Here is a 57671-nt window from a genome sequence, read left to right as displayed (position 1 = left end):
CTGCCCACGGCCGACCGCTGACTCATCGCCGTCCGCATGGACCCGGGGTGGATCGAGTTGACGCGAATTCCGTGCGGCCCGTAGGTGACGGCGTCCGCCTTGCTGAGCAGTCGCACAGCACCTTTCGACGCGTGGTACAGCGGGACGTTGGAGCCTCCCGTCAACCCGTGGATCGACGAGAAGTTCACGATGCTGCCCTTCTTCCGACCGATCATGTGGGGCACGACGTACTTGGTGGTCAACCAGACACCCTTGACGTTGACGTCGAAGATCTGGTCGAACTCGGCGACCGACGCCTCGTGCGACGGCGCGGGCCTGCCGATGATGCCGGCGCAGTTGACCAGGACGTCGGGAACACCCACGGTATCCACCACTGCAGCAACGGCCTCGGCGACGCTGGCCTCGTCGGTGACGTCGACCGCGAACGACGTGATCGTCGCCGAATCCCACGGCGCATCCGGCACTTTGAGGTCGAGGGCCGCAACAAACGCCCCCTCTCGTGCGAGCATCCGCGCGGTCGCGCCACCCAGATCACCGTTCGCCCCCGTGACGACGGCGACCTTCCCTGCCACTCGACCCGTCATGACCGACCTCCCGCTGCTGCGACGGCCCACGGGCCGATCATCGGAATCCACTCGGTGATGTCGTACGACGCGACGAATCCGTGCGTGCGGAACGGGTCGCCCTCGACGACGTCGACGACGACCTGCTTGCCCGCGGCCTCGTAGATCATCGCCGCGCCGGAGTCTTCTCCTGCCGCGAACGGTCCGGACCCGAGGATCAGCCCGCGATCGGCGGCAGCCTGCAGGTGGCTCTTGTGTTCGGGACGGTGCTCGTCCCGGCCGGCCGTGTCGCCGGTGTATACGTAGCGGACGAGGAAGAACGGCACGTCAGACCTCTTCCAGGACGGTCGGCTCGACGGATTCGGTGCGCAGCGACGCGAGGATCTCGGCGTCCCTGCCGATCGTGTATCCGAAGACGAGGGCGGGCCCGATGTTGGCGCCGTAACCGGGGTAGCCGCCACCGAAGATGCTGACGGCCGCGGAGCCGGCGGCGAACAGGCCGGGGATCGGCTGGTTGTCGTCGTCGAGGACCTGGCTGTGCCGGTCGACGGCCAGGCCGGAATAGGCTCCGAGGTCACCCATCTCGATCTTCGCGGCGTAGTACGGTCCCTTGTCGAGCGGCTCGAGGTTCGGGTTGGGCTGGTGTTCCATGTCGCCCTTGAAGTGGTGGAACCAGTTGGATCCGCGATTGAACTTCGGGTCCTCTCCCTTCGCGGCTCCCGTGTTGAACTCGGTCAGGGTCTTCTTCAGCCCGGCGATGTCGACACCGATCTCGCGGGCGAGTTCCTCGACCGTGTCGGCCTTGTGGAGGAAACCGGTCTTCTTGAAATAGCCCTGCGGGATCGGCCAGGGCTTCGCGTAGCCGATGCCGTACTTCTTCATGGCTTTCGCGTCGGCGATGATGTAGCCGAACGTCTCGTCCTGGCCGGCGTTCTCCTGAATCATCGCCATGCCGAAGTCGTGGTAGGAGCTCGACTCGTTGGCAAAACGTTCGCCCTTGCGGTTCACGGCGATCAGCCCGGGGAGCCCGAATGCCCGCAGGTGCGGGAAGATCCGCTGTTGCCCGCGCAAGCCTGTGAACACCGTCACGGGAGCCCACGCGGCGGGCTCGTGGACGTCGGTGTCGACGTGCCCGCCGAGCGGCGCGGCCAGGCGCACGTTGTCGCCGTCGTGTCCGACCGTGGGAGTGAAGTGGTTGTCGCCGTGCGGGTCATGACCCCAGTACTCGGCTCGCAGCGCCGGATCCGAGGAGTAACCGCCGGCCGCGATGACGACGCCGAGTCGCGCCTCCACGGTTCCCGCGTGCACTCCCCCGAGTACCGCCCCGGTGACGACGCCGTTCTCCGACTGCAGAATCTTCGTCACGGGCGTCTCGGTCCACATCCGGATGCCGAGCTTCGCGGCGGACGATACCATCCGCACCATCAGCGAATTGCCGTTGGTCCGGTCGAACGATCGGCGGCAGAGCACCGTCTCGACCCACGTCTCGAGGAGCTTCTTCGACACGTAGGCAAACGATTTCCACGACTGATTGGCGTGGAGGAACTGGGCGATGTCGGGTCCGACCTCGGGCATGTAACCGAAGACGGTGTAGGTGTCGAGGTAGGGGCGCAACCGCAACCGATTCTCACCGAGGGTGCGCGCGTCGACCACCTTGCCCGAGATCGCGCGTCCCGATGGCTTCGCGCCCGGCGCGTCCATCTGGTAGTCGGGAGCCATTTCCGGATAGACGAATTCGACGTCGGTGTCACGCTCGAGCCAGTCGATGGCCTCGGGCACCTCGTCGAGGAACGTGTCGACCATCTCGGCCTTGTAGCAGTCCTTGGCGAGTGCGCGGATGTAGGTTTCGATCTCCCGACGGGTGTCACCCTGCGCGACGCCCTGCTTGTTGCCCGGCACCCATGCCCAGCCGCCCGAGATCGCGGTGGTGCCGCCGAGCCACTGCGACTTCTCTGCGACGATGACGCTGTGCCCTTCGCTCGCCGCCTTGAGTGCTGCGGCCATGCCTGCGGCCCCGGATCCGATGACCAACAGGTCGCATTTAACAGTTTTCGAGCTCATGCTTGGACCTTCCCTGGAGAGTCGGCACTCGATCAGGAATCGGCGAAAGCGCTGGTGTGCAGTGACTTTCGGATCGCGATGCGTGATCGGTGGCAGTGTGTTCGTGACAACCACTCTGACCGACCCGAGACCCGAGTCACAGTGCGACTCCAATGGATGGAAAGGGTTTCTGTCAGTGCCGCGATCCGCGCGTCATCGCCCGGGTGATGCCGCGCGACGCCGTCGTCAGCGCCGCGACCACCGACTGCGGGTTGGCCTGATCGTGCGGTATGACGACGGACAGGGCGGCGATCACCCTCCCGCCGTCGGTGTCCCGCACGGGCACAGCGACTCCCGTCGCTCCGGGTGTGATGAGACCTGCAGCCACCGCGAAGTGCTGGTGCCGGACCTCGGCGAGAAGACGTCGCATCTGCTCGGGATCGGTGACCGTGGCGTCGGTGTAGCGTTCGAGCGGCTGCGACAGCAGTTCGTCCTGCACGTCGCGGGAGGCGTTCGCCATCAGAACCAGACCGGACGAGCAGGCATGCACCGGCAGACGCCCGGCGATCTTGGTGACGTTGACGACGGACCCGCGCGTGGAGAGCCGTTCGACGAACAGCACCTCGTTGCCGTCGAGGATGCCCAGCTGGGTGTGTTGCTTGATCGCCGCGTTCACGTCTTCCATGAACGGCATCGCGGCTTCGCGCAGGCTCAGGGTATGCGAGCCGCGGGACCCCAGTTCCCACATCCGCACGCCGATGCTGATGCGGGTGTCATTGCGTTCGAGGAGTCGGTACTTCACGAGTTCCCCCACGATGCGGTGCGCCGTCGCTACGGGGAGGTCGGACCGACGCGCGATGTCGGACACCGACAGGGACGGTGTGTCCGCGTCGAAGGAGGACAAGACCCTCACGACGCGGGCAGTGACCGATTCGCCTGTCGGTGTCCGTGACATCGCCCTATTGTCCTCCGGCTACTCCTGCGGGGTCGACGGACGCCCGAGTTCGGCCAGCGGCACCCGGTACGTCTCGCGGGCGGTGAAGGCGGCGACGGACGAGACCAGCATGCAGAGGGCAGTGAACACCGCGACGGGGACCCACGCGTTCACCCCGGTGCCCAGTAGTGCCCAGCCGATCGCCGGGGCGAAGCCGGCGATGAGGAAGCCGATCTGCGTACCGACCGCGAAACCGGAGTAGCGCACGGGCGCCGCGAACATCTCGGTGAAGAAGCTGGGCCACAGGCCGTTCACCATCGAGTAGAACAGCGTCATCGTGAGCAGTGCGGCGACGAAGATCAGCGGAATGGAGCCGACCGAGATGGCCCAGAAGTACCCGAAGATCGTCACGGCGCACCCGAGGGCACCGGTGATCCAGACGGGGCGGCGTCCGACGCGGTCCGACAGCTTGGCGAGCAGCGGGATCGCGACGATGGAGCCCGCGATCGACACCGACGACGCCCACAGCATCGTGGTGCGGTCGATGCCGACGTCGGGTCCGGTGGCGTAGGCGAGCCCGAAGACCGTGAACACCGTCTGCCCGACCGCGAACAGCGAGCACAGCGCGATCCGCAGCACGTCCCGCCACTGGGTGGTCACGACGGTGACGACGGGCAGCTTCTGCACTTCCGCATGCTCACGCGACTTCTCGAACACCGGGGTCTCGTCGAGCTTGGTGCGCACGAAGTAGGCGACCACGAGCATCACGGCGCTGCACCAGAACGGGATTCGCCAACCCCAGCTGTCGAGTTGGTCTTTCGGCAGCGCGGCGACGGGGATGAACACGAGGGTCGCGAGGACCATCCCCGCGGCATATCCCGTCATGGTGAAGCTGGTGAAGAACGCCCGCCGCCCCTCCGGTGAGTGCTCGAGCGTGAGAGTGCTGGCTCCGGCGGCCTCACCGCCCGCGGAGAATCCCTGCGCGAGGCGGCACAGCACGAGGAGAATCGGGGCGGCGATGCCGATCTGCTCGTACGTGGGCAGGAACCCGATCGCCAAACTGGACAGACCCATGATGAGCAGCGTCAGCAGCAGAATCTTCTTGCGGCCCAGCTTGTCTCCGAAGTGACCCAGCACGATTCCGCCGACGGGCCGGGCCACGTAGCCGACTCCGAACGTTGCGAGCGCGGCGACCGTGCCGATCGCGTCGTTGCCGGCCGGGAAGAACGTGTGCCCGAAGACGAGGGCGGCGGCGGATCCGTAGATGAAGAAGTCGTAGTACTCGAGCGCACTTCCGAGGAACGACGCGAGCGCCGCCTTCTTCGGCGTCTTCGCGACCTCGGTGGGTGTCGCGGTCGTCGGGCTGTCGTGCGTGACGGCGGATACGTTCATCGACTCTCCTGCGATCGGGCCTGGCGTGGTGTGACACAACGTGCCAATCACGCCTGCGCGTGCACAACGTCACATCCATCCATTGGAAACCCTGCCTCGTGCCCCGGACACGGCTACCGCTACGGATGCGCCGGGGACAACTCCCAGCCGGTGCTCAAGTCGCGGGCGAGGTCGGGCACCCGCCGCAGCACCCGCTGGCTCTCGACGAAGTCGCGGAACGGGATGGCGAGCAGAGCCCGCAACTCTCCCGGACGGCCCTCGGCGAGCCGCTGGTAGGACGAGGCGATGTCACTGACGATGTACTGCCAGCGCGGTTCGCGATCGGCCCAGTTGAAGCCGGGCAGGGGCGTGCGGAAACGGTAGGCCGAGCCGTTGACGTCGCCGTTGACCGACATCGGCGCGACCTTTCCCGGTGCGCGTGAGCCGGGGACCGAGGGTTGCGCCGCGAGGGTGGTGGCGTAGGTGAGCGCGCGGCCGACGCCGTCGCGGGCTGCCGCGGTGACGTCCCACTGATCGGCGATGATCTGATTCTGTTCACGCGACGCCATCCGGAACAGGGCGTCCGCGTATCCGGACGGGGTGCCGGCGAAGATGCCGTTCCAGGCGATCTCGGCATTCTCGTCGAGCAGTCCGGCGGCGGCCATCTCCTCGACAGCCGCCCTGCCTTCGGTCACATACGCCTCGTGCATGGGCACCATGTCGAAGTAGATGTGCTTCTGCATCATCAGCAGGCGCTTCTGGTACCAGTCCAGGTCGTCGGCGGTCATCGCCGGGCCGACGGCGGCGAGCGTTCTCGGGTCCGCGGGCAGGAGCGTCATCGCCTCGCCGGGCAACCCACGGACCGTGGACGCGACAGCGTTGCCGAGCGTGTGGACGGCGTCGACTCCGAGCACGGTCCGGCCGAGGTCGAGGTCCCAGAAGCCGGCGGCGAACGAACCTCCCGCCAGCCCGGCCATCCCGGACCAGTAGAGCTCGGTGCGTTGGAGTTGGTAGCGGCCGTAGTTCTCGTAGACCCGGTCGACCACCGCAGCGTTGGCGATCAGCCCCGCGTTCGGATCCCACGCGGCCAGGTCGATGCCGGACGCCTCCGATCCACGAGCGAGCCAATACTGTTGCAGAAGAGCGGAATACCGCGTCGGAGCGACACCGTCGGAGCGGGCGGCCGCCAGCGCGGCGCCGAGGGCTACGGAATCAGTGGGCAGCCGGGGGTCGAGTCCGCCGATCGACTCCGCTGCCGCGTTCGCCGGCGTGATATCGATCAGGCCCTCGTAGCCGGCGGCGTGCGCGACGATCGGCGTCGGTACCGCGAGCGCGACCATCCCGAGCAGCGCGACGAGCACCGCGCGGATCGTCGTGTTGTGGACCGATGGCGATTGGCAGTGCACAGCACCGGGCATGTCAGGTATTTAACAACATATATGTGATGGCGTCAGAGGTTTGCCCGGATTGCCTCCGGCGCATGCAATCCCAGGTCAGCGCATGTGAGTGGCAAAGCGTGCGCCCGGACGCCGCGCCACTCACGTGGTCTGGGGGCCGAGCTGCCCCAGGACGGCCGAGAGAATGGTGTGCGCGCTGCCGATGACGGACTCGATCGGCTGCGGGTTCTCCGACAGCACCCATTGCTGGGCGATCATCAGCACGGCTCCCACCAGGCCGGTTGCGAGGGTGCGCAGGTGGAAGTCGGGAAATGCCGTTCGGTCGACGGCAGGGTCGATAACGACGAGAACGGCGTCCACGAACGACACGGTGACGCGGCGGTAGGCATTGTCGACCTCCGGCCCGACGCCGAGGACCTCCTGGAATGCGATCCGCGGGATCCGCGGGTCGTCGGCGACGGATCGGAAGAACGCGGTCAGCGCGCCGCGAACCCGCGCGTCGAGATCGGTGCCGCCCTCCCCCGCACCGCGCAGGACGCTGCCCCGCAGGCGGTCGGTCACGCTCGCGTACGCGGCCAGGAGCAGGGCCTCGCTGTCGTCGAAGGACTCGTAGAAGTAGCGCTTGGTGAGCCCGGCGGTCTCGCAGATCTTGCCGACCGTCGCGGACCGGTATCCGCTGGTCCCGAACACTTCGACGGCCGCATCCACGAGGCGCACGCGGCGCTCTTCCTGACGCTGACGCGGACCCGCACCGCGGTAGGTGCGGCCCGTTTCGTCGAGCTTGGGCGAACTCACGCCCCCATATTGACACCGCACAGTTCCAGATACAAACTGACACCGAACGGTGCCAGATCACACGCCAGGAGATCCCATGCCCACGCTCAGGAACAAAGTCGCACTCGTCACCGGAGCCGCGCGTGGCATCGGCGCGGAAACGTCCCGCGCCCTCGCCCGCAAGGGCGTCAAACTGGTTCTGATCGATCTGGACGCCGAGCCACTGAAGGCCCTCGCCGCCGAACTCGGCGACGACGTCGCGCTCGCCGCGGCCGCCGACGTCTGCGATCTGGCCGCCGTGCAGAAGGCGGTCGACGCCGGTGTCGCGAAGTTCGGCGGCATCGACCTCGTGCTCGCGAATGCCGGTATCGCCAGCTACGGGTCGGTCATGCACGTCGACCCGGCCACGTTCAAGCGGGTCATCGACATCAACATCCTCGGCGTCTTCCACACCGTCCGAGCTGCGCTTCCGTCCGTGATCGACCGCAAGGGCTACATCCTGGTGGTGTCGTCGCTCGCCGCGTTCGCGCCCGCACCCGGGCTGGCCGCGTACAACACGAGCAAGGCCGGCATCGAGCATTTCGCCAACACCCTTCGTCTCGAAGTCGCGCACCACGGCGTCACCGTGGGCTCGGCCCACATGTCGTGGATCGACACACCGCTCGTTCAGGATGCGAAAGCCGACCTCACCGCGTTCAACCAACTTCTCGCCGTGCTGCCGGGACCTCTGGGCAAGACGACGTCGGTGGACTCGTGCGTCGACGCGTTCGTGGACGGCCTGGCCGGGCGGAAGCGCCGGGTCTACGTGCCGCGGTGGGTCGAGCTCGTCGGCTGGCTGAAGGCGGTGGTGACGTCGCCGATCGGGGATCGCAGCCTGCTGCCCCACGTCCCCCGCATCCTTCCGCTGATGGACGAGGAGGTCGCGAAGCTCGGCCGGTCCACCAGCGCACGTAATGTCGCTCTCGGCGACGTCGCCGTAGACCCGAAGTAACCGCCAGTCACCGCCAGTCACCGCCAGCGAGAGAGTGTTCATGCCACCCACCGATTCCGCCGCCGAGACCACCGGCGCGAAGGCGCCCGTCGAACACGTCGACGTGCTGATCATCGGGGCCGGACTGTCCGGGATCGGTGCCGCGTACCACCTGCAGGACAACTTTCCCCGACGGACCTACGCGATCCTGGAGAGCCGCGAATCGATCGGCGGCACCTGGGACCTGTTCCGCTACCCCGGTATTCGCTCCGACTCCGACATGTACACCCTCGGCTACCGGTTCAAGCCGTGGTCGGGTGAGAAGTCCATCGCCGACGGGCCGTCGATCCTCGAGTACGTCCGCACGACCGCCGCCGAGCACGGGATCGACCGGAACATCCGGTTCCAGCACAAGGTCGTTCGTGCCGAGTGGTCGACCCCGGACGCCCAGTGGACGGTCGACGCCGAGCGCACCGATACCGGCGAGACGGTCCGGTTCACCGCCAACTTCCTGATGTCCTGCAGCGGCTACTACCGCTACGACGAGGGCTACACCCCCGAGTTCCCGGGCCTCGACCGGTTCGCCGGGCAGGTCGTGCACCCGCAGAAGTGGCCCGAGGACCTCGACTACGCGGGTAAGCGGGTGGTCATCATCGGCAGTGGGGCCACCGCCGTGACGCTGGCGCCGTCGATGGCCGCCGAGGCCGCGCACGTGACTATGTTGCAGCGCTCGCCCACCTACATCATCTCGATGCCGGCCAAGGACAAGCTGGCGAACCGGCTCCGCCGGCACCTTCCCGCCAAACTCGCCTACGGCCTCACCCGCCTGAAGAACGCTTCGGTCGCAACGGCGATCTACCAACTGTGCCAGCGCTATCCGGACTTCATGAAGGGGCGCATCCGGCAGATGCAGGAGAAGTGGCTGCCGAAGGGCTACGACATCGACACCCACTTCACGCCCCGGTACAACCCGTGGGATCAGCGACTGTGCCTCGTGCCCAACGGGGATCTGTTCCGGTCCATCCGGAACGACGAGGTGTCGATCGTGACCGACCACATCGACACCTTCACCGAAACCGGTATCACGCTGAAGTCCGGTGAGGAATTGCACGCCGATGTCGTCGTCACCGCGACCGGCCTGAACCTGCTCGCGTTCGGCGGAACGACGCTCGCCGTCGACGGCCGCGACATCGACCTCGCCGACACCATGGCGTACAAGGGAATGATGCTCAGCGGGGTGCCCAACTTCGCGTTCGTCATCGGGTACACCAACGCGTCCTGGACGCTCAAGGCCGACCTGGTGTGCGAGTACGTCTGCCGTCTGCTCGCGCACATGGACGCGAACGGGTTCGCCCAGTGTGCCCCGGCGCGTGACAGTTCGGTCGAGGAGGAGCCGTTCCTCGACTTCGCCGCCGGCTACGTCCTGCGGTCGGTGGAGTCGTTCCCGAAGCAGGGGTCCGAAGCGCCGTGGCGGCTGCGGATGAACTACTTCCGCGACCTTCTGACATTGAGGCACGGCAAGGTCGTGGACGACGCGATGGCGTTCCGCCCGTGAGTACTTATTAACCGCGGGAGGTTAACAAGTACTCACGGGCCCGTCGCCCTCGGTCTCACGTAGGGCCCTGCCCTCCTGCACGTACTGCTCGTACTTCTCGGCGTTCTTGTCGGAGACCCGCGTGTCGCGAGGCGGCAATTGCAGTTCGTCCTCGGCCGGAATGCCGGCCTGCAATTCGCGTCCGCGTTCGAGTTCGGCATCCAGTTCGGCGCCGAAGAGCAATGCCAGATTGGTGATCCAGAGCCACAGCAGGAACACGATCACGCCGGCCAGGGAGCCGTACGTCTTGTTGTAGCTGCCGAAGTTGGCGACGTACAGACCGAACAGGACCGACGCCAGGATCCACGTCACGATGGCGAGGAACGCGCCGGCGCTGACCCAGCGGAACTTCGGTTGCTTCACGTTGGGCGTGACGTAATAGAGGATGGCCACGGCGACCACGACGACGCCGAGGACGAACGGCCAGCGGGCGATGTTCCAGACGGTCAGGGCGGTGTCGCCGAATCCGATCGCGTCACCCACCGAGCGTGCGACGGGGCCGCTCAGCGCGAGCATTGCCGCAGCGGCGGCCACCAGGACCAGACCGACGATGGTAACGGCCAGCATCAGTGGCCGGAGCTTCCACACGGGACGCCCCTCCTCGACTTCGTACATGCGGTTCATGGCGCGTCCGAACGCCCCGATGTAGCCGGACGCCGACCACACCGCACCCAACAGGCCGAGGACCAGTGCCATGCCCGCGGTCGGAGTCTCGACCAACTGCGCGATGGGGTCACGCAACGTGTCCACGGCGGAGGACGGCCCGAGGTCGTCGACCATCTGCAGGACCGCATCGGTGGTGCGCTGCCCCTGACCGAACACTCCCAGCAACGAGACCAGCGCCAGCAGCGCAGGGAAGAGCGAGAGGACCGCGTAATACGTCAGTGCGGCGGCCAGGTCGGTGCACTGATCGCGCGTGAATTCGTGCGCCGTCTTCCTGATGACGTACCACCAGGAAGGTTTCGTCAGGTCCACGGGCGAATCCGGCTTCCGCGGATCGTCGGGGTCCGGTTCGGCGTGCTGATCGTCGTACATCGGTGACGCCTACCCGGAACCCGGCTCGCGGAAACTGTGGCCTTTCCTTCGGCTCTACTCGCGATCGGTGCCTGCGGTGAAGTTCGCGACGACCTCCGCCGCGATGTCCCGAAGTTTGACGTTGCGATTCTGCGAATAGGACGCGAGCCTGTCGAAGGCGGTGTCGGCGTCGCACTGGAACGCGGCCATGGTCAGCCCGACAGCTTGGCTGAGGGTGGTGCGGGTATCCAGTGCCGTGCGCAGATGTGTCGACTCGAGCTCACTGTCCGTGATCAGAGTTTCACGAAGCCAGGACATTTCGAGATGAACACGTACCCGCGCGACGAGCTCGCTCGGCTGGAAGGGCTTGACGATGTAGTCGTCGGCTCCCTGGTTCAGCCCGTCGACGGTCGACTCCGTTCCCGCGCGGGCGGTGAGCAGAATGACCGGCAGCCGCGCCGTCGATTGCTCCGACCGCAGCTCGCGAAGGAAGTCAATGCCGTCGCGACCGGGAAGCATGACGTCGCTGAGCACGAGATTCGGTGTGCGGGCGGCGACATGCTTCAGCGCGGACTCCACGTCGGCGACGGCGTCAACGTCCCATCCCTGCTCCTGCAGCAATCGGGTGAGGTACGCCCGCAGGTCCGGGCGATCTTCGACGAGCAGGATGCGGTGGCCGTCCGCTCCGCGTTCGTTCGAACCGTCGACCTCGACGGACGGTTCCCGCCGTTCGACATCGCCGAAGGACGTTACCGCGCCGATGGGCCAGTCGTCTGCCCGCGGGGTCGCGCCGTCCGGTGCCGGGATCCGCGGTACGCGGACGGTGAAGGTGCTGCCCCGGCCCGGGGCGCTGTCGAGGTCGACGGAACCGCCGAGCGCCGCGGCGAGATCGGACACCAGGGAAAGCCCGATGCCGACGCCCCCACCGCTGCCCGACCCGCCGGCCTCGACGCGATGGAACCTGTCGAATACGCGTTCCCGTTCTTCGGCGGGAATCCCCACACCCGTGTCGGTCACGCTCAGCACCAACTGGCCGGCGTCCTGGCGGAGCGCTACGGACACGGAGCCGGACCGGGTGTACTTGACCGCGTTCGACACGAGATTCAGCACGATCTTCACCCACATCTCGCGGTCCAATTCGACCAGGCCGGAGGCTTCGTCGAGATCGGTTCGGAGCGCGAGTCCCGCCTGCGCGGCGGCGGAATCGAACATGCTCACGCAGTCGGCCGTCAATTGGCCGATATCGGTCGGCTCCGTGTGTGGCAGAAGCTGGCCGGCTTCCGCCTTGGACAGATCGAGAAGGCCGTCGACGAGCTGCTGCAGCCGGACCGCCGCACGATAAGCGGCCGCGATCGCTTCGCGCCGATCTGCGGGAGACTCGTCCTCGGACTGCTCGCGCACAGTCTCGAGGGGTCCGAGCAACAGGGTCAGCGGGGTACGGAACTCGTGACTGACGTTCTGGAAGAACCGCGTCTTCGCAGCGTCGAGTTCCGCCAGTGCAGCGGCGCGGTCCCGCTCGAACTCGTAGGCCAGGGCGTCCGTGACCAGGGTCGACACCTTCGCCGTGACCAGCTCGACGAAGCCCCGATACGCGTCGTCGAAGGCGCGATACGGACTGATCCCGAGCACCAGCACACCTACCGGCTCCGCGTGACCCGTCACGATCAACGGGCACAGCCTCACCTCTGTCACCGCCTTCGACCCGGCAGGCTCGAACGCCACGCCCGACGCCCGGACACGGTGGCGGGTGACGTCGGTCGCCGGGATCCGGGCGGGCCTGAACTCGCCGTCGTCGTCCACCCCGGCAGCACCGACGAGCACGAGGTCCTCGGGCTCGTCGTCACCCGTGCCGCCGACGACCTCGCGGCGAAGATGGATCGCGGCCAGCGGAACGTCCTGTCCGTTGTCGCCGAGTACCCGCACGACCGCACGACAGGCATCGACGAGCGGATCGTCGCCGCCTGCGGTGGAGACCGTGCCCAGTTGCCGCAGAGTCTCGAGTCGGCGCTCGCCGAGCACGGTCGCGGTCACATCGGTCGTCGCCACGAAGATCCCGGCGACGTTCCCGTCCTCGTCCTGCACCGGACTGTAGGAGAACGTCCAGTAAGTCTCCTCGAGGTACCCGTGCCGCAGCAGGTACAGCGGCTGATTCTCCGTGTAGGTCGCTGCGCCGCCCGACATCACCTGCTCGGCGAGCGGTCCGACCTCGTCCCAGATCTCCGCCCAGCACTGCGCCCCGGGTTCACCGATCGCCGCGGGGTACTTGGCACCGAGGACCCGGGTGTACGCGTCGTTGAAGATCTGCACGAGCTCAGGCCCCCACCAGAGCAGCATCGGGACCTCGGAGGGCAGCACGGTCCGTACTGCCGCCCGCAGTTCGACAGACCAGGTCTCGACCGGGCCCAGCGGCGTGGCCGCCCAATCGGTGCGGCGTAGCCGCTCCCGTGTCTCGCCCGGCCCGGCGAACAATCGATCCGCCGACCAGGAGTTACCGAAACCCGAGCCAGTCACATCCATGGACCTTTCGCCCACTGCCGGTCGCCCGGTCCCCATCCAGTTGTCATCACTGGAATGATCACCCAGCACCGCATCCCACCGCCACTTCTGTATTCCGACATTCGGAAGTGAAGTTGGAAACGAGTGACCTCTCCGCCACGGTAGGTGAGTCGTGAGCCATATCACAGCCCACCTCCGAGGAAGAGCAGGTTCCGAGCATGCAATTCGACCTACGCGAACGCATCGACAGCAGCCCGATGACGCGCTACCAATGGGGCGCCATCGCCATCTGCGGTCTACTCAACGTGCTCGACGGCTTCGACGTCCTCGTCATGGCGTTCACCGCACAGTCGGTGTCGCAGGAGTGGGATCTGTCCGGCTCCGTCGTCGGCTTGTTGCTCAGCGCCGGACTGTTCGGCATGGCCGCGGGATCGCTGTTCCTGGCACCGTGGGCTGACACCATCGGCCGCCGCGCCATGATCCTGCTGTGCCTGGCACTCGCGTCGACGGGCATGCTGCTGTCGGCGGTCAGCCAGAACGCGATGCAACTCGGCCTGCTCCGCGCCCTCACCGGCGTCGGCATCGGCGGAATCCTCGCCAGCAGCAACGTCATCGCCAGTGAGTACGCGTCGAACCGCTGGCGCGGGCTCGCGGTGAGTCTCAATTCCACCGGTTACGCCGTCGGCGCCACCCTCGGCGGAATCATCGCCGTCGTCCTGCAGAACTCACTCGGCTGGCGTTCGGTGTTCCTGTTCGGTGGACTGTGCACGGCGGCGATCATCCCCGTCGTCTACGCCCGGCTCCCCGAATCGATCGACTTCCTGCTCGTCCGGCGACCGGCCAACGCCCTCGACCGGATCAACGCCTTCGCCCAGCGGGTCGGTCAGCCGCGACTCGACGAGCTGCCCGCACCGCGTGCCGCCGCCACCGCCGACGCCGGATTCGCGATGCGCGTCCTGCTGTCCCCGCAGCGCCGCCGCAGCACACTCCTGGTGTGGTTCGCGTTCTTCATGGCGATGTTCGGCTTCTACTTCGTCACCAGCTGGACCCCGAAACTGCTGGTCGAGGCGGGTATGTCCGCGAACCAGGGCGTCACCGGCGGAGTGCTCCTCAACCTCGGCGGCATCTTCGGCGCCACCCTGCTCGGGGCGCTGTCCGCACGTTTCGCGCTGAAGCGTGTGCTCATCGCCTACATGGCGATCGCGGGCGTACTGCTCGTCGTTTTCGTGCCCGCCACCGCGTCCATCGTCATCGCGTTCGGGCTCGGCGCCCTGATCGGCGTCTTCGCCAACGGCTGCATCGCCGGGCTGTACGCGATCACGCCGTCGGTCTACTCACCGGCCGTTCGGGCCACCGGCGTCGGCTGGGGCATCGGCATCGGCCGCGTCGGCGCCATCGCGTCCCCGATCGTCGCGGGCGCCCTCCTCGACCGCGACTGGTCGCCCACCCAGCTGTACATCCTCGTCGCCGCGTCCTTCGTCCTCGCCGGACTCGCCGTGTCGAGACTGCGATTCGAGAAGACCGGCGTGGACACCGGGGACGCCACCGCGGACGCACCGCTGCCTACCCACTGAGGCGGCTCCGCCACCCGTGTGCCTTTCTGGTTGCCGGAACAACCAGAAAGGCGCACGGGCCCGGAGGGCCTAGAGCCCGACCTTCGACAGGATCGCCGTCATCGCCGTCTGGACGCCGGTGGACAGGGTGGGCTCCGCGACGGGGGCGAAGAACGGTGAGTGGTTCACCGGCACAGGCTTTCCGCTCTCGAGGGTCTCCGCGGTGTGGCCACCGAACATCCAGAACACCGACGACACGCCGATCACCTCGGCGAGCAGACCGAAGTCCTCCGAACCCATCATCGGGGACGACGGCGTGACGTTGTTCTCGCCCAGCACCTTCTGGAGTTCGGCGACGAGTTCTGCGGTGGCATCGGGATCGTTGTAGTTGCGCGGGAACGTGTACAGCTCCTCGATCAGCGGCTTCGGCGCCCCGGATGCGGCGGCCTCGGCGTAGATGATGCGGCGCAGCGCGGCGTTGACCTGCTCGCGCACCTCGGGGTCGAGGGTGCGCACGTTGATCGTGAACTCGGCCCGGTCCGCGATGATGTTTTCCTTCAACCCCGCGTGGAACGTGGCGACCGTGACCACCGCCGGCTTCAGGGGGTGCACTTCGCGGGACACGATGGCCTGGATGCGGTTGATCATGTTGACACCCTGGATGATCGGGTCGATCGAATCCTGGGGCTGGGAGCCGTGCGACCCCTGGCCGTAGACGGTGACCTTCAGCGAATCGGCCATGGCCATCGCGTCGCCACTCGTGACGTGCACGGTGCCGGCCAGCATCGGCCCGACGTGCTGCCCGAAGATGATCTCCGGCTTGGGTGCCCGGTCCCACAGACCGTCCTCGACCATCGCCTTCGCCCCGGCCGCCGTTTCCTCGCCCGGCTGGAAGAGGAACACGATCGTTCCCGCCCACGCCTCCCGCGCACCGGCGAGCAGTTCGGCGACGGTGAGGAGGGTGGCGACGTGCGTGTCGTGGCCGCAGCGGCAGCGCGACCACCGTGGCCCGGGGCTGCTTCATCGACACGAGGCGGAAATCGCCAGTGCGCGTTCGCATACCGAACACCCCATGTGAGTGGCAAAGCGTGCGCCAGCACACTTTGCCACTCACATGGGGGTCAGCCGTGGACGTGGAGTGGTTTGCCGGCCACTGCCATCAGCGCCTCACCGAGCGCCTCGCCCTGGGTGGGGTGGGCGTGCACGAACTTCGCCGCCTGCGCGGCGTCGACCTCGAAGTTGTAGAGCAGCTGCGCCTCACCGATCAGCTCACCGACTCGGTCGCCGACCATGTGCACGCCGACCACGACCCCGGTCGGCGCCACCACGAGTTTGACCGCCCCCGACGTCTTCAGGATCTGGCTCTTGCCGTTGCCGGCGAGGTCGTAGGTGACGGTCTCGACGTTCTCGCCGAACTTCTCCCGGGCCGCGGTCTCGGTCAACCCGACGGACGCGACCTCGGGGTGGGAGTAGGTGACACGAGGGATGCCGGTCTCGTCGATGACGTCCGGACGGAGCCCGGCGATTTCCTCGGCCACGAAGATGCCCTGTTGGAACCCGCGGTGGGCCAGCTGGAGCCCGGGGACGATGTCGCCGACCGCGAAGACGTTCGGCACCGTGGTGCGCAGTCGATCACTGGTCACCACGAAGCCCTTGTCGAGCATCACTCCGGTCTCCTCGTACCCCATGGACGCGGTGTTGGGTCCGCGCCCCACCGCGACCAGCAGGACGTCGGCGTCGAGTATGTCGCCGGAGCCGAGGGTGACCGACACTGCGTCCGCGTCCTGCGTCACCTCCGTCACCCGCACACCTGTCTTCGCGGTGATCTTGCGGCGACGGAATGCCCGCTCGAGGTACTTGGAGATCGTCTCGTCCTCGTTCGGCACCAGCCGTGGAGTCGCCTCGACGATCGTCACCGACGCACCGAACGACGCCCAGACACTGGCGAATTCGACGCCGATGACGCCACCGCCGAGAATGATCGCCTTCTTCGGGACCGACGGCAACACGAGCGCCTGGTCGCTGGTGACGACCCGGCCACCGATGCCGATGCCGGGCAGCGTTTTCGGCGACGACCCCGTTGCCAGGACGACGGCGCCGCCCGTGATCAACTCGTCGTCGACCTCCACTCCGTTGGGTCCGACCAACCGTCCGCGGCCGTTGACGACGGTGATGCCGTACGAGTCGACGAGGCCCTGCAGTCCCTTGTGCAGGCGGGTGACGATCGTGTTCTGGTAGCTCAGCACCTTCTCGAGGTCGACACCGTCGAACGTGACGTCGATACCGAACTGCGAGGCCGTGCGGGCACTGTCGGCGACTTCGGCGGAGTGCAGCAGCGCCTTGGTCGGTATGCAGCCCTGATGCAGGCACGTGCCGCCGAGTTCGTTCTCTTCGACGAGAATGACCGAACGGCCCAGTTCGGCCGAGCGGATGGCGGCCGCGTAGCCGCCGGAACCGCCGCCGAGGACGACGACATCTGCAGATCGGTGGGACATGGGAACTCCTTGCTGGAACGGAAGAGAATGGGGTTCAGTGAATTGCGGTCGCGGCTACGGCCTCTGCGTGGAGGCGGCCGGCCCGGTAGGAGGAGCGCACGAGCGGACCGGACAGGACGCCGAGGAATCCGATCTCGCGGGCGATCCCGTCGAGCATGACGAACTCGTCCGGCGTCGCCCACCGCGCCACCGGGTGATGCCGGGCCGACGGCCGGAGATACTGCGTGATGGTGATCAACTGGCAGCCGGCGGTGTGCAGGTCCCGGAGGGCATGGATCACCTCGTCGGTGGTCTCCCCCATCCCGAGGATCAGGTTCGACTTGGTGATCAGGCCGTCCTCCCGAGCCCGCGTGATCACCTCGAGGGACCGCTCGTACGTGAAGGCAGGGCGGATACGACGGAAGATCCGGGGAACGGTCTCCACATTGTGTGCGAGTACTTCCGGGCGGGTGTCGAACACCTCGCGTAGTTGCGCGGCGTCGGCATTGAAATCGGGGATCAGCAGTTCGACGCCGGTGCCCGGGCACAGTTCGTGAATCTGCCGGACCGTCTCGGCGTACAGCCAGGCGCCGCCGTCCGGCAGATCGTCACGGGCCACGCCGGTGACGGTGGCGTACCGCAGGCCCATGGTCTGCACCGACTCCGCGACCCTCCTGGGTTCGCCCCGATCGAGTGCGGCGGGGCGGCCTGTGTCGATCTGGCAGAAGTCGCACCGCCGGGTGCACTGGCTTCCGCCGATGAGGAACGTCGCCTCACGGTCCTCCCAGCATTCGAAGATGTTGGGACATCCCGCTTCTTGACACACGGTGTGCAGGTTCTCACGGTCGACGAGGGCGGCGAGGTCCCGGTATTCGGGGCCCGTCCGCATCTGCACCTTCATCCACGACGGTTTGCGTTCGACCGGGGTCTGAGCGTTGCGGACTTCGAGGCGGAGCAGCCGGCGGCCATCCGCAGCGACGTGGGGTGACTCAGGCGCAGTCATGTGAGGAACTCCTAGTACCGGTCGAAACCGGTCGGTATGCGACGTCCGTGCCGGGCGGTGGACAGCGCGGCACCGGGGAAGGGTGAGCGGGGAGAGCGAGCACACATCGACAACCGTTGCGGCTGCGGGCATCTAGGCTCTCATCTCTCGGCGTGTGCGGTCACGTCCGAGCGAAGATGCATCGAGGATGCCAAATGACGAGGACTTTTGGCAAGACCGTCGGTCCGAGGAGACAAACCCGCGGCGTCTGTGTACTGTTTGGCCAATCACAACTGAAGACGCCGTTGACGCGCAGCGGGAGAACCTCCGTTTCGGAGGCGCCGTAGGAGCAACTTCCTCCCCGGGAATCTCTCAGGCCCCAGTACCGCAGCGCAGAGGCAACTCTGGAGAAAGAATCGGCCGTATGGCCGGAACTTACCGAAGGTGAAGAGCACGCCGCAGTTGCGGTGCGCCCAAACTCTCAGGTTTCAGGACAGAGCGGGGAGGTGCCCCCTTGTCGATGTCCGGTGCGGTCCGGACTCAACGAAACCGGAGTCACCTCGTGCCAGCAGAACCCCGCACCGCCGCCCCCGGCGTGCCCCTCACCAGCGACTTTCCGTCCCGCCACATCGGTCCTGACGCCTCCTCGTCGCGGCGGATGCTCGACGCCCTCGGTTACGACGCCCTCGCGAACCTGATCGACAGCGCGGTGCCGGACCAGATCCGCAGCTCACAGCCCTTGAATCTGCCCGCGGCAAGGTCCGAGCAGCAGGTGCTCGCCGACCTGCGGGCACTGTCGGAGCGCAACGAGACCCGCGTCCAGATGATCGGTCTCGGATACTCCGACACCATCACGCCCGCGGTGTTGCGACGGAACATGCTCGAGTCCCCCGCCTGGTACACCGCCTACACCCCGTACCAGCCGGAGATCTCCCAGGGCCGGCTGGAGGCGCTGCTGACGTTCCAGACCGTCATCGAGGATCTCACCGCCCTGCCCCTGGCCGGCGCGTCGCTGCTCGACGAGGCCACCGCCGTGATGGAGGCGGTGCTGCTGATGCGGCGCGCGAACAAGTCGAAGTCCGCCACCAACCGCGTCGTCCTCGACGCGGACTGCCTGCCGCAGACACTGGCCGTCGTCCGGGGACGAGCGAAGGCGGTGGGAATCGAGGTGGTGGTCGCGGAACTGTCCGGGGAACTGCCGGACGGTGACATGTTCGGGGTGGTCTTCCAGGCGCCCGGTGCGAGCGGCGCGGTGCGCGACCTCGCTCCGATGATCGCCGCGGCGAAGGCGCGCGGCGCGCTGACCACGGTCGCGGCGGACCTGCTGTCGCTGACGATCCTGACGCCGCCCGGCGAGCAGGGTGCCGACATCGCGGTCGGGTCGGCGCAGCGATTTGGTGTGCCGCTGTTCTTCGGCGGACCGCACGCCGGCTACATGGCCGTGCGCGGCGGACTCGAGCGCATGCTGCCCGGCCGCCTCGTCGGAGTGTCCGTCGACGTCGACGGGAAGACGGCCTACCGGCTGGCACTGCAGACCCGCGAACAGCACATCCGGCGTGACAAGGCGACCAGCAACATCTGCACGGCGCAGGCGCTGCTCGCCAACGTCGCCGCGATGTACGCCGCCTACCACGGGCCGGAAGGGTTGCGCGCCATCGCGAACCGGGTGCGCGCCCACGCGACGACCATCGCCGGAAGCCTGCGCGCGGCCGGTCACACGATCGTGCACGACAGCTTCTTCGACACGGTTCTCGTGCGGGTGCCCGCGGGCGCCGGGGCGATCGTGGAGTCGGCCGATCGGGACGGCATCAACCTCCGTCTCGTCGACGCCGATCACGTCGCGATCGCCTGTGACGAGTGCACCACCGACGACATCGTCCGGCGGGTGGTCGCCGTGTTCGGTGCGCAGCCGACGACCGTCGCGGTGCGCGAACTGCCGTCGGCACTCGCCAGGACGTCGAACTACCTGCAGCACACCGCGTTCCACGATCACCGCTCGGAAACCGCGATGCTCCGCTTCCTGCGCGCGCTGTCCGACAAGGACCTCGCTCTCGACCGCACCATGATCCCGCTCGGATCGTGCACGATGAAACTCAACTCCGCTGTCGAGATGGAACCCATCGGCTGGCCCGGGTTCGCGTCCATCCACCCGTACGCCCCGGTCGCGCAGACGGCCGGCTACCTCGAGCTCGTCGCCGACCTGGAGCGCTGGCTCGGCGAGATCACCGGCTACGACCGGGTGTCGTTGCAGCCCAACGCCGGATCCCAGGGCGAGCTGGCCGGGCTGCTCGCGATCCACGGCTATCACGAATCCCGCGGCGACTTCGGACGCAACGTCTGCCTCATCCCCCAGTCCGCGCATGGCACGAACGCCGCATCCGCGGTTCTCGCGGGCATGAAGGTCGTCGTCGTCGCGACCGCGGAGAACGGCAACATCGACTTGGGCGACCTGCGCGCGAAGATCGCGGCGCACGAGGGCGCGGTGGCCGCGATCATGTTGACCTACCCGTCCACGCACGGCGTGTACGAGAACGACGTGCGGACGGTCTGCGATCTGGTGCACGAGGCCGGCGGCCAGGTGTACGTCGACGGCGCCAACCTCAACGCTCTCGTCGGTCTCGCGCAGCCCGGCAAGTTCGGCGGCGACGTCTCACACCTGAACCTGCACAAGACGTTCTGCATCCCGCACGGCGGCGGCGGTCCCGGTGTGGGACCCGTCGCGGTGCGCGAGCATCTGGCGCCGTTCCTGCCCGGTAATCCGCTGGGCGGCGACGACCTCGGCACCCCGGTGTCGGCCGCCAATTACGGATCGGCCGGCATCCTGCCCATCACCTGGGCGTACATCGCACTCATGGGACCCGACGGGCTGACGAGCGCCACCGAAACCGCGGTGCTCGCAGCCAATTACGTCGCCAGGTCACTGGATCAGCACTTCCCCGTCCTGTACACGGGACCGTCCGGTCTGGTGGCACACGAGTGCATCCTCGACCTCCGGCCGGTCACCAAGGCGACCGGCGTCACCGCAGAGGATGTCGCAAAGCGATTGATCGACTACGGCTTCCACGCGCCCACCCTGTCGTTCCCCGTCAACGGCACGCTGATGGTGGAACCGACCGAGTCCGAGGATCTGGCCGAACTCGACCGCTTCATCGAGGCGATGATCTCGATCCGCCGGGAGATCGACCTGGTCGGTGACGGTGTGTGGCCGCTCGAGCGCAGCCCGCTGCGTCAGGCCCCGCACACCGCCGAACAGGTGACTGCGGACGAATGGGACCTGCCCTACCCGCGTCACCTGGCCGCCTACCCCGTCGCGTCGCTTCGCGCCGCCAAGTACTGGCCCCCGGTGCGTCGCATCGACGGCGTCCACGGCGACCGCAACCTCGTCTGCTCGTGCCCCGCGCCCGAGGCCTTCGAGAACCCCACCGACATCGACGCTTCGGCCATCGCCGAGACCCCCGAGGAGGCCTTCGCATGACCCTCACCACGACGCCCGCGTCCCCGCTGCTCGGCGAGCACGGCGCGCTGGGAGCCCATTTCACCGACTTCGCGGGCTGGCAGATGCCGCTGAAGTACGACAGCGAACTCGCCGAACACCACGCCGTCCGCAAGACCGCCGGACTGTTCGACCTCTCGCACATGGGCGAGATCGCGGTCACCGGGCCCGAGTCCGGAGCTGTCTTGGATTACGCTCTGGCCGGCGAACTCTCGAAGATCGGCGTCGGCCGGGCCAAGTACTCCCTCCTGTGCAACGCGGACGGCGGGGTCATCGACGATCTGGTCGTCTACCGTCTCGCCAACGAGCATTTCCTCGTGGTCGCCAACGCGGCCAACGCGCCGACGGTGTACCGCGAACTCGCGGCGCGCGTCGAGGGCTTCTCCGCCAAGGTCGACGACCAATCCTCGGAGACCGCCCTGATCGCGGTGCAGGGACCGGCCGCCCAGGACGTCGTGCAGTCCCTCGTTCCCGCCGAGCAGGTCGAGACGGTGGCGGAGTTGAAGTACTACGCCGTCACGCGCGCGGTGGTCGCCGGCATCGACGTCCTCCTCGCCCGCACCGGGTACACCGGGGAGGACGGCTTCGAGCTGTACGTGCCGAACGAGCTGTCCGTGCCGTTGTGGCGCGCATTGCTCGACGCCACCACGGCCCGCGGCGGCGTCCCCGCCGGCCTCGCGTGCCGCGACACCCTCCGACTCGAGGCCGGAATGGCGCTGTACGGCCAAGAACTGACCCTCGGCACGAATCCGTACGAGGCCGGGCTCGGCAAGGTGGTCCGGCTGAACAAGGAGTTCGTCGGCCGCGATGCCCTGCAGACGTTGTCGGAGCAGGCCCCGCAGCGGGTGCTCGTCGGCCTCGCCGGAAGCGGGCGCCGGGCGGCCCGCGCCGAGTACACCGTGTTGGACGCGGCCGGCGAGTCGGCGGTCGGCATCATCACGTCCGGGGCGTTGTCTCCGACGCTCGGGCATCCGATCGCGCTCGCGTTCGTGGACGTCGCGTTCCGCGAACCCGGCACCGAACTCACCGTGGACATCCGCGGCAAGAAGGAGCCGTTCGTGGTCACGCCGTCGCCGTTCTACCGCCGCTCCTGAGCCGTTCCCACCCACTTCAGCCCTGAAAGGGTCACACATGTCTTCGCACGCCTTCCCTGACGACCGCAGCTACACCGACGACCACGAGTGGGTCCTGATCGAGCCGGGCGCCACGCTCCCCGACGAACCGGTCCGGGTCGGCATCACGTCGGTCGCCGTCAACTCGCTCGGCGAACTCGTCTTCGTCGACCTGCCGGAGGTCGGTGCGACCATCGTCGCCGGCGAATCGTGCGGCGAGGTCGAGTCGACCAAGACCGTGTCCGAGCTGTATCCGCCGGTGAGTGGCCGGGTCACCCTGATCAACACCGCCGCCGTCGACGACCCGGGACTGGTCACCTCCGACCCCTACGGGGAGGGCTGGCTGTTCGCCGTCCAGCCGTCCGCCGCCGGCGAGCTCCTCACCGCCGCCGAGTACGCGGAGAAGAACGGGGTGCAGGCATGAGCGTCCTGAACCGCGACCTCGCGGATTTCGACCCGGACGTCGCCGCACTCATCGGCAAGGAACTCGAGCGTCAGCGCACCGGCCTCGAGATGATCGCGTCGGAGAACCACGCACCGCTTTCGGTGATGCAGGCGCAGGGTTCCGTGCTGACCAACAAGTACGCCGAGGGGTACCCCGGACGCCGCTACTACGGCGGATGCGAGCACGTCGACTCCATCGAGCAGCTCGCCATCGACCGCGTCAAGGCCCTCTTCGCCACCGAATACGCCAACGTGCAACCGCATTCGGGCGCCACCGCGAACGCGTCGGTGATGCATGCGCTGATCAAACCGGGCGACACGATCCTCGGACTGTCCCTCGCGGACGGCGGCCACCTCACGCACGGCATGCGCCTCAACTTCTCCGGCAAGCTCTACAACGTCGCCGCGTACGGGGTGTCCGAGCAGGACTACCTCATCGACATGGACGAGGTGGCGAAGGCGGCACGCGAGCACCGGCCGCAACTGATCATCGCCGGCTGGTCGGCCTACCCCCGGCACCTGGACTTCGCCCGCTTCCGGGAGATCGCCGACGAAGTCGGCGCGTACCTGATGGTCGACATGGCCCACTTCGCAGGCCTGGTCGCCACCGGGTTCCACCCGTCTCCCGTCCCGCACGCGCACGTCGTCACGTCGACGACGCACAAGACGCTGGGCGGACCCCGCGGCGGCATCATCCTGACCAACGACGCGGCCATCGCGAAGAAGATCAACTCCGCGGTGTTCCCCGGCCAGCAGGGCGGCCCATTGGAACACGTGATCGCGGGCAAGGCAACGGCATTCAAGATGGCGGCCGAACCCGAATTCGCGGAGCGTCAGGAGCGCTGCCTGGACGGTGCGAAGTTCCTCGCCGAACGGCTCAGCGGACCCGATGTCAAGGAAGCCGGAATCAGCGTCCTCACCGGCGGCACGGACGTGCACCTCGTCCTCGTCGACCTGCGGGATGCCGCCATCGACGGGCAGCAGGCCGAGGACCGCCTCGACGCGATCGGAATACCGTCAACCGCAACGCCGTCCCGTTCGATCCACGGCCGCCGATGGTGACGTCCGGTCTGCGCATCGGCACACCGGCACTCGCCGCCCGCGGCTTCGGCAGGGACGACTTCGTGTCGGTCGCCGACCTGATCGCCCAGGCCCTCGTCGCGCCCGCCGACGCGGACACGTCCGGGTTGGCCGCCCAGGTCCGGGTGCTCGCGGACAAGTACCCCCTCTACCCGGGCCTGTAACTCGTGACGATCAGTGTGTTCGACCTGTTCTCGGTCGGTATCGGACCGTCGAGTTCGCATACCGTCGGCCCGATGCGGGCGGCGGGCACGTTCGTCGACGACCTCGACACACTCGGCGTTCTCGGGGACGTCGCCGGTGTCCGTGTCGATCTGTACGGATCGCTCGCGGCCACCGGCGCCGGCCACGGCACGATGTCGGCGATCCTCCTCGGTCTCGAGGGGTACCGACCGGAGACCATCGCCACCGAGGAGATGGAGACGCGGCTCGCAGCGGTGCGGGCGAGTCGGCGGATCCGCCTCGGCGGGACGGTCGACATTCCGCTCGCCGAGGACGAGATGGTGTTGCACCCGTTGACGGTTCTGGACTTTCACCCCAACGGCATGACCCTCACCGCGACTAGCGTCACCGGTCGTGAACTGCACGCGCAGACGTACTATTCGATCGGCGGCGGATTCGTCGTCACCGACACCGAACCGGAGGTGTCCGTCGCCGCCGGCGCGAATTCGCTGTCGTTCGGGTCCGCGCGTGAACTGCTCGCCCTCAGCGAGCACTACGGTCTCACGATCAGCGAGGTCATGCTCGAGCACGAACGCGCCCTCCGGCCCGAGCCGGAGGTCCGGGCGCGGCTCCTGCACATCCGCGACGTGATGGTCGAGTGTCAGCGACGCGGAATCGGCCGGGACGGGTATCTGCCCGGAAGTCTGCGGGTGCGCCGACGCGCCCGCGGCTGGTACGAGCGGCTGAACGTGGAGGATCCCGGTCGTGATCCCGCGTTCGCCGAGGACTGGGTGAACCTGGTGGCGCTCGCCGTCAACGAGGAGAACGCGTCCGGTGGACGGATCGTCACCGCCCCCACCAACGGGGCGGCCGGCATCATCCCGGCGGTGTTGCACTACGCGCTGCACTACACCCCCGCCGGGAAGGCCGACCCGAACGGAACAACGGTGCGATTCCTGTTGGCGGCCGGCGCAATCGGATCCCTGTACAAGGAACGGGCCTCGATCTCCGGGGCCGAGGTGGGCTGTCAGGGCGAGGTGGGTTCCGCGGCGTCCATGGCCGCTGCCGGGCTCGCCGAGATCCTCGGCGGCAGCCCGGAGCAGGTGGAGAACTCGGCGGAGATCGCGATGGAACACAGTCTCGGTCTGACGTGTGATCCCATCGGCGGCCTGGTGCAGATTCCGTGCATCGAGCGCAACGCCATCTCGGCGGGCAAGGCGATCAACGCCGCCCGGATGGCGCTGCGCGGCGACGGCACGCACCGAGTCAGTCTGGATCAGGTGATCGAGACGATGCGGGCCACCGGCGCCGACATGAGCTCGAAGTACAAGGAGACGTCCACCGGCGGTCTCGCCGTGAACGTGTCGGTGAATCTCGTCGAATGCTGACGCAAGTCCTCGAGGACCAGTGAATGGACGCGGCGCCGGGGATCCGATCGGGATCCCCGGCGCCGCGGTCATGCGTGTGCGGGCTGCAACAGACCGATCCGGTCGAATCGCTCCGCACGGTCGGAGAGTCGCTGGGTGGTGTCTGCCGCATCGAGGAGCGACAGCTCGCGGTGGAGCACCGCACCCACCCGGGTGCAGAACGCCGTGGATTCTTCTGCCGCATCGGGGAATTCGGGGATTACCTCGTCCACGATGCCGGTCGCAAGGAGATCGGACGACCGGATTCCCTGGCGGGCGGCCATGTCCGGCGCGTGCGCGATGTCGTGGTGCAGGATCGCGCTCGCACCTTCGGGTGGCAGGGGCGACAGCCAGCCGTGCTGGGCCGCGAGCACCCGATCGGCCGGGATCAACGCGAGCGCGCCGCCACCGGTGCCCTGCCCGAGCAGCAGAGAGATGGTGGGGACGTCGAGCGAGACCATGTCGGCGATGCAGCGGGCGATCTCACCGGCCAGACCGCCTTCCTCCGCCTCCTTCGACAATGCCGCGCCCGCGGTGTCGATGACCGTCACCAACGGCAGGTTCAGTTCCGCCGCCAGCCGCATTCCCCGGCGGGCCTCCCGCAGCGCGCCCGGGCCGAGCGGCGACCGCGTGGTCTGCCCTCGACGGTCCTGTCCGAGTAGGACGCACGGCATGTCACCGAACCGGACGAGAGCGAGGATCAAACCCGGATCGACCTCACCCTGACCGGTTCCGTTGAGCGGAAGAACATCCGACGCGGAGTGGAACATCACCTCACGCACACCCGGCCGGTCCTCGCGGCGCGAGGCGACCACCGAATCCCAGGCGGGGACGTCCGGCAGACTCTCGTGCACGGGGGCGTCCGCGAGCGACGGCCGGCCACCACGGCCGGAGGTGATGATGCGCAGCGCGCGGTCGACGATCTCGGCGAGTTGGTCCGGCGGCCGCACCGCGTCGATGAGTCCGTGCGCGTGGAGGTTCTCGGCGGTCTGGACGCCCGCCGGGAACGGCGACTCGTACAGCGCCTCGAACACGCGCGGTCCGAGGAAGCCGACGAGCGCTCCCGGTTCAGCGATGGTGACGTGCCCCAGCGACCCCCAGGATGCGAAGACACCGCCGGTCGTGGGGCTCCGCAGGTAGACGAGATACGGCAGGTGCGCCTCCTTGTGCTTGATCACCGCCGCCGTGATTTTGACCATCTGCAGGAACGCGGTCGTTCCCTCCTGCATTCGCGTGCCACCCGACGTGGGCAGGGCGAGCAGCGGAAGGCGTTCGCGCGTGGCGCGCCGGATCCCGGCGACCAGACGCTCGCCTGCGGCAACGCCGATGGAGCCGCCCAGAAAGCCGAATTCGCAGACGAGGATTGCCGTTCGGCGGCCGCGGATGGTGGCCACCCCGGTCAGCACCGCCTCGTCGAGGCCGGTCTTCTCCTGTGCGCGAAGAAGTTCGTCGGCGTACTCGGAGTCCGCCGCGACCTGGATCGGAGGCGTGTCCCACGATTCCCAGGTGCCGGCGTCGACCACGAGGTCGAGCAGTTCGGGAGCGGTCAGGCGAGCCATCAGCTGCACTCTTTCAGCCACGACAACACGGTGTCGTTGTCCGCGCCGAGCACCGGCGGTGCGGTGTGCCGGGTCTCGGTCACCTCGGTGCCGTCCGGTTCGAAGAACCGCAGGGGCGGGCCGGGCAGCGTGATGTTGCCGAGTGTGCGGTGGTCGACGTCGACGAGCAGTCCCTGCGACTTGGTCTGCTCCCATTCGTAGACTTCGGAGATCGTCCGGACGCGTCCGGCGGGCACCCCGATGCGGTCGAGTTCGATGAGAAGTTCGTCGCTGGTGTACGCGCCGAACGCATCCTCGACCAGTTCCAGGACCTGCTTGTGGTTCTCGACGCGTTCGGGATTCGTGGCCATTCCGGGGGTGTCCGGATCGAGGTGGAAGCCCGCGCAGAACCGCTTCCACAGTCCTTCGCTGCCGACGGAGATCTGGACGGCGCCGTCGGCGGTGCGGAACAGCCCGTAGGGCGAGATCGAGGGATGGTGGTTGCCCTGCGCCTCGCCGACCTCGCCGGCGACGGTCCACTTCGTCCCCTGGAAGGCGTGCACGCCGACGACGCTGGCCAGCAACGACGTTCGCACGACGCGGCCCCGTCCGGTGCGCTCACGTTCCTGCAGGGCGGCGACGACGCCGAACGCCCCGTACATGCCGGCGAGCAGGTCCGCGATGGGCACTCCGACGCGCTGGACGTCGTCGGGATTGGGGCCGGTCAGCGACATCAGCCCGGCCTCGCCCTGCGCGATCTGGTCGTACCCCGCGCGTCCGCCTTCGGGTCCGTCGTGACCGAATCCGCTGATGGACAGGACGACCAGGCGCGGGTTCAGCTCCGCGAGCCGTTCGGTGGTGAATCCCAGGCGGTCGAGGACGCCGGTGCGGAAGTTCTCCATGAGGACGTCGGCGCGCCGGACGAGGGATTCGAGGGTGGCCCGTCCGTCGTCGGCCTTGAGGTCGAGGGTGATCGACTTCTTGTTCCGATTCGCGGACAGGAAGTACGTCGATTCCCGCTCTGCGTCCGCCGGCTCCACGAAGGGCGGCCCCCATCCGCGGGTGTCGTCGCCGCCGTGCGGGGTCTCGATCTTGATGACGTCGGCGCCGAGGTCGCCGAGCATCATCGCGGCGTGGGGGCCCGCAAGTGCGCGGGTCAGATCGACGACGACCACTCCTTGCAGCGGACCTGTGCGCTCCATCGTGTTCGTGGACATGTGAAACCACCCGTTACTTCCTGGCGAGAGCCGCGAGAGCTGGACTGTTGGTGCAGTGACCTAGTGGACTAGCCAATTAAATGAAACATTTGATCCGACCGATGTCAAGAGGTTGAGAATCGACGCAAGGACGCGGGGAGGCGGGCCGGGTCGCCTCCCCGCCGACCGTCAGAGCCAGCCGGGCACCACGAGAATCGCCCAGGCCACGAGTGGCCCGATGGCGACGACGAGGGCGCTGTACTTCAGGATCTGCTTGTAGAAGCGGTCTCGATCGACATTCTGTGCGTTCGCGAGGACCAGCGCTCCGTTGGTCGAGAACGGACTGACGTCCACGATGGTCGAGGAGATGGCGAGCGCGACGATGACTCCCACCGCGCCCACCTCACCGGCGAGGAGGAACGGGACGGCGAGCGGAATGGTCGCTCCCAGAATCGCCGTGGACGACGCGAACGCCGAGACGATGGCCCCGATGTAGCAGAGCAGCAGGGCGACGAGAAGCGGCATCCCCAGGCTCGCGACCGCGTTTCCGACGTACTCGACGGTGCCCGCCTCCTGCAGGACCCCCACGAAGGTGAGCACGCCGCCGATGAGCAGAACCGTCGACCAGCTGATCTGCGCGATCGCACCCTTCTGCGCCTTCGGCGAGGCGAGCGCCAGGATGACGGCCACCGTCATCGAGATGAATCCCACGTCCAGGTCGAGGATCAGCGAGAACACGGCGAGCGCGGCGAGACCGACCAGAGTGAGGGCCTGATCGAATGTGACTCCGGAGCGTGCGGGTGCGCCCGCGAGGGTCGCTGTCGGGCGCACCTTGGTCGCGGTGGCCCCTCCCGATCCCGAGTCGCCTCCGGTCGCGGGCACTCCTCCGCCCGACCCACCGGCGCCGCTTCCTCCCGTGTCCCCGGCGGCGTCGTCGTGCACGCTGCGCCCGATCAGGTCCCGTCCGCCCAGGAAGACGAATAGCAGTACCCCGATAGCGGCGTTGAACAGGAGGCTTCCGAGGAACAGAGTGAGCGGGCTGTTGGTCAATCCCGCCTTGGACGCGATGTCGTTGACCGTGACGCCGTAGATGCTGATCGGCGAGAACCCGCCTGCCTGCGCCCCGTGGACGACCATCATGCCCATCAGGAGGGCGTTGATCTTGTAGCGGGCGGCGAAGCCGAGAGCGATCGGCGCGACGATCGCGACGGCGGCGGGGCCGAGCGCGCCGATAGCGGTGAGTACCGCCGTGATCCCGAACATCACCCAGGGGATCAGCGCGACACGTCCGCGGACCAGCCGGACCGCCCCGCGGACCATGAGGTCGACGGTCCCGTTGTTCTGGGCGATCGCGAAGAGGTAAGTGATGCCGACCAGCGTCAGGAACAGGCTGCTGGGGAATCCGGCGATGATGTCGTCGCTGCTCATGTGCAGTGACAGGGTTCCGACGAAGAAGGCGGCAACGAAGCCGAGAGCGCCCATGTTCACGGGCAGCACGGTCGCCGCCAGGAACATGACAGCGAGCGCAAGTATGGGAATCAACTCGGTCGACATGAAAAGTCTCCGGTTCTGTGGCAGTGGCAACTGGTCTCGACCGCCGCCCGCGAGCAAATTGACTCAGTGGCAGATTGGCCTAGCCACTTCATAAAAGCAGTGTCATGGATCACTGTCAATAGGAACTATGGGTGCGGTTACATGCCTGTGCGAGATACCGTGGAGTAGTTTCAGTGGAATGGAGAGTGGGTGGCCCAGTGGCTGAGCAACTGCGTCCGGTAGCACGACCGCGGCTGTACGAGGTGATCGTCGAACAGCTCTGCGCCCATATCGCCGACCACGAGATGACGCCGGGCGACCGCCTCCCCGCCGAGCGTGAACTCGCCGCTCAACTGGGCGTGAGTCGCGCTTCGCTGAGTCAGGCGCTCGTCGCCCTCGAGGTGCAGGGTGTGGTGTCGGTGCGGCACGGGGACGGTGCCGTGCTCGTCCGCCGCCCCATCGAGGAACGAGCGGTCAAGGCGCTCCGGGAACACGCCGACCGTCTCCCCGAGGTGATCGAGGCCCGCGAGGCACTCGAGGTCAAACTTGCCGGGCTCGCCGCCGAGCGCCGGACCGACGCGGAAATGGTGGCGATCGATTCCGCCCTCGCGACGATGGAAGCCGAGATCGCCGCGGGAGATCGCGGCGTCGTCGGCGACGAGCAGTTCCACGAGGCCATCACTGTCGCAGCGCACTCGTCACTGCTGGCCAAGCTGATGCACGAGATTTCCGGGCTGATCCGGGAGACCCGGATCGAATCCCTCTCCCAAGCCGAACGCCCGCGGGCCTCGCTCGAGGGGCACCGCCGCATTGCGACGGCGATTCGAGACCAGGACTCCGCGGGCGCTTCCCGTGCGATGGCCGATCACATCCGGATGGTGTCCGACGTCGCGCTGCTGCGCGAGGGCGGGTAGCCGGGTCTACCCGCCGACCACCGACTGCGGCCGGTGGGCACCGAGGATCGCGTCGGTGTCGGCGCCCAGTACCGGCGGCGCGGACGTAAGATGCGGGCGTTCGCCGGAGAAACTGACCGGGAACGCGATCTGCTGCAGACTGCCCAGCGTCGGGTGGTCGACCGTGCCGATCATCCCGAGTGCCGCAGTGTGCGGGTCGGCGTAGATCTCGTCGAGATGCCGGATCGGTGACACAGGCACGGCGTGTGCGGTGAGCGTGTCGCACCAGTGCTCCACGGTGCCCGACGCGAAGGCCGTCGACAGTTCCCGCTCGAGATCGCCGCGATTCGCCACGCGGTCACGGTTGCGCTCGAATCGCGGGTCGGTCGTCAGGTCTTCGCGTGCGATCGCCGAGCACAGGCTCCCCCACTGATTGTCGTTGCCCACCGCGACGACGAAGTATCCGTCGCTGGCGGGAAACGCTTGATACGGAGCGAGATTGGGATGACCGGAGCCCAGCGCGCCGGGACGCTCGCCGGTCGCGAAGTAATTCGTCGCCCAGTTCACGTGCAGGGCGAGCTGGCACTCGAACAGCGACGTCGTCACGTACTGCCCTCGGCCGGTCCGCGACCGCTCCACCAGGGCAGCGAGCACGCCGATCAGACCGAAGAGCGCCGCCCCCAGATCCCCCATCGCGAATCCGGCCTTCATCGGCGCCCCGCCCGGCTCACCGGTCAGCGACATCAGTCCGCCTGCGGCCTGCGCGATCATGTCGTAACCCGGTTCGTCGCGCAGCGGACCGTCCTCCCCAAACGCGGAGATGTGCAGCACGACCAGATGCGGGTACCGCTCGGACAGCGTCCGGTAGTCGAAGATCCGCTGCAGCCCGCTGCCGGGCTTGAAGTTCTCGACGACGACGTCGGTCTCCTCCAGGATGCGGTGGATGACGTCCTGTCCCTCTTCCGATTTGAGGTCGACGGTCACCGACTTCTTGCCCCGGTTGATCGCGAGGTAGTACGTAGCGTCGGGGCCGACGAACGGCGGACCCCACGACCGTGTCGGGTCGCCGCCGTCGGGGTGTTCGACCTTGGTGACGTCGGCGCCGAGGTCCGCGAGCGACATGGTGGCGTACGGTCCGGCGAGGATCTTGGAGAGGTCCAGCACCCGCACCCCCTCGAGGGGCGCCGGTCCGGTGTGGGTCGTGGTCACAGGAGAACTCCTGTCGCAGAGTCGGATCGGGGTGCGGCGGCCTGCGCGGCCTCCGCGGCGACATCGATGCCGTGGACGACGGCCCCGAGGTGGTCGAGGGCCGCCCCACAGAGGTGCCCGGTGTCGCCGGACAGGTAGGCGTTCGCGACGAGCAGCGACCGGTAGCCGCTGCCCGCGGTGATCGCGAAGTCGGCGAGGTCGTAGAGCAGTGTGGCCATCGCCGCTCGGGCCAGTTCGTTCGCGTAGCGCGCGCACCCGGCCTGCGCGGTGTCGTCGTCTCCGGCGACCAGCAGGTCGCCTTCCGCGACCAGGTCGTTCCAGCGTCGGTGGAGAACGTCGGCGCCGGGGCCGCAGTCGGGTCCGAGTCCGGCGAGGATGCCGCGCATCGTGTCCGCCAGCCGGTGATGCGCACCGAGCTTGCGCATGCACCGCAGCACGTCCAGGGCGATGACGTTGCTCGAGCCTTCCCAGATCGACCCCAGGTGGGCGTCGCGGACCAGGCGGGCGTGGGCCCATTCCTCGATGTAGCCGTTGCCGCCCCGCACCTCCATGGCCTCGCCGGTGACCACGCGCGCCCGTTTGCAGATGTAATGCTTCGCGAGCGGGGTGAGGACCCGGATCAGGGCACCCGCGGAGTCGTCGCCGGCGTCCGCCGCCTGCAGGCACTGCGCGCTGTACGCAACCAGGGCGAGCGCCGCCTCGGCGTCGAGCGCGAGCGGCAGCAGGGTTGCGCGCATCAGGGGCTGGTCGAACAGGGCCTTGCCGAACACCACCCGCTCCCGGGTGTGGTCGACGGCGTCGCGCACGGCTCGTCGCATCAGCGCGCTCGACCGCATCGCGTTCGACAGCCGCGAGGTGTTCACCATCTCGGCCATCTGCCGGAACCCGCGGTCGAGTTCGCCCACCTGAAGGGCGTACGCACCGGTCAGCGACACCTCGCCGCTGGGCATCGAGCGGGTGCCGAGCTTGTCCTTCAGCCTGTCGATCGTATAGCTGTTGCGCTCGCCGTTCGCCAGAACCTTGGGCACCATGAACATTCCGACGCCGCGGGTGGACTGGTCGTCACCGCCGGGGAACCGGGCCAGGGTCACGATGACGTCGGCGTCGGGATTGGACGCGAACCACTTCTTCCCGGTCAGCCGCCACGCGTCGCCGTCACGCTCGGCCCGGGTCTCCGTGCGGGCGATGTCGGTGCCGGCCTGCGGTTCGGTCATGAACATCGCGCCGGTCATCGCGCCGGCGGGGTCCGTCGACGTCAGTGCGTCGATCCACGATCCGAACACGTCCGGGTCGCCGAACATGCGCAGCGTGCGGGCGGCGGCATCCGTCATCGACACCGGGCACGCCAACCCGAACTCGGCCTGCACGAAGACGTACGACGCGAGGTACTTGACCAGGTGCGGCGGGACGTCGTCCCAGCCGTGCAGGCCGCCGCGGTGCGACAGTGCCGACAGTCCGTATTCGCTGTATGCGGCTCGGCACAGTTCCTGGTAGGAGGGGTGGTAGGCGATCCGGTCGATGCGTTCGCCGTCACGGTCGAACTGCTGCAGCACCGGCGGATTCTTGTCGGCGGTGGCGGCGAGGGCGTCGAGTCGCCCGCCGGCGTCGGCGCCCAGCCGGTCGAGCAGGGTGTTCAGCTTGTCGCGGTCGGACGGTGCGGTCCACCGGTCGACGACGGCGCGCAGGGCGGGATCGGTGTGAGCGAAATTCATGAGTGGGCAGCATCTTTCCGGGTCGAGGACTGTTCGGGACGGGGCTCGGCGGCGGTCCCGCCCGACCGGGCTTTCCCGCGGCGGAGCAGCAGGGTCATGCAGGCGAGCGAGAGCACGACGTAGCCGAGTCCGAGGGCGACGACCGGCCAGATCGAGTCGGTGTGGGTGAGCAGGAACTGGCAGAGCATCGGAGCTGTTCCGGCGAAGATTGCCGTCGACAGCTGATACGACAGCGAGATCCCGGTGTAGCGGACGTTGGTCGGGAAGACCTGGGCGAGGATGCCGGCGAGCGCGGCGTAGTACATCGCGTGCGGTGCGGTGGCCAGCACCATGCCGAGCATGGCCAGGGGCACCGATCCGGTCTGCACGAGGAGGAACATCAACGGCAGCAACACGAGTTCGGGCAGCAGCATCCACCGGATCGCCCGCGACGGATCGATTTTCGTGGCCAGCACGGCGCCGAACGGCTGCACGAGTACCTGTGCGACGAGCGCGATCGTGATGACGAGTAGGAAGTCCCCGCGGTCGAATCCGAGGTCGGCGGTGGCCCAGGCGAGTGCGAACGTGGTTTTCACGTAGGTGATGGCGACACCCGCGACCACGGCACCGACGCCGAGGACGAGTTCGACCGGATGCGAGCGCAGCACCTCCACGAGTGGCATCCGGGTGCGCTCCTGGGCGACGACGGCCTTCTTCATCTCCGGTGTCTCCGAGATCCGCAGCCGGATGTACAGTGCGACGACGACGAGCGCGGCGGACGCGAGGAACGGCAGGCGCCAGCCCCAGGACTCGAACACGCTGTCCGACAACAATGTCAGCGCCAGGAACGCCAGGGTCGCGAGCAGATTGCCGACGGGCGATCCCTGCTGCGCGAACGCGCCGTACAGCACCTTCTTGTTCGGCGGCGCGAATTCGGTGGCGATGAGCACGGCGCCACCCCACTCACCGCCCATCGCGATGCCCTGGACCACGCGGAGCGCGACGAGGAGGATCGGCGCCCAGATTCCGATCTGCGAGTAGGTGGGGAGACAGCCGACGCCGACCGTTCCGATCCCCATCAGGATCAGCGTGATGATCACGGCGTTCTTGCGGCCGAACTTGTCGCCGAAGTGACCGAACACGATCCCGCCGAGCGGGCGGGCCACGAAGCCGATCGCGAACGTCGCGAAGGCGGCGAGGGTGCCCACCGCGGGCGAGGCGTCGGGGAAGAACAGCCTGCCCAGTACCAGCGCGGAGGCGGTGCCGTAGATGTAGAAGTCGAACCACTCGATGGTGGTGCCGACGAACGCGGTGACACCGGCCTTGCGGGCCTGCCGGGTGCTGTATTCGGGTGGTGCCGCGTCGCGGCCGGGAATCGGGTTCACGGTTCTCCCTGACTTTCGTGCTCTTGGGCGTCACACCGAGGTAGGGGTGGTGTGCATCACTATGGCCGGGATTCCGTGTAGAGTCCAAGACTTAATTCAGCTTGTTTAGGTGATTCAGACACATAGTTCCGAGGAGGGGTCGTGGAACTCCGTCACCTGCACGCCTTTCTCGCGGTCGCGGAAGAACTGCATTTCGGCCGGGCCGCCGAGCGTCTCCATGTGGCGCAATCCCCGCTCAGCCAGACCGTGCGGGCCCTCGAACGGGAACTTGGCACCGACCTGTTCGTCCGCACCACCCGCTCCGTGCGGCTCACGGCTGCGGGCGAGGCGCTGGTGGGTCCGGCCCGGACCATCGAGGCGCAGGTCGGGATCGTGCGGGGCATCGCGCAGGCGGCGGCCGCCGGGGAGACCGGCCGCGTGACCGTCGGCTTCGGCGGTGCAGGCGGCTACACGGTGCTGTCCGTTCTCGCCCGTTCCCTCGCCGACGCCTACCCCGGCATCGAACTCGATCTACGCCCGCAGATGTACTCGGGTGAGGTGCTCGACGCCCTCACCCGCGGAACCCTGGACATGGGCATCGTGGGGTTGCCGGTCCCGCGGGGCTTCGCCACCCACACCGTGCTCGAGGAGGCACTGATGGTGGCGGTCCCGGCCGGGCACCGTCTCGTCGACGCGGGCGCCGTCGTGCCGCAGGAATTGGCGAGCGAACGGTTCGTGATCTACCCCGCCGAACACGGTTCCGTGGTCCGCGACGCCACGCTCGCCCTGTGCGCGGCAGCGGGATTCGCCCCCGTCGTTGCGCACGAGGCGCCCGACCCGTACAGCCTGCTCGCAATGGTCGGCGCCGGTGTCGGCGTGGCCGTCGTGGTGGATTCGACGGCGCACCTCACGATGGACGGCGTCGAATACCTGCCCATCGCCGGCGACGCCCCCACCCTCCCCATCGCCATGGCCTGGCAGGACTCAAATCCCTCACCTGCGGTGCAGACGGTCACGCGGGTACTGCGCGACGTGATCGGGGAGGTCGGGTAGCCGGTGCACGCCGGCACGCTCAGACCGACACCGAGAAGACGTCGGCCAGGTGGGTGATTCGCAGGGCACGGGCGAGTTTCGGGCGATCGCTGCCGTCGGCGATGTTCTCGCCCTGCGCGCCGAGGTGTGCGATGACCTCGGCAGCCCATGCCACATCGCTCTGTAGCGGGGACAGTTCGCGATTGACGATCACTGTGTGACCGACGTGCATGCACAGCTTGCCGGTCATGCCCATCGACCTGGTGACGGCCAAGGCCTCGGACAGATCGGGTTCGCCGGTCAGGCACGGGCCGTCGATGGGACCGGGGAGGCCGGCCGCCCGACTGGCGACGACGAGCCGTCCCCGCGCGTAGGCCAGCGCGCCGGGTTCGGCGCCCGCATCGGTGTCCCGACGGAAGTCTCCGGTGCCGAAGGCAATTCGGGTCGTGGCGTCGGCCGAGGCGATGTCGAAGGCGAATTCGACGCCACGCGCCGATTCGACCAGCGCGAGGATCGGGGTGTGGGGCAGCTCGGCAGCCGTGCGATCGATGTCGTCCGCGGATTCGGTCTTGGCGAGCATCACACCACTCAGTCCCGGGAGCCCCCGGATCGCGTCCAGATCAGCGGTCCAGTCCGCGGTGGTGACGTCGTTGATGCGCACCCACCCGGTGCCCCCACCGGCGAGGAACTGTCTGACGGCGTCGCGGGCTTGTGTTTTCGAGGACGGAACGACACCATCCTCGAGGTCGAAGATCACCGCGTCTGCCGCCGAGTCCGCGGCTGCGGCGAACTCGTCCGGACGTGAGCCCGCGACCAGAAGCCAGGAGCGCGCATGTGTCGCGGGGACAATGGCGGCTTGTGCCGACGATGTGAGGGTCATCCGATTCTCGTTTCCTCTCGATGTGAACTTCTACTCGGGCGAGGACTGCGCTGTCCTGCATTCGAGGTGCTGGGTGTGATGCGTCGATCAGTGCGCGGCGACACCGGTGAGATCGTCGAGTGCGGCGAATTCGCGGTCCACCGTGGGTGCGGTGAGCAGGCCGGCGAGTCTACGGGGGGACAGGATGTCGTCGACCTGCGCGCGCGTGAGCAGACCGTCGTCGACGGCGAGGTCGCCGACGTAGGCGCCGGTCGCCAGGGCCCTCTTGGCGATATCCGCGCTGGCGGCATATCCGATGAACGGCGAGAGCGCGGTGACGATGCCGATCGAGCGCCGAACACCCTGCTCGAGGCGGTCGCGGTTGGCGGTGATCCCGTCGACGCACTTCACAGCCAGGGTGTCCGATGCCGCGGCCAGGTGCGTCGTGGAGCGCAGCAAACTGTAGACGATGACGGGTTCGAACGCGTTGAGCTGGAGTTGCCCGCCCTCGGCGGCCATCGTGACCGTCAGATCGTTGCCGATCACCTCGAACGCGACCTGGTTGACCATTTCGGGGATGACCGGGTTGACCTTGCCGGGCATGATCGACGAACCCGCCTGGGCCGGAGGCAGATTGATCTCACCGAGCCCGGCGGTCGGCCCGGAGGAGGTGAGCCGCAGATCGTTGCACGTCTTGGACAACTTGACGGCGACCCGTTTGAGGATGCCGGAGACCTGCACGAATGCTCCGCAGTCCTGGGTTGCCTCGATCAGATTGCCGGCCGGGACGACCGGTTCACCGGTCAGCTCGCGTAGGTAGTTGCAGGCGAGCGCGGAGTACTCGGGATGGCCGTTGATCCCGGTGCCGATGGCGGTGCCGCCGAGGTTCGATTCCAGCAGCAGAAGCGCTCCCTCGGAGAGCCGGGCGCAGTCCTCGTTCAGCATGATCGAGTAGGCGGCGAACTCCTGCCCCAGGGTCATCGGTACCGCGTCCTGCAGCTGGGTGCGACCCATTTTGACGATGTCGTCGAATTCGATCGACTTGCGCTCGAATGACTCCGCGAGCCGACCGAGCGAGGCGATCAACAGTCGGAGATGCTCGACCAGCGCGAGTTTGATCGCGGTCGGATACACATCGTTGGTGGACTGCCCCAGGTTCACGTGAGTGAGGGGGTCGAGTTCGGTGTAGGCGCCGCGTCCGAACCCCAGGATCTCGAGTGCGCGGTTCGCGATGACCTCGTTGACGTTCATGTTCGACGAGGTGCCCGCTCCGCCCTGGATCGGATCGATCGGAAACTGGTCGAGCAGTGCCCCATTACGAATCTCCGTGCACGCGGCCACAATCGCATCGGCCCGCCGGTCATCGAGGAGGCCCAGGTCCCGGTTCGCCAGGCAGGCAGCCTGTTTCACCGTCGCCAACGCCGCGACCAGTGCCGGGTACTGACCGATGGTGGACCCGGTGATCGCGAAATTCTCCATCGCCCGGGCGGTGTGGACGCCGTAGTACGCCGCCGCCGGTACCGCCAGATCTCCGATCGAGTCGTGCTCGATCCGCACATCGCTGTCGCTCAACTTTTCCACCAACACCTAATTCGCCGTTCTACTTGACAGGGCCTATGACGTCGATCACTGTTGTCGCACAGTACACCACATCCAATATATTGGAGCCGTTGAATGACGACATCCCCCGCCATCCCTGCCGACTCGGCGACAGCGCCCGAGAACGCCGATACGTCTCGCACACCACGCAAGTGGTGGAAGTTCTGGAAGCTGCCGATCGGTGTGCAGTCACTGATCGCCGTCGGCGTCGGCGCACTCATCGGCACGTTCGCCCCCGCCGTCGGCGAGCAACTCAAACTGGCCGGCGACGTGTTCCTCAACCTGGTTCAGATGATCGTCGTCCCCTTGGTCTTCCCGCTCATCGTGCTCGGAATCGCGCGCATGGATTCGGCGAAGAAGGTCGGGCGCATGGCCGCCAAGGCGATCCTGTACTTCGAGATCGTCACCACGATCATCCTGCTGATGGCCGTCGCGCTGGCGAAGCTGCTCGACATCGGTTCCGGCGCCCCCGTCGCCGGCGCCGACGAAGCCTCCGTCGAGACCCTCGAGCAGGGCATCGACTTCCACGAACTACTCCTGCACGCTGTCCCGAAGAACGTCTTCGCCGCCTTCGCGGAGGGGAATCTGCTGGCAGTGATCGTGTTCGCCGGGTTCGTCGGCGTCGCACTCGCCGCGATCGGTGAGCAGTCGAAACCGATGACGTCCGTGCTCGACTCGCTCGCCAACGCGATGTTCAAGGTGGTCGGCTACGTCATTCGCCTCGCTCCCCTCGGGGTGCTGGGCTTCATCAGCTACGACGTCGCGCACTACGGGTTCGGGAACCTGTCGAGCCTGCTCGGCTTCCTCGCCGTCGTCTACGTCGGGATGGCGATCATCCTCGGCATCATCTTTCCGATCATCGCCGCGATCTTCCGCGTCGAGTACGTCACCATGCTCAAGGCCATCGGAAATCTGGTCGGACTTGCGTTCGTCACCCGCAGCTCCGAGGCAGTGCTCGCGCCACTGCTGCTCAAGCTCGAGGGGCTCGGCGTCAGCCGCTCGACGACCTCGTTCGTCGTGCCGCTCGGCTACTCGTTCAACACCGACGGCTCCGTCCTCTACCAGGCAGTCGCCCTGGTCTTCCTCGCCAACGCCTACGGCGTCGACACCTCGATCCCCACCCTGCTGCTGATGGTCGGCGTGCTGGTCATCCTGTCCAAGGGCATGGCCGGCGTTGCCTCCGCCTCGATCGTGGTGCTCATCGCCGCAGGTAACACCATCGGCCTTCCGGCCGAAGCCGTCGCACTCCTGCTGGGGGTGGACTTCATCGCCGACATGGCCCGCACCGCGGTCAACGTCGTCGGAAACTCCCTCGCCGCGACGGTGATCGACAAGTCAGAAGAGAAAGCCGAGGCGAAGGCCGGTCGGTCTGCGGCAACGCCCAGCTCCGTGCCGGCTACGGCCGGGGGCGAGCCTGGCGACGAACTCGGCGACACGGTTCTCGCCGGGCGACGCAGCGCGGATGGGTAGTCGGGGCCCGGACCATGAACAGTCGACGAAGACACACTCGGTATCGTCGCGACAAGGCGCCCGGCACTCACCCACGCGGCCCCCGGGAGCGTGCGGCGTGCAGAGTACAGTATCCAGTATGTTGCGTGATAATCCGGTGGAGCGCCCCCGCATGAGCGACGTCGCGTTCGAGCGGATCTGCGACGCGATCGTCACCGGTGAGCTCGCGCCCGGATCCAAGGTCAAGGACAGCGAGCTTGCCGAACATCTGGGCCTGAGCCGCACCCCGGTGCGCGAGGCTCTGACCCGGCTGATCGACACCGGACTCGTCGAGGCCAAACCCGCCGCCTTCACCCGGATCACCCCGCTGAACCGCGCCGATGTCGAGGCGACGCTGGCGGTGATGGAGGTCTTGGATCAGCTGGCCGTGAAAACGGGGGTGCCCAACCTCACCGACGACATGATCGACGTGATGCGCACCGCCAACGACGACCTCGCGCAGGCGATCAAGACCGACAACATCGGTGCGGCCCTCGCTGCGGACGACACCTTCCACGGCGTCATCGTCGACGCTGCCGGCAACCCACTGCTCAAGCGCCTCATGCACCAGGTGCACCCGCAGATTCACCGGATCTACTACCGCAAGTTCTCCAGCCTCCGCGGCTGGCAGGACGCCATCGAACACCACGACAACCTGATCACACTGTGCGCGGCCCGGGACGAAGCAGCGGCCGCCGAAATATCGTCACAACACCGACGATTCCTCGGCGGCCTGATCGGCGAACTCTTCGACATCGACGAGTCCACCTCCGCCACGTCGTAACCAGCTGCTCCCCCCGTCCGCCGCGGTGATCACCGCGGCGGCCGGGGGGAGCATCGTGTCGGCGGGACCGTCGGTGCGACGGTCAATACATACGTACGTATGGTTGTCTCGCCTACGCCAACCGCACCGTGACCGGCACGGATTCCCAGGACCGCAACGTGTTGTTGAGGTGTCGGTGCACCGGCCCGGCGAGCTCCAGCGAGTCCACTCGGGATGCCAGTGCCGTCAGCAGTGCCTCCGATTCGAGCCGGGCGACGTGCTGGCCGACGCACTGGTGAATTCCCATCCCGTACCCCACGTGCCCGGACGGGTTGCGGCCCAGGTCGAACGCGTCCGGGTTCTCCCACCTGCGAGGGTCCCGATTCGCGGCGCCGAGAAACATCAGGATCTTCTTGCCGTCCGGGATGGTCGTGCCGCCGATCTCGGTGTCGCGGGTGGCGGTGCGGAAGAACGTCTGGACCGGCGACTCCCACCGGACCGCCTCGTCGAATGCGGTCCGGGCCAGCGTGCGGTTCTCCCGCAGCCTCGCCCACTGGTCCGGATGCGTCGCGAACGCGTAGAGCACGGCCGCGAGCCCGTTGACCGTGGTGTCCACCCCCGCCGTCAGCAGCGAGCGCACGACGAGCGGCGCCTGCTCGTACGTGATGTCGCCGCGGTCCGCCGCCGCCCAGATCTGCGCGCCGAACCCGTCGCCGGTGAGCGCGTTGCGAGCGCATTGCGCGTTGACCCAGCCCACCAGTTCGGCCACCCGCGGCGCCCCCTTCTCCACCAGACTGTTGACAGGACCGAAACTGTTGAATGCGTGGTCCCCGTACGGCAGCAGGTTCTCGCGTCCGGCATCGGGAATGCCGACGGCGTCCGGGAAGACCCGCAGCGGGAACGCGGCGGCGAGGGCGGTGACCGCGTCGAATTCGGTTGTGTTCGCGAGTAACTGGTCGACGAGGGCCTCCGCGTCCTGGATCCACGCTGCCCGCAGTTTCTGCAGCGCGCGGGGGCCCAGAATCTTGCTCAGCACCGCCCGCGGAGCGTCGTGGTGCGGCGGGTCGGCCTCGAGCAGGACACTCGGGGGACGCCACGGCGTTTCGTCCCGGAAATTGCTCAGGCCTACCCCGGCAGCGGATTGGAACGACTGCCAGTCGGTCAGCGCGGCATGGACCTGCTCGTAGCGCCCCAGCGCAAAGACGTCGTATCGCCGCAGGTACACGACTGGTCCGGCGTCCCGCAGGTCGGCCTGGAACGGTAACGGGTCCTGCAGGACGTCGAGGGCGAACGGGTCGGCGTCGCTGACGGGCAACGCGGGAGCGGGGGCGAACATCGTCACGGTGTGTCCCTTCGGGTGGGGGTGTCAGAGGTCGAGCACGAGGCGGTCGGAGCAGGACCGGGAGACGCAGATGAGCATGCAGTCGCCGGCGGACCGCTCCTCGTCGTCGAGGACGGAATCGCGGTGGTCGGGGGTGCCGGCGAGGACGGTGGTCTCACAGGTCCCGCACGTGCCCTCGCGGCACGAGGACAGGATGTTGACCCCGGCCGCCTGCACGGCGTCGAGGACGCTGGCGCCGGGTGTCACCGTCACCGCGAGGCCGGAGCGCGCGAGTTCGACCTCGAACGGTTCGTCGCGCAGCGGCTCGCCATGGTCCTTCGGGACGAATCGTTCGGTCCTCAGCGTGCCGACTGGCCTGTCCGCGCAACACTTTTCGACGGCGGAGAGCAGTGGCCCGGGCCCGCACACGTAGACCTTCGTGTCGTCGCCGGCGGCGGCAGCGGCGAGATGCGCCGACAGGTCGAGGTGGCCCTGCTCGTCCCGCGGCACGACGGACACCCGGTCGCCGTAGGTGGCGAGTTCGTCCCGGAACGCCATGGACGTGCGGGTGCGGCCGCCGTACAGAAGCTGCCAGTCGATGCCCATCAGCTCCGCCTGGCGGACCATCGGCAACAGCGGGGTGATCCCGATACCACCGGCGATGAACAGGTACCTCGGTGCGGGGACGAGCGGGAAGTTGTTGCGCGGACCGCCGACCCCGACGAGATCACCCTCCGCGAGTACGTCGTGGACGTACGCCGACCCGCCCCGGCCCGCCGGTTCCCGCAGCACCCCGACGCGGTAGCTGTACGCGTCCCACCGGTCGCCGCACAGCGAGTACTGCCGCGTCAGCCCGTTCGGGAGCAGCAGGTCGATATGGGCCCCCGGTGCCCAGTCCGGCAGGCGCCGCCCGTCGGGGTGGCGCAGGGTCAGTGCGACAACACCGTCCGCGACAAGCTCTTTGGCGACAACTCGCAGCGCCGCGTCTGCTGGCGCACCGGAAGAAACCGGGTTCTGTGGCATCTCGACTCCTCGATCTCGCGTTTGTTCGAGGATCTTCCGAGCCGGGGGTGAGCCGCCAGATCATTTTCAATAGTTGAAAGTCGGGATGTTACCGGGGTCACTCAACTGGGCGGAAGCTGTTCGCTGCCCGCCCGGACGCCGCCGAGGCTGAGTTATCAGGTGTGCGCCCTCCGGCTGATGTCCTTGTCGACGGCAGTGGCGATGTCGTGGACGAGCCGGGAGTGCCAGAGTTTGTGTGCCTCGAGGTCCGCGGTGAGCGCGTGGCAGTCCGGGCATTCCCGGGGGCTGGGTTGCGAGGTGCTTTCCATGATGCTGCGCTTTCTGGGAGAAGTGGTTCCGATTCCACCGTGGCACGGCCGGGGCGGATAGTCCACCGCGCACAGCCTCACAGACATTGGTCAGCCGCCCGCGCAATTGCGCCGGATTCCGGCAAATCCGTGGGCGTCTGCCACCTGGGCATGCCTCATTGCGGCGCCGCCGCCATCACGCGGGTGATGCCCTTCGCCGCCGCCTGAAGTACGGGGATCTGCGCGTACGCCTTCTCGTCGTTCGGCACGATGACCGACAGCGCGGCGACCACCTTGCCGTGGCCGTCCCGCACCGGGACCGCGACGCCCGTGGTGTCCGGGTAGAGGTGGCCGGCGCAGAGGATGTAGCCGTGCCGACGCACGTCGGCCAGGACTCCTCGCAGCTGCCGTGCAGTGCGAATCGTGTTGTCGGTGTACACCTTCAACGGCTCGTTCAGGATGCGCTCCTGAAGCTCCGACGGTCCGTGCGCGAGCAGGACCAGCCCGGACGAAGACACGTGGAGCGGCATCCGGCCCGCGATGCGCGTGTAATTGACCACGGCACCCGGTGCCGTGAGCCGCTCGATGAACAACACCTCGTCACCTTCGAGGACACCGAGCTGGGTGTGCTGCCCGACGACGGCGTGCAGGTCCTCCATGAACGGCATCGCCGCTTCCCTGAGCCCGAGAGTCGGGGACGCCCGCGACGCGACCTCCCACAGGCGGACCCCGATCCGCACCTTGCGTTCCTCACGCTCGAGCCAGCCGCACCCCACCAGTTCGTCGATCAACCGCGACGTCGTGGAGATGTGGAGACCCGACCGTCGCGCGATCTCGGACACCGTGAGCAACGAATCGTCCGAACGGAACGATTCGACTATCCGCACCGTCCGGGCCAGGACGGACTCACCGGTGTGCACACGTGCCATGCCTTCAGTGTGCACACCGGCCGGCGCTCACCGTAGGTCGCGCCGCCGGAACGCCGCGACGCCCACCCCGATCAGCACGACCGTGATCAGGAGCAGCCACACGATCGGCGTCGCCTCGAACTGCCCGCCCGGCAGCTTCGGGGCGTGGCTGAACGGCTCCAGATTCAGCACCGTCTGCGGGAACTGCGCGATCGACCCGACCATGAAGATCAGGAGGAACGCGACGAGCACGCCCCACGCCACCGGCGTGAACCGCGGGACCACACCGAACAGCAGGACCGTCACTCCGGCGAGCATCCAGATCGCGGGAAGCTGCACGAGCGCCGCCCCGATCACGTCGGGCAGGGCTCCCCCCACGTCGCCGATGGATGCGCCGTATGTGAGTCCGGCGGCCACTCCGGCCACGATCATCGCGACCGCAGGCCCGAGCAACGCGAACAGGATGTGGCTCGACGCCCACCGGACGCGGCCGACGGAACCGGCCGTCACGGGTTCGAGGCGCTGGGCGTTCTCCTCGGAATACAGCCGCAACGACGCGGAGATCGCGTAGGCCGCGGCGGCGACCGCGAGCATCGTGAACGCGTAACCGATGAACGATTCCTCCAGCGACTGCGAACCGCCCATCCGCGTGATGATGTCCCGGATCGTCTGGCTGTCGCCGACCTGGCCACCGATCCCCTTCGCGGCGCTGCCGATCAGCAGGCCGTACAGTCCGAGCCCGGCGGTCCAGGCCGCGAGCGTGCCGCGGTGCATCCGCCACGCCAGTCCCAGAGTTCCGGCGAGCGCCGGCGACGCGTCCGTGGGGCCGGGGCGTTCGGCGATCAGGCCGGCGCCGACATCGCGTCGGCGCAGGAGAGCGTATGCCGCCCAGGTGAGTACGACTGCCGTGACAAGGCTGGGGACGACCACCCACCAGCGTTCGTCGGCATACGGACGGATCTGCAGGTCCCAGCCGAGCGGTGACAACCACGACAGGGTGCCGGACCCGGCGTCACCGACCGCGCGCAACGCGAACGCGACCCCGAGCACCGTCAACGCGACGCCGCGCGCGACGCGGGCGCCGGTACTCACCTGCGCCGCAACGGCTGCGACCGCCGTGAACACCAGACCGGAGCAGGCCAGTGACGTCCCGAACGCGACCGAGCCGCCCACCGGAAGGTCCCGGGCGAGCAACGCTGCCGCACAGAGAATCCCGGTGACGACGGAGGCGCCGCCGGCGAGGAGCAGCGCCGCGGTCAGGCCCGAGTACCGTCCGACGGAGGTCGAGTCGAGAAGCTCCGCCCGGCCGGTCTCCTCCTCCGCGCGGGTGTGCCGGATGACCGTCAAAATCACCACCAGCCCGATCAGCGTGTAGTAGATACCGGCCTTCCAGACCCCCACCGAGCCGAGGCTGGAGTTGAAGATCGGGCCGTACATGGCGATCTGCGCGGGGCTGGCCGCCGTGGTGGCCGCGAACTCCGCCAGCTGAGCGTCGGAGGTGTAGATGTCGGCGATGCTCGCGACGTACAGCGCGGGCGCGAACGCGAAGATCAGGATCCACAGCGGCAGCGCGATCCGATCCCGGCGCAGGAACAACCGCAGAAAGTGCCGTGTCCCCGTGAAATCCGAGGAAGACACCGGCGCCGGCTCCACGGGCCGGTACCGGGACACCGTGGCGGTACTCATGCCCGCACCTTCTCCACCGTGTCGGACGACGTCGTACCGTCGTCGATCTCGTAGTGCCGCAGGAAGAGTTCTTCGAGGGTCGGCGGCTGACTGACGAGGCTGCGTACTCCGGTGTCGCCGAGCACCCGGATGAGCTCGCCGAGATGTTCGCTGTCGACCTGGCAGTGCAGCGTCGACCCGTCGAACTCGATGTCCGCCACGCCGTCGATGCGGCTCAGATCGCCGGGGTCACCGAGAAGTTCGGCAGTGATCGACGTACGGCTGAGATGCCGCATCGACGCCAGTGTCCCGGATTCGACCGTACGTCCCGACCTGATGATGGTGACCCGCTCACACAGCGCCTCCACCTCGGACAGGATGTGGCTGGACAGCAGCACCGTCACCCCGCGGTCGCGGGCCTCGGCGACGCATTCCCGGAAGACCTGTTCCATCAACGGGTCCAGGCCCGACGTGGGTTCGTCGAGCAGCAGCAGGCGCGCGTTCGAGGAGAACGCCGACACCAACGCCACCTTCTGACGATTGCCCTTCGAGTACGCGCGGCCTTTCTTCCGAGGGTCGAGGTCGAAACGCTCGATCAACTCCTGTTTGCGGGTTTCGTCCAGCCCGCCGCGCATCCGGGCGAGGAGGTCGATGGTCTCGCCGCCGGACAACGACGGCCACAGCGTCACGTCGCCCGGGACGTACGCCATCTCGAGATGCAGGGCGACGGCATCGCGCCAGGGATCGCGTCCGAAGACGGCCGCCTCACCGCTGTCGGAATGGAGGCTGCCGAGGAGGACGCGGATGGTGGTGGATTTTCCGGCGCCGTTCGGCCCGAGGAACCCGTGCACCTCCCCTTCGCCGACCTCGAGGTCGAGTCCGTCCAACGCCCGGGTTCGTCCGAACGTCTTCACCAGGTTGCGCACTTCGATGATCGCACTCATAGCTGCTCCTAGTTCGGGGAGTCGGTATGTTCTGCGGGAGCCGCCGCCTGCGCGGCACCGTCTTCGGTGGCCAGGTACGCCTCGAGCGTCGACGAATCCGGCAGCAGGCCTTCGGTGTACATCTCGAGGGCGGGCAGCGTGACGTCGGTGGCGAGGTCGCGGATGGCCGTGGCGTAGTCGAGCGGAGCTTCCTTGTCGGCGCGCATCTGCAGGTAGAGCAGCATGGCGCCCACGTTGTAGAGGGTGAGGTAGCGCGCCCGCGCCTTCGGGTTGCGGCTGGGCCGGACAGTTCCGGCTGCCACTCCCAACGCGAGATACTGCTCGGTGTCCTCCACCATGTGCTCGAAGAGGGATTCGCCGAGGCCTCCGCCCGCCTGAAAACTCCGCACGATGTACGCGACGAGCGGGGCGTACTGCTCGATCTCGGCGAGGGCGTGCATTGCGCCCGCCGGCCCGGGCGTCGAAATCGCCTCCGTCTTCTGCTCCCGGATGATCCGCAGGACGTGCTCGTCGCATTCGGCGCGCAGGCCGTCCTTCGAACCGAAATGGTGGATCACCAGACCAGGTGACACTCCGGCTGCGGTGGCGATCGCCCGTACCCCGGTGCTGAAGCCGTGATTGCCGAACACCGTGATGGCCGCGTCGCGCACTCGGGCGCGCGTGGTCAGATCGGGTTGCGGGACCTCGGAACCAGCACTGGTTGAACGCATGTTTAATACACTAAACGCGCGTTCAACCGCACGCAAGGGGTGAGGGCGTCAAGATTTCGTCAAGGCGGGAAGACCCGGCTCGGCCGGGCGCCCGGTGAACGCGACGCTCGGGCGGGGATACCGGTTGCGGGCACAGGCCTCGTCCAGCGCCTCGTCGACGACCTCCCTCAGATCGGCCCGATCGTCGTCCTGCAGGACCAGTTCCGTCAGGATCACCCCGTAGTCGCGCCGGACCTGTTCCATCAGCCCGATCGCGTCGTCGATGGCCCCGGAACCGGCAGAGCAGCGGAAACCGATCAGCCGCAGTTGCGGCTGCTCCATCACCGCACGCAGCGCGTCCTCGATGCTCGAGTTATCCGTGCCGAGTGCCGAGAGGTCGAGCACCGTGTTCTGCCGTGGCTGCTCGTGCACGAACCGGTGGGGAAGATGAAGCGTCATCGGAACCTCCTCGGGGATTCAGTTCCAGATCTACCCCCGACACGCGAGGTCGCGGCCGTTCTTGACGGCACCATGACTCCGCGGGCCGCGATCCTGACGCGGTGTTGGCGCCGCGGGGGTCGCCGTCCCTATGCCGTTGCCTTCTCGACCGCGTCGCGCGTGAGGCCGGCCAGTTTCTCGACATTCTCGGTGGTAGCCGGATAGCCGGCCGAAGTGACCCCGATGACGTACTCGCCGGCGAGCGCGCCGTACCCGATGTGCGTGTCGTCTCCCTGCGTCACGGAACCGGCGAATGCCTTGTCGCCGACGTCGGCCGGCGCCGGTAGCGCCGCGAAACCCGGGACGACTTCACTGTTGTCGATCGCCTGCTCGAATGCGGTCGCGGCCGCGTCGGGGCTGGGATATCGATCGACGGAGACGGTTACCCTTCTGCCGTCGCCCCCTTCGTAGATCACCATTCTCGTCGCGTCGGGGGTGCCGGACGCAGTGGAGTTCTCGCTCGTCGCCGTCTGCTGTTCTATCTCCGGGAAGTACGTCTGTACGACGTCCAATCCCACCAGAGCCTCCTGAGGCAACAGGATCGCCTCGGATGTCGACGCCTCCGGCTGCGATTCGGCATCAGACTGCGTGTCCTGCTGCCCACACCCACCCGCGAACAGGACTCCGGCCAGGATGGTCACGAGGATGGCGAGAGGGGCGCTACTGCCGATCCTTTCCACGCGGTACCGCTCCGCTGATTGCACCATGCTCGATACCCCCTGTTGCTCGGGACAATGCCTCGTCGTGTGGCCAATTGGTAGCTGACCGACCGGAACTCGCACGGCACCAATTCTCGCCGATCCGGATGCCGTGGACAATCACCTCGCTACGTTCGGCCGTTCCGCAAGCTCACCGGGGTCGATGTCAGAACGGGTTGTAGATCCAGACGCCGCGGTAATCGGTGACGGCCGAATACGGCTGTGTGAGTGGCGTCCAGCTCGCACCGTCTGTAACAGATCCCGTCCCACTTCCGAAATGGAGTTGGGGGGCGACGGACGTCTCAATTCTCGCGGTCACGAAGGAATGGAGCGCTCATGAACAAGCAGCTGGGACGACGGGTCTGTGCTGCGGCACTGACTGCTGTCGGACTGGGAACCGCAGTGGCGACCGGAGGAGGCGCTGTCGCGAGTGCTCAGCCCGCGCCACCGACATCGACGACAATGACGTGCTCGAGCGCGAATCCCCTCGTCTGGGCACCGCCGTTCACGTGGACCATCAACGCCGCGTCCGGGGAGTCGCTGCGACCGGGTGGGTCTGCACTGGAGCCGGCAATCCTGCTCAGCGGCGGCAACGAACTTCCGACGCCGCCCGGCGGCCTCATCCCGAGCATCGGCGTCAACTGGTACGGCACGCGGGTGTCGGTCGACTGGCACAACACGACAACCGGCGCGACCGGACACAGCGTCAGCGATGAGGCGGCCTGGCAGCAGAAGCCCGGCATCCCGATCAACCGAACCTGGACGGGAACCGGGACGGTGGCGTTCACCGTCACCGTCCAGACCGGCGCGGGATGGTGGTTCGTCAATTCGCAAAACGCCGTTTGCCAGGGAACGATTTCCGTCGTGCCCGGTCGGTGACATCGGACGTCCCTCGGCTACAGGTCAGGCGAGGGACGTTCACCGTTCGCCTCGGCGAGTTCGGCGAGCCTCTCGACAGAGGCCAGAAGCTTGTCCGACGTGGTGGCCCGGGCCCGCGCGAGGCGTTTCTCGTCGGTCAATCGCGACCATTCGTAGGTATGCGTGACACGGACGTGCGCCTCGTCGACTCGGTCGAGTTCCCAGCGCCACAGATGCCCCGGTGGCTGATCGCCCTGCACCGAGGGCAGCCAGGCAATCAGTTGCCCCTCCGCGAATTCCACCACGTGGTTGTCGCGGATGCCGCCGTTCGTGAGCGTCATGGTGAACACGTCACCGACGGCGCGCACCCGCTGCCCGGCCGCGGCCTCGGCCAGATTGTCGTTGCCGTCCCACCGCGGCTGTTGCGCCGGGTCGGCAATCAGTTCGAAGACCGTCCGCGCCGGGGCCGCGATGATGCGGCTGGCAGTCACGACGGTGGGAATCCCATTCTCCTCGGTCATAACTCGATCAAACCATGACGAGTCGCCAGATCTCGAGCACCATGCCTCGTTGCGCACTCGGCAAGTCGATGTCGATCAGCGGACTCGTGCCGGCCGGCCTCGACGAGACGACACGGCAGTGCGGTTTCATTCGGCTGCACGCTTCGTGCGGGTGGGCGACAGTAGCGTCGCCGATCGGGACAGTCCAGACAACCAGGGAAAGGGCACAACCATGGGCAATTTTCGACGTACGGCAGTGGCGGGAGCCATGATCGCGGGACTGATGACTGCCGGGGCGGCAACGGCGTCCGCCGCTCCGTTCGGCTCCCTCGGCGACGGACCCGACCTCGTGATCACGCAGGCGAACGCCGAGGGTGTCAACGCATGCGCCGTGCGTGTCACGAACGAGGGCGACCGGACCGCCACCGGAGTCACGGTCCACACTCCGCTCGTTTACGAGAGCAGGAACCTCGGCACGCTCGCCCCCGGCGAATCGAAGATCGCCGAATACTTCGATTGCGGATTCTCGGAGCGCATCTTCTACTTCGCGACGACGAGCGGCGAAACGAATTGGGCCGACAACTTCCTGTACATCGAACTCTGAGCGCCGGGGTCGCCGGGAGCGTGGGCCCACGGCCTGGTCAGCTCCCGGAAGCCGCGGATGTCTCCCCTGAATCCGGGCTCCCCCCGTACAAGATCGAGGTCAGAGACCGTATCGGCTGCGCAAACGCATGGCCCATGGTCGCCTGCGACGCGCCAGACGAGGACGTTCCCGACCAGTCACCCGCGTCGAACCTGGCACCACCCTGGTCGAGCCCGGCGGCACAACTCTCTACGGTCCCGCCCCCGCAACCGTCAGCTCCCAGCAGGTCGCCACCATCCACCAGGTCAACTACCCCTTCGAGCCCGACGACGGAGTGATCTCCCACCCACTCGATCCCGAAGTGCCCTGGATGTGGCCTACCACCGAGGCCGACCCACTCGTCCTAGCCTCTACACCGGGCACCGCCTCGCTTGTCCAGACAATACGGCAAATGCCGTTTTCGATCGGTGGAGTAAGACCGGTTCGGGGCGAGGTTCGGAAATTGTCCCGGATGCTGTCCAGGAAGTCGCTGAGGAGGTTCCGCAACGCCGCGGCGTCCGGCCACCGCGATTGTTCGTGACGCGGCGATGCGTGACCGAGATGCTGCGAGGAATCGGTGATTGTTCGCTCAAAGGCTCCGATCATGCGCGATATCCTTGGAGGACTCTGCAGAGGTGATTGAGGTGGCAGGTACGTTCGGGCGTTACGTGATAGATATGCCGACGGAGTGAACCATGCCGCCGGCTGAGAACGATCCGTTATCGACCCAACGCGACGAAGTGCACGTCGTCGCTACGGAGCTCCGAGACGCCGGATTCGACGACCCCCGAGAGATCGGCCGCGGCGGGTTCGGTGTCGTGTTCCGGTGCCGGCAGCGTTCCCTCGATCGCACGATTGCCGTGAAGGTGATGACCTCGGAACTGGACGACGAGAACCGCGCCCGGTTTTTCCGGGAACAGCGGGCGATGGGACGACTCACCGGCAACCCCAACATCGTGAACGTGCTGCAGGTGGGCACCACGGGAAGTGGGCGGCCGTACCTGGTGATGCAATTCCATGCCCAGGGCTCACTGCAAGCATGGATTAGCCGTCAGGGTTCACTTCCACTGGACGAGGCTCTCCGGATCGGGATACGTATCGCCGGAGCATTGGAGAGCGCCCACCGCCTCGGGATCATTCACCGCGACGTCAAACCTGCGAACATCCTGCTCACCGACTATGCCGAGCCTGCATTAACCGATTTCGGCATTGCACATATACCTGGCGGATTCACCACCACCAAGCGTGTAATCACCGGATCGCCCGCCTTCACCGCACCTGAAGTGTTGCGGGGGGACGAGCCGAGCGCGGCGTCCGACATCTACGGTCTCGGCGCCACCGTATTCTGCGCCCTCACTGGTCATGCCGCATTCGAACGTCGCAGCGGAGAGAACATGATCGCGCAGTTTCTGCGGGTCACGACCGATCCGGTCCCAGACCCACGGATCGCCGGAATCCCCGATGACGTCAGCACCATTATCGAACGTGCAATGTCTGCCGAGCCACACCAGCGCCAGCCCACTGCTGCTGCGTTCGGTGACGAACTTCGGGGCATCCAGGCACGCTACGGATTTCCGATGGATGTGATGGCGGTCCGCGTCGAAGCGGGAGGTGGGTCCGCCGGGTCGCACGCCGGCACGAGAGAGCATCGATCGCACTCCATGCCCGGTGTCGGCAAGTCCGCGCAGGGTGATCTTCCTCTGGAGTTGACCAGCTTCGTCGGTCGTCGTCACGAACTCGCTCAGGCACGACGACTGCTCGGGGTGTCGCGCCTTGTCACCCTCACCGGTATCGGTGGGGTCGGCAAGACTCGGCTGGCGCTGCGTGTGGCGGCGAAGGTACAGGCAGCGTTCACTGACGGTGTGCGGATCGTCAAGCTCGGTGCCGTCGAGGACGACTCGCTCGTCGTGGTCGTCGTCGCATCCGAACTCGGGCTACGCAATCAGACGGCGCGACCGCTCATCGAGATTCTTCAAGAGTTTCTGGGCTCGCAGAAGTTGCTTTTGGTGCTCGATAATTGTGAGCAAGTGCTGGAGAAGACGGCAGAAGTCGTCGACCAACTTTTGCACTTCTGTCCCAACCTCTATGTCCTCACCACCAGCCGCGAGCCACTGGGAATCAGCGGGGAAGCCGTTCTTCGCGTTCCACCACTCAGCGTCCCCATCGACAGCCGCCCGACGACACCGGAAGGCCTTCCCCAGTTCGACGCCGTAAGGCTGTTCGCCGACCGGGCCGCTGCTGCCGTTCCCACCTTCGCTCTGACCGAAGACAACACGAGCACGATCGCGCAGATCTGCCGGCAACTGGACGGTCTGCCCCTACCGATCGAGTTGGCGGCCGCACGATTGCGGGCGATGTCCCCCGAGCAGATTCGGGATCGGCTGAGGGACCGCTACGAAGTGTTGTCCCGCGGGCACTGGGCCGGACCGCCGAGACAGCGAACGATGCGATTGTGTATCGACTGGAGCTACGAGCTGTGCTCACCGCAGGAACGACTGGTGTGGTCCCGGTTGTCGGTGTTCGCTGGTCACTTCGAACTCACCGCGGCCGAGACTATCTGCAGCCGCGACATCTCGTCCGACGAGTTCCTGGACACGCTTACCTCTCTGGTGGACAAGTCGATCCTGATGCGGGAAGAGGTAGGCCGGGATGTGCGATTCCGGATGCTCGAGATCCTGCGCGTCTACGGCAAAGAGAAGGCGCAGGCGTCGGGCGAACTTCAGCAACTGCGCCGTGAGCATCGAGAATGGTGTCGGCAGCTGTCCGCTGGCGCGGCAGCCGATTGGATCAGCCCCCGTCAACTCGAGTGGATCACGCAACTGACCCGTGAGCAGTCGAACCTACGTGAGGCAATGGAGTTTTCCGTGGGCGACGCCCCCGAAAAGGGTCTCGATATCGCGTCTTCTCTATTCGCGTTCTGGTTCTCCCACAGCCTGTTCAACGAGGGCAGATACTGGCTCGACCGTCTACTGGCGTGCGAGACAGGGCAGTATCCCGCCACCAGGATCAAAGCGCTCTACGCTGCGAGCTCGCTCGCCGCGGTACAGCGAGACTTCGACACTGCGTCGACCGTATTGGAGGAGGCACGCTCGCTGGCCGAGGAAACGACAAACCCCGTTGCCGACATTTTTCTCGCCCGCGCCGAAGGCGTGGTCGGAGTCTACAAGGGCGACCTCACGCCTGCGTGCGCCGAACTCGAAAAGGCGCGCGCCGCATTGTCCACCGATCATGATCTCACACAACATGTTTGGATCCTCGTGATGCTAGGTGTGGGTTACGATCTACTCGGAGAGTCTAATCAGGCGATCGCGTGTTTCAACGATGCTCTTTCCATTACGGAAGCTCACGACGAGACCATGTACCGGTCGTACACCCTGTGGGCGATGGGCGTGGCCATCATTCGCCGAGGCGAGTTGGAACTGGCGAGCAGACTTCTGAAAGAAGCGTTGGTACTGGTTCGACGTGTGGACGACCGCTTGGCCGCGGCGGTGTGCCTCGAGGCGCTCGCGTGGACAGCGGGCGAGGAGCGACAGTTTCAACGATCCGCCACACTTTTGGGCGCCGCGGAGAACTTCGCGCATTCCGTCGGGAGTAGCCCACTGCTGTTCACCGCCCTCAACGAGCAACACGATCGATGTGTGACCGACGCCTCTCGCGAACTCGGCTCCAGCACCTTCAGCGCAGCCCGTAGCAAGGGCAGCCAGTTCGACGCGGATGGCGCAATCACCTACGCGCTCGAGGAGGAGGCTGTGGAGTCAACGCAACGACCGCACTCGTCACAATCCGGCCAGCCGTCTGTCCGGTTGACCAAACGTGAACGCGAAGTCGCTGCGCTCGTCGCCGAAGGGCTAACCAATCGCCAGATCGCGACCAGACTGACCATATCGCCGCGGACCGCACAGGGTCATGTGGAACACCTCCTCACCAAACTCGGATTCAACGCGCGCGCCCAGATCGCGGCATGGTTCGTGACCGAGAACGCGTGAGCGTGTTGTAGGGGGAAGGTTCGGTCTCCGCCCCCGAGGTCGCCCATGACGACGAGGCTGGCACCGGAAGCGTTCCTCGTCGCAGCATCACGCGGATGGTGCGACGAACTGGATCCAAGTCTCACCAGCGCCTCGTAGCCCACGAAGGCGGCCATTGCGTGACTATTCGAGAGACCGTCTCGAGTCACTCGACGAGCGACCGCGAGTGGGTTGACCGCGTACACCTGGTATCCGGCCGCCGTCAGCGCCTGCACCCGCAGGCCGCGGTCGGTTTCGAAGCCGACCACGACCTGCCCTGTCTCTTCGGGACGGGTGGCTACCAGTTCGTGCAGTTCACGGCTGCCGGCCAGCCCTTCCGGCAGCCGAACGCGACGACGGCCGCCGGTCGACGTCATCCATCAGGTGAACGTCGTGATGGTCTTCGCCCAGTCGTCTCCGACGAAGATCATCGATCGCCTCTTTCAGTTCTCCTAGGATGGGTGAAAGCTGTTCGAGCCCAGAGGCACCCGGCGACAACCTAACGGATCAAAGCTCACACGACACCACACCCCATCAGCGCTACAGGCGACCTCACCGACCGGCCAGGGCACGATCCAACCCTGGCAATCGACGCTCACTCCGGGCGCAAACAGTGCTCACCGGCCGGCGGCTCAGTGATCACCTTTCCCGGGACAATCCGTGACCTGTCGAAGGCTCGTTGATCGACTTCCATCAGGTGCGCTGAACAGCACCGGATCGGCGATGAACGCGTCGTGTTGGCGATCTGTTGGCGATCCCAACGTCGCATCCTGGTGACGCGTTCATTCAGCTCAGGCGAATGGATAGTTCTAGCGTGCCGTCAAGGCACTAAGCTGACCTCGGCAGCCGGTTCGTCGGATACGTCAGCTTGTTGTAGCCCTGCAGGTGTCCGGTCAGGATATGCGACCTCGCCAATGACTGCGCGATCCAGTTTCGCCTCCAGGCCTTCATCGACTCGCCCGTCACGCAGCCCGATGGTCTTCTCGACCACGAAGACCACGAGAAGCGCCGACGCGAGACCGAACGCCAGGAAAACGATAACTCCGTACAATTGATGTCCGATGTTGATCGAGGCGTGCTGGAAGGCATACTCACCCTGGGTAATTCCAAAGTAGCCACCCTGCTTGACGCCACCTGCCAACACCGCGGTCATCAAAGCGCTGTAGATGCCCGGGCCCAGCGTAAGTGGTACAACTTTGACGTCGTCCAGCCGGAGCCTGATCATCAGTTTGTAACCGCCGAGCAGGATGAAGGGCGCAAACACGGCGGTCAGACCTGCCTGCCAGGGCTTGACGACGTCGATCAGCCCCGACACCGAAATCCAGCCGGCCACCGGTGACACCAAGAAGAAGTACGGGTGTTTCCCTATCTTCCAGACCAGCAGGCCGCCGATCGCCGAGGCCGCGAATGCCATCATGAGATTCGTGACAATCAGCCCCATGCCGCTCTCGTTGAGGGTGATCCCGAAGTATCCCGATCCGGGTACCAGGTACCCGTTGGTAAGCGCGTAGCCGCAGATTCCGGCAAGGAAGAGTACCATTCCGACCACTACGTACAACATGTTGTGCGGAATCGCAGGCTCGGTCGTGGTGCCGTCGAAAACACCCACCCTTGGCCTGGCTCGCCACACCAATATGAACGCCCAACACCCAAGCAATATATAGAAGAATGCACCGCCGAAGTCGTGGGTACCGGCGTTGGACAGCGGCCCGACAGAGCCGTAGACCAGGTACCCAGCGACCGGGATGACTACAGCCCCGAAGAGTAATGCGATCAACGCCAAGGAACTTGTTTTGACCCGTTCGATCACAGACCCGGCCAACAGCGCCGCGAAGAAGGCGGCGAAGAGAATGAAGAGCGCGTAAAAGGCCTGGAAGGAGTCAGCATTCGGCACGACCGCTGGGTCGAGATCCTGGGGTAGGGTGTTGATGCCCGTTCCTCCGAGCCACCACGACTTGATCGCCTGGCCGAGCGGATTTGCAACACCGAAAGCCTGGTTGAACTGCGTGACCCAGATGGCGAATCCGATCAGTGACATACCCGCCGCAGCAACGAATGCAGCGACAAGCTTTTGCGTCAACGTGTGCATCACGTTTCCTGCACGACTGAGGCCTGCGTCGAATAGAAGTATCCCGGCTATGGCCAGCAAGATGGCGATCAGCCCGATAATGTAGACCACCGTCGGAAACTGCGCCGCCATAGAAACTTGATCAAGGTACATTGGCATCCTTCTACCTGAGAGTGGAGCGGTAAGACGCGGTTGCCTCGTGATTCCATAAGAGATTCCTTGCCAAAGGAACCATCTATACGAATCAGGCCAGCCCTGTACGGCGTGCCGCTCAAATTTCTCACGATGTGTGAGACGTTTCTGATTCTGTTCCCCCACTGGATGCGCGGTGACCTCGAGTGCAACGATTACCGCGCAACTTCGTTTGATCTTGGATAGAGCGATTTTTCGAGTGAGTTTCGTCGTCGACCTTAGAGATCTGTTTCGATGACGACTGCGGAGTTCATGTCGCGTTCCCACTGGCTCGCCGCATAGTGCTCACCATCGTGTGACGACCAGCTTCTGATCGGTGAAGAAATCCAACGGCGCAGCACCACACACATGCAGGTCACCGTAGAACGAG

Annotated in this window: 44 protein-coding genes, 3 pseudogenes and 1 riboswitch (1 of these 48 running past the window's edge); of the genes and pseudogenes, 15 read left to right on the top strand and 32 right to left on the bottom strand. The window is 66.9% G+C overall.

Annotation, left to right across the window (positions count from 1 at the left end; translation table 11 throughout):
• The 7 genes from HGB39_RS07895 to HGB39_RS07865 all read right to left on the bottom strand — a co-directional run.
• Positions 1 to 584 carry the 5' portion of an SDR family NAD(P)-dependent oxidoreductase gene (locus HGB39_RS07895; RefSeq protein WP_005563106.1) on the bottom strand. Its footprint begins 169 nt before the window's first position, so 584 of the gene's 753 nt are visible here — the first part of the coding sequence; its start codon is at positions 582 to 584; its stop codon lies beyond the left edge, outside the window.
• A complete protein-coding gene (locus HGB39_RS07890) occupies positions 581 to 889 on the bottom strand; it encodes a YciI family protein (RefSeq protein WP_005563107.1) in 309 nt (102 codons plus the stop codon). Before HGB39_RS07890 ends, HGB39_RS07895 begins: the two co-directional genes overlap by 4 nt.
• A 1-nt stretch (position 890) precedes the next feature.
• Entirely contained in the window at positions 891 to 2624 is a 1734-nt protein-coding gene (gene chcC2, locus HGB39_RS07885; protein ID WP_064080352.1) for a 4-oxocyclohex-2-ene-1-carboxylate 5-dehydrogenase, read from the bottom strand.
• 172 nt (positions 2625 to 2796) lie between these two features.
• Complete coding sequence (locus tag HGB39_RS07880) at positions 2797 to 3558, bottom strand: IclR family transcriptional regulator (protein ID WP_005575358.1); 762 nt, start codon at positions 3556 to 3558, stop codon at positions 2797 to 2799.
• Positions 3559 to 3576: 18 nt separating this feature from the next.
• Positions 3577 to 4929 (bottom strand): MFS transporter, encoded by a 1353-nt coding sequence (locus HGB39_RS07875; RefSeq protein WP_064080353.1) that lies wholly within the window; start codon positions 4927 to 4929, stop codon positions 3577 to 3579.
• A gap of 119 nt (positions 4930 to 5048) precedes the next feature.
• A complete protein-coding gene (locus HGB39_RS07870) occupies positions 5049 to 6326 on the bottom strand; it encodes a hypothetical protein (protein ID WP_043794390.1) in 1278 nt (425 codons plus the stop codon).
• 120 nt (positions 6327 to 6446) lie between these two features.
• Complete coding sequence (locus HGB39_RS07865; protein ID WP_005575360.1) at positions 6447 to 7100, bottom strand: TetR/AcrR family transcriptional regulator; 654 nt, start codon at positions 7098 to 7100, stop codon at positions 6447 to 6449.
• A gap of 76 nt (positions 7101 to 7176) precedes the next feature.
• On the opposite strand from HGB39_RS07865, the gene HGB39_RS07860 reads away from it, so the two are divergent.
• Positions 7177 to 8070: an SDR family oxidoreductase gene (locus HGB39_RS07860; RefSeq protein WP_005575361.1), complete on the top strand. Its 894-nt coding sequence runs from the start codon at positions 7177 to 7179 to the stop codon at positions 8068 to 8070.
• A gap of 40 nt (positions 8071 to 8110) precedes the next feature.
• Positions 8111 to 9604, top strand: coding sequence for a flavin-containing monooxygenase (locus tag HGB39_RS07855; RefSeq protein WP_064080357.1), 1494 nt, complete (start codon positions 8111 to 8113; stop codon positions 9602 to 9604).
• Between the two features lie 21 nt (positions 9605 to 9625).
• On the opposite strand, the gene HGB39_RS07850 is transcribed toward HGB39_RS07855, so the two are convergent.
• Together HGB39_RS07850 and HGB39_RS07845 are read right to left on the bottom strand one after the other, a co-directional pair.
• A complete protein-coding gene (locus HGB39_RS07850) occupies positions 9626 to 10678 on the bottom strand; it encodes a YihY/virulence factor BrkB family protein (protein WP_005574520.1) in 1053 nt (350 codons plus the stop codon).
• A gap of 54 nt (positions 10679 to 10732) precedes the next feature.
• A complete protein-coding gene (locus HGB39_RS07845; RefSeq protein WP_005574521.1) occupies positions 10733 to 13174 on the bottom strand; it encodes a response regulator in 2442 nt (813 codons plus the stop codon).
• A 197-nt stretch (positions 13175 to 13371) separates the two neighbouring features.
• Between HGB39_RS07845 and HGB39_RS07840 the strand changes: the two genes are divergently transcribed.
• Positions 13372 to 14727, top strand: a complete 1356-nt coding sequence (locus HGB39_RS07840; protein ID WP_005574522.1) for an MFS transporter — start codon at positions 13372 to 13374, stop codon at positions 14725 to 14727.
• Between the two features lie 69 nt (positions 14728 to 14796).
• On the opposite strand, the pseudogene HGB39_RS07835 reads toward HGB39_RS07840, so the two are convergent.
• The 3 genes and pseudogenes from HGB39_RS07835 to lipA all read right to left on the bottom strand — a co-directional run.
• A pseudogene (locus HGB39_RS07835) lies at positions 14797 to 15681 on the bottom strand (amidohydrolase); the annotation flags it as partial.
• Between the two features lie 146 nt (positions 15682 to 15827).
• Positions 15828 to 17201, bottom strand: coding sequence for a dihydrolipoyl dehydrogenase (lpdA, locus tag HGB39_RS07830; protein ID WP_005574524.1), 1374 nt, complete (start codon positions 17199 to 17201; stop codon positions 15828 to 15830).
• A gap of 34 nt (positions 17202 to 17235) precedes the next feature.
• The gene (gene lipA, locus HGB39_RS07825) at positions 17236 to 18183 is read right to left on the bottom strand and encodes a lipoyl synthase (RefSeq protein ID WP_005256607.1); all 948 of its coding nucleotides are present in this window, start codon (positions 18181 to 18183) and stop codon (positions 17236 to 17238) included.
• A 285-nt stretch (positions 18184 to 18468) separates the two neighbouring features.
• Positions 18469 to 18560, top strand: a riboswitch (glycine riboswitch).
• A gap of 122 nt (positions 18561 to 18682) precedes the next feature.
• On the opposite strand from lipA, the gene gcvP reads away from it, so the two are divergent.
• The 5 genes and pseudogenes from gcvP to HGB39_RS07800 all read left to right on the top strand — a co-directional run bounded on the left by gcvP (position 18683) and on the right by HGB39_RS07800 (position 25841).
• Positions 18683 to 21637: an aminomethyl-transferring glycine dehydrogenase gene (gene gcvP / locus HGB39_RS07820; protein ID WP_043793892.1), complete on the top strand. Its 2955-nt coding sequence runs from the start codon at positions 18683 to 18685 to the stop codon at positions 21635 to 21637.
• Positions 21634 to 22749, top strand: coding sequence for a glycine cleavage system aminomethyltransferase GcvT (gene gcvT / locus HGB39_RS07815; RefSeq protein WP_064080354.1), 1116 nt, complete (start codon positions 21634 to 21636; stop codon positions 22747 to 22749). The genes gcvP and gcvT overlap by 4 nt, the downstream gene beginning before the upstream one ends.
• Before the next feature lie 37 nt (positions 22750 to 22786).
• The gene (gene gcvH / locus HGB39_RS07810) at positions 22787 to 23191 is read left to right on the top strand and encodes a glycine cleavage system protein GcvH (RefSeq protein ID WP_005250549.1); all 405 of its coding nucleotides are present in this window, start codon (positions 22787 to 22789) and stop codon (positions 23189 to 23191) included.
• A pseudogene (gene glyA, locus HGB39_RS07805) lies at positions 23188 to 24455 on the top strand (serine hydroxymethyltransferase). The gene gcvH and the pseudogene glyA overlap by 4 nt, the downstream one beginning before the upstream one ends.
• A gap of 3 nt (positions 24456 to 24458) precedes the next feature.
• Entirely contained in the window at positions 24459 to 25841 is a 1383-nt protein-coding gene (locus HGB39_RS07800) for an L-serine ammonia-lyase (RefSeq protein ID WP_005574622.1), read from the top strand.
• 68 nt (positions 25842 to 25909) lie between these two features.
• Here HGB39_RS07800 and HGB39_RS07795 read toward each other — a convergent pair whose 3' ends face one another.
• From HGB39_RS07795 to HGB39_RS07785, 3 genes are all read right to left on the bottom strand, one after another.
• A complete protein-coding gene (locus HGB39_RS07795; RefSeq protein WP_043793979.1) occupies positions 25910 to 27418 on the bottom strand; it encodes a carboxyl transferase domain-containing protein in 1509 nt (502 codons plus the stop codon).
• Positions 27418 to 28614 (bottom strand): CaiB/BaiF CoA transferase family protein, encoded by a 1197-nt coding sequence (locus HGB39_RS07790; RefSeq protein WP_005574624.1) that lies wholly within the window; start codon positions 28612 to 28614, stop codon positions 27418 to 27420. The genes HGB39_RS07795 and HGB39_RS07790 overlap by 1 nt, the downstream gene beginning before the upstream one ends.
• Positions 28615 to 28782: 168 nt before the next feature.
• Positions 28783 to 30147, bottom strand: a complete 1365-nt coding sequence (locus HGB39_RS07785) for an SLC13 family permease (RefSeq protein ID WP_005574625.1) — start codon at positions 30145 to 30147, stop codon at positions 28783 to 28785.
• A gap of 197 nt (positions 30148 to 30344) precedes the next feature.
• Between HGB39_RS07785 and HGB39_RS07780 the strand changes: the two genes are divergently transcribed.
• On the top strand, positions 30345 to 31040 hold the full coding sequence (locus HGB39_RS07780; protein ID WP_005574626.1) for a FadR/GntR family transcriptional regulator: 696 nt from the start codon (positions 30345 to 30347) through the stop codon (positions 31038 to 31040).
• Between the two features lie 6 nt (positions 31041 to 31046).
• Here HGB39_RS07780 and HGB39_RS07775 read toward each other — a convergent pair whose 3' ends face one another.
• The 3 genes from HGB39_RS07775 to HGB39_RS07765 are packed head-to-tail and all read right to left on the bottom strand — an operon-like array spanning position 31047 to position 35304.
• On the bottom strand, positions 31047 to 32228 hold the full coding sequence (locus HGB39_RS07775; protein WP_005574627.1) for a CaiB/BaiF CoA transferase family protein: 1182 nt from the start codon (positions 32226 to 32228) through the stop codon (positions 31047 to 31049).
• Positions 32225 to 33940, bottom strand: a complete 1716-nt coding sequence (locus HGB39_RS07770; RefSeq protein WP_005574628.1) for an acyl-CoA dehydrogenase family protein — start codon at positions 33938 to 33940, stop codon at positions 32225 to 32227. Before HGB39_RS07770 ends, HGB39_RS07775 begins: the two co-directional genes overlap by 4 nt.
• Entirely contained in the window at positions 33937 to 35304 is a 1368-nt protein-coding gene (locus HGB39_RS07765; protein WP_005574629.1) for an MFS transporter, read from the bottom strand. The genes HGB39_RS07770 and HGB39_RS07765 overlap by 4 nt, the downstream gene beginning before the upstream one ends.
• Before the next feature lie 141 nt (positions 35305 to 35445).
• Here HGB39_RS07765 and HGB39_RS07760 point away from each other — a divergent pair, with 141 nt between their 5' ends.
• Positions 35446 to 36336: a LysR family transcriptional regulator gene (locus HGB39_RS07760; RefSeq protein WP_005250530.1), complete on the top strand. Its 891-nt coding sequence runs from the start codon at positions 35446 to 35448 to the stop codon at positions 36334 to 36336.
• A gap of 19 nt (positions 36337 to 36355) precedes the next feature.
• On the opposite strand, the gene HGB39_RS07755 is transcribed toward HGB39_RS07760, so the two are convergent.
• Entirely contained in the window at positions 36356 to 37195 is an 840-nt protein-coding gene (locus tag HGB39_RS07755; RefSeq protein ID WP_005574630.1) for an HpcH/HpaI aldolase/citrate lyase family protein, read from the bottom strand.
• A gap of 87 nt (positions 37196 to 37282) precedes the next feature.
• Positions 37283 to 38731 carry an aspartate ammonia-lyase gene (locus tag HGB39_RS07750; RefSeq protein ID WP_043793981.1) on the bottom strand — a complete coding sequence of 483 codons (1449 nt, stop codon included), beginning with the start codon at positions 38729 to 38731 and terminating at the stop codon, positions 37283 to 37285.
• A gap of 117 nt (positions 38732 to 38848) precedes the next feature.
• Between HGB39_RS07750 and HGB39_RS07745 the strand changes: the two genes are divergently transcribed.
• On the top strand, positions 38849 to 40243 hold the full coding sequence (locus HGB39_RS07745; protein ID WP_005574632.1) for a dicarboxylate/amino acid:cation symporter: 1395 nt from the start codon (positions 38849 to 38851) through the stop codon (positions 40241 to 40243).
• A gap of 118 nt (positions 40244 to 40361) precedes the next feature.
• Complete coding sequence (locus HGB39_RS07740; protein WP_005250515.1) at positions 40362 to 41045, top strand: GntR family transcriptional regulator; 684 nt, start codon at positions 40362 to 40364, stop codon at positions 41043 to 41045.
• A 112-nt stretch (positions 41046 to 41157) separates the two neighbouring features.
• On the opposite strand, the gene HGB39_RS07735 is transcribed toward HGB39_RS07740, so the two are convergent.
• The 9 genes from HGB39_RS07735 to HGB39_RS07695 form a co-directional block, all read right to left on the bottom strand.
• Positions 41158 to 42360: a cytochrome P450 gene (locus HGB39_RS07735; RefSeq protein ID WP_043793982.1), complete on the bottom strand. Its 1203-nt coding sequence runs from the start codon at positions 42358 to 42360 to the stop codon at positions 41158 to 41160.
• Positions 42361 to 42390: 30 nt separating this feature from the next.
• Positions 42391 to 43368, bottom strand: a complete 978-nt coding sequence (locus HGB39_RS07730; protein WP_005574634.1) for a PDR/VanB family oxidoreductase — start codon at positions 43366 to 43368, stop codon at positions 42391 to 42393.
• 155 nt (positions 43369 to 43523) lie between these two features.
• Positions 43524 to 43676 (bottom strand): hypothetical protein, encoded by a 153-nt coding sequence (locus tag HGB39_RS07725; RefSeq protein WP_005256569.1) that lies wholly within the window; start codon positions 43674 to 43676, stop codon positions 43524 to 43526.
• A gap of 155 nt (positions 43677 to 43831) precedes the next feature.
• The gene (locus tag HGB39_RS07720; RefSeq protein ID WP_005574635.1) at positions 43832 to 44584 is read right to left on the bottom strand and encodes an IclR family transcriptional regulator; all 753 of its coding nucleotides are present in this window, start codon (positions 44582 to 44584) and stop codon (positions 43832 to 43834) included.
• 27 nt (positions 44585 to 44611) lie between these two features.
• On the bottom strand, positions 44612 to 46249 hold the full coding sequence (locus tag HGB39_RS07715; RefSeq protein ID WP_054246260.1) for an ABC transporter permease: 1638 nt from the start codon (positions 46247 to 46249) through the stop codon (positions 44612 to 44614).
• On the bottom strand, positions 46246 to 47172 hold the full coding sequence (locus HGB39_RS07710) for an ABC transporter ATP-binding protein (protein ID WP_005563605.1): 927 nt from the start codon (positions 47170 to 47172) through the stop codon (positions 46246 to 46248). The genes HGB39_RS07715 and HGB39_RS07710 overlap by 4 nt, the downstream gene beginning before the upstream one ends.
• 8 nt (positions 47173 to 47180) lie before the next feature.
• Positions 47181 to 47882, bottom strand: a complete 702-nt coding sequence (locus HGB39_RS07705; protein ID WP_005563603.1) for a TetR/AcrR family transcriptional regulator — start codon at positions 47880 to 47882, stop codon at positions 47181 to 47183.
• Positions 47883 to 47930: 48 nt separating this feature from the next.
• Positions 47931 to 48320 (bottom strand): type III PLP-dependent enzyme domain-containing protein, encoded by a 390-nt coding sequence (locus HGB39_RS07700; RefSeq protein WP_007301768.1) that lies wholly within the window; start codon positions 48318 to 48320, stop codon positions 47931 to 47933.
• 128 nt (positions 48321 to 48448) lie between these two features.
• Positions 48449 to 49066 carry a hypothetical protein gene (locus tag HGB39_RS07695; protein ID WP_005566469.1) on the bottom strand — a complete coding sequence of 206 codons (618 nt, stop codon included), beginning with the start codon at positions 49064 to 49066 and terminating at the stop codon, positions 48449 to 48451.
• Between the two features lie 327 nt (positions 49067 to 49393).
• Here HGB39_RS07695 and HGB39_RS07690 point away from each other — a divergent pair, with 327 nt between their 5' ends.
• Positions 49394 to 49936, top strand: coding sequence for a hypothetical protein (locus HGB39_RS07690; protein WP_043789763.1), 543 nt, complete (start codon positions 49394 to 49396; stop codon positions 49934 to 49936).
• Between the two features lie 17 nt (positions 49937 to 49953).
• On the opposite strand, the gene HGB39_RS07685 is transcribed toward HGB39_RS07690, so the two are convergent.
• The gene (locus HGB39_RS07685) at positions 49954 to 50436 is read right to left on the bottom strand and encodes an SRPBCC family protein (RefSeq protein ID WP_005265147.1); all 483 of its coding nucleotides are present in this window, start codon (positions 50434 to 50436) and stop codon (positions 49954 to 49956) included.
• Between the two features lie 211 nt (positions 50437 to 50647).
• Between HGB39_RS07685 and HGB39_RS07680 the strand changes: the two genes are divergently transcribed.
• Positions 50648 to 51019 (top strand): hypothetical protein, encoded by a 372-nt coding sequence (locus tag HGB39_RS07680; RefSeq protein WP_037208140.1) that lies wholly within the window; start codon positions 50648 to 50650, stop codon positions 51017 to 51019.
• Positions 51020 to 51732: 713 nt separating this feature from the next.
• Positions 51733 to 55023 carry a protein kinase domain-containing protein gene (locus HGB39_RS07670; RefSeq protein WP_005566463.1) on the top strand — a complete coding sequence of 1097 codons (3291 nt, stop codon included), beginning with the start codon at positions 51733 to 51735 and terminating at the stop codon, positions 55021 to 55023.
• Positions 55024 to 55207: 184 nt separating this feature from the next.
• Here the strand turns inward: HGB39_RS07670 and HGB39_RS07665 are convergent.
• Positions 55208 to 55472: pseudogene (locus tag HGB39_RS07665) on the bottom strand (IS110 family transposase); the annotation flags it as partial.
• A gap of 389 nt (positions 55473 to 55861) precedes the next feature.
• Entirely contained in the window at positions 55862 to 57262 is a 1401-nt protein-coding gene (locus tag HGB39_RS07660) for an ammonium transporter (RefSeq protein WP_005566461.1), read from the bottom strand.
• Between the last annotated feature and the right edge of the window lie 409 nt (positions 57263 to 57671).

This window comes from Rhodococcus opacus (assembly GCF_012396235.1).
Classification (GTDB): Bacteria; Actinomycetota; Actinomycetes; order Mycobacteriales; family Mycobacteriaceae; genus Rhodococcus_F; species Rhodococcus_F opacus.
The sequence above is the reverse complement of the archived record's forward strand: the minus strand, read 5'-3'. Positions and strand labels throughout refer to the sequence as shown.

What these genes read in the sequence shown, in the direction of transcription:
- HGB39_RS07755 (WP_005574630.1), bottom strand. Translation starts at nt 37,195, where the DNA reads ATGACCCTCACATCGTCGGCACAAGCCGCCATTGTCCCCGCGACACAT.
- HGB39_RS07680 (WP_037208140.1), top strand. Translation starts at nt 50,648, where the DNA reads ATGGGCAATTTTCGACGTACGGCAGTGGCGGGAGCCATGATCGCGGGA.
- HGB39_RS07785 (WP_005574625.1), bottom strand. Translation starts at nt 30,147, where the DNA reads ATGTCGACCGAGTTGATTCCCATACTTGCGCTCGCTGTCATGTTCCTG.
- HGB39_RS07685 (WP_005265147.1), bottom strand. Translation starts at nt 50,436, where the DNA reads ATGACCGAGGAGAATGGGATTCCCACCGTCGTGACTGCCAGCCGCATC.
- chcC2 (WP_064080352.1), bottom strand. Translation starts at nt 2,624, where the DNA reads ATGAGCTCGAAAACTGTTAAATGCGACCTGTTGGTCATCGGATCCGGG.
- HGB39_RS07790 (WP_005574624.1), bottom strand. Translation starts at nt 28,614, where the DNA reads ATGTCCACGAACACGATGGAGCGCACAGGTCCGCTGCAAGGAGTGGTC.
- HGB39_RS07860 (WP_005575361.1), top strand. Translation starts at nt 7,177, where the DNA reads ATGCCCACGCTCAGGAACAAAGTCGCACTCGTCACCGGAGCCGCGCGT.
- HGB39_RS07705 (WP_005563603.1), bottom strand. Translation starts at nt 47,882, where the DNA reads ATGCGTTCAACCAGTGCTGGTTCCGAGGTCCCGCAACCCGATCTGACC.
- HGB39_RS07725 (WP_005256569.1), bottom strand. Translation starts at nt 43,676, where the DNA reads ATGGAAAGCACCTCGCAACCCAGCCCCCGGGAATGCCCGGACTGCCAC.
- HGB39_RS07670 (WP_005566463.1), top strand. Translation starts at nt 51,733, where the DNA reads ATGCCGCCGGCTGAGAACGATCCGTTATCGACCCAACGCGACGAAGTG.
- HGB39_RS07710 (WP_005563605.1), bottom strand. Translation starts at nt 47,172, where the DNA reads ATGAGTGCGATCATCGAAGTGCGCAACCTGGTGAAGACGTTCGGACGA.
- HGB39_RS07840 (WP_005574522.1), top strand. Translation starts at nt 13,372, where the DNA reads ATGCAATTCGACCTACGCGAACGCATCGACAGCAGCCCGATGACGCGC.
- gcvP (WP_043793892.1), top strand. Translation starts at nt 18,683, where the DNA reads ATGTCCGGTGCGGTCCGGACTCAACGAAACCGGAGTCACCTCGTGCCA.
- gcvH (WP_005250549.1), top strand. Translation starts at nt 22,787, where the DNA reads ATGTCTTCGCACGCCTTCCCTGACGACCGCAGCTACACCGACGACCAC.
- HGB39_RS07855 (WP_064080357.1), top strand. Translation starts at nt 8,111, where the DNA reads ATGCCACCCACCGATTCCGCCGCCGAGACCACCGGCGCGAAGGCGCCC.
- HGB39_RS07795 (WP_043793979.1), bottom strand. Translation starts at nt 27,418, where the DNA reads ATGGCTCGCCTGACCGCTCCCGAACTGCTCGACCTCGTGGTCGACGCC.
- HGB39_RS07870 (WP_043794390.1), bottom strand. Translation starts at nt 6,326, where the DNA reads ATGCCCGGTGCTGTGCACTGCCAATCGCCATCGGTCCACAACACGACG.
- HGB39_RS07660 (WP_005566461.1), bottom strand. Translation starts at nt 57,262, where the DNA reads ATGTACCTTGATCAAGTTTCTATGGCGGCGCAGTTTCCGACGGTGGTC.
- HGB39_RS07745 (WP_005574632.1), top strand. Translation starts at nt 38,849, where the DNA reads ATGACGACATCCCCCGCCATCCCTGCCGACTCGGCGACAGCGCCCGAG.
- HGB39_RS07720 (WP_005574635.1), bottom strand. Translation starts at nt 44,584, where the DNA reads ATGGCACGTGTGCACACCGGTGAGTCCGTCCTGGCCCGGACGGTGCGG.
- HGB39_RS07880 (WP_005575358.1), bottom strand. Translation starts at nt 3,558, where the DNA reads ATGTCACGGACACCGACAGGCGAATCGGTCACTGCCCGCGTCGTGAGG.
- HGB39_RS07715 (WP_054246260.1), bottom strand. Translation starts at nt 46,249, where the DNA reads ATGAGTACCGCCACGGTGTCCCGGTACCGGCCCGTGGAGCCGGCGCCG.
- lpdA (WP_005574524.1), bottom strand. Translation starts at nt 17,201, where the DNA reads ATGTCCCACCGATCTGCAGATGTCGTCGTCCTCGGCGGCGGTTCCGGC.
- HGB39_RS07875 (WP_064080353.1), bottom strand. Translation starts at nt 4,929, where the DNA reads ATGAACGTATCCGCCGTCACGCACGACAGCCCGACGACCGCGACACCC.
- HGB39_RS07845 (WP_005574521.1), bottom strand. Translation starts at nt 13,174, where the DNA reads ATGGATGTGACTGGCTCGGGTTTCGGTAACTCCTGGTCGGCGGATCGA.
- HGB39_RS07770 (WP_005574628.1), bottom strand. Translation starts at nt 33,940, where the DNA reads ATGAATTTCGCTCACACCGATCCCGCCCTGCGCGCCGTCGTCGACCGG.
- HGB39_RS07850 (WP_005574520.1), bottom strand. Translation starts at nt 10,678, where the DNA reads ATGTACGACGATCAGCACGCCGAACCGGACCCCGACGATCCGCGGAAG.
- HGB39_RS07735 (WP_043793982.1), bottom strand. Translation starts at nt 42,360, where the DNA reads ATGTTCGCCCCCGCTCCCGCGTTGCCCGTCAGCGACGCCGACCCGTTC.
- HGB39_RS07690 (WP_043789763.1), top strand. Translation starts at nt 49,394, where the DNA reads ATGAACAAGCAGCTGGGACGACGGGTCTGTGCTGCGGCACTGACTGCT.
- HGB39_RS07740 (WP_005250515.1), top strand. Translation starts at nt 40,362, where the DNA reads ATGTTGCGTGATAATCCGGTGGAGCGCCCCCGCATGAGCGACGTCGCG.
- lipA (WP_005256607.1), bottom strand. Translation starts at nt 18,183, where the DNA reads ATGACTGCGCCTGAGTCACCCCACGTCGCTGCGGATGGCCGCCGGCTG.
- gcvT (WP_064080354.1), top strand. Translation starts at nt 21,634, where the DNA reads ATGACCCTCACCACGACGCCCGCGTCCCCGCTGCTCGGCGAGCACGGC.
- HGB39_RS07730 (WP_005574634.1), bottom strand. Translation starts at nt 43,368, where the DNA reads ATGCCACAGAACCCGGTTTCTTCCGGTGCGCCAGCAGACGCGGCGCTG.
- HGB39_RS07700 (WP_007301768.1), bottom strand. Translation starts at nt 48,320, where the DNA reads ATGACGCTTCATCTTCCCCACCGGTTCGTGCACGAGCAGCCACGGCAG.
- HGB39_RS07695 (WP_005566469.1), bottom strand. Translation starts at nt 49,066, where the DNA reads ATGGTGCAATCAGCGGAGCGGTACCGCGTGGAAAGGATCGGCAGTAGC.